Genomic DNA, 57,671 nt, shown 5'->3' on the forward strand with positions numbered 1-57,671 from the left:
GAAAATACAAGCAGGTTACAGAGAAATCTTCCTTTATTTCTTTACTAATTTTCTCCAATTTATCGGAAGACCGAGCTAATAAAATTGGGGTTGCTCCCTTTTCAGCGACCTTTCTAGCAACCTTTTCTCCAATTCCTGAAGATGCCCCTGTAATCACAATCGTTTTATTCTTTAGTTTTTTCATACAACACCTCAATACATTTAAAACCACTTATTATGATATCAAACCATTTGATATTTGATAAAATGATACAAAAAAAATTAGCCTTTATCTTTTTAAAGAGAAAGACCGAATATTCCTACTTGATTAATGGCAGATTCCTAGATTAAAAGCAGCAATTTTAAGTTGCGAAAAAATAGTAAATCCCCAGATAAAAATTCCTACACCATGAATGATGTACCATTTGTATATTTTTTTAAATTTAAGTATTGCGATTGCTATAGCTGAAATAAATGTGAAAATAGTCGTCAAACCTAACATTGCTGTAAAAGTGGAAGTCCAGTAAAAGTTATGGAAAGCTGGAATAACTGTAATGGGAGTATAAAATGTAACGAAGTAATATATTCCTATCCCCCAAGAAATAATCATAAAACCGAACAGCAGGTATATCGAGTATTTTTTCATAGCTCCCCCTTATCAATACCAAGTAATTCAATAAGTTTATTTATGAATATTTTATTCATATAAAGAATAATTGTCAACCTTTCTTTCGTTATATATTGTATGTTCTTTAAACAAAAGAAACGTTTTATAGTTTTTTAGAGCAAAAAAAATGAATTTAGGTAACTATACCTAAATTCATTTAAGTTCTTCTTATTAATTTAAGTTTATAATTTAAAATAACTCTATTCATCGAAGAAGTATCAGTGAAACTAACTTTCCTCAAAGAAGTATTCTGGTTCTCCTTTTCCTAATTGTACTTTCATATTATATTCATCCAGGAACCAAGCATCTTTTTCATTAAAGTAAAATGTAATTCCTTGAACTTCTTGTTGAATAGCAATTTTTCCGTTCTCTCCATAGGAAATTCCTAAGAAATAATTTGGGTGGACAGTTGGTATACCACCATATATTTTTAAGAAAAACTGAACCATGTCACCTTTTTCCAGGCCCATTTCTTCAATGAACCATTTTGCTGCTTCCTCATTTACTTGTAATTTCATGTTCACACCTCGACTGTTCAATTGTTAAGTAAACTATTATATATCCTCTTCTTATTCTAACCTTTTAAACATCATGATACTAGAAATTCAGTTTTGTTTCCTTCATTTCTTTTACCCGTTTTGAACAAGTTCGTAAATATATAGGTATGAAAACAGACAACAATGCATAATACAACTGGTTCTAAAATAATAAAAAAGAAATGTAATGTAAAGCAGAGTATTTGATGAAATTTCTAAAGATCAAAAATTGATAAATCATCAAAATAGCAAGTTCCGGAAAAGAGTTTAAAATAAGTTTCTATTATCAATGACAATGGTTCGATTACACATTAACTTTCCTAATTAAGGATTAGTTCATGTTCTCAAATTCCTGTACCATTTTGTCATAATTCATTGCACCAATTGCTTTATGCTGTATTCTTCCTTCTGAATCAATCAAGTACGATGTAGGGTATGCATTAACCTCAAACATACTTGCCACTTCATTTTCTACATCCATTGGAATGGGAAAACTTAATCCGTACTCTTTCACGAAATCAATAACAACCTCATCATTTTTTTCTGTTGATCTTAAATTAACTGCTAAAATGACTACATCTTCCTTTTCATATAGTTTCTGCATATCTGGCATTTCTGCACGACAAGGTGGGCACCAAGTAGCCCAGAAATTAATCATAACCCGTTTTCCGCGATAATCAGATAAACGAACGTTTTCTCCATCTAATGTAGTTAGTTCAAAGTCTGGGGCAATATCTCCTTCTGTATTTCCTACTTCTCCTGATCCCAGTCCATTTTCTTTAGAAAGCACAAAATCATAAATTGCCCATCCAAGCATAGCTGCAATAATTAATATAAGAACGGTCTTTTTCATATCTATTCCTCCAATTCTGTCCCAACTAGCTAATCATTTTTTTAAGTGAATTCAAGTAAAATGGTCTACACTAGCTATAACCCATTACTTAACATTCCTCTTCCTATAATTGTTTAAAATGATGATACATAACGAAATAGTATAAGGGATGATAAACCAAAGCTCCATCCTATAACCAAAAACCGTCACATATGGTTGAATAAATGATAGGATAATTAACCCTAGTGACCAGCAGATTAATTGAAATAAGATGAGGTACTTAAAGGAAGCCCAACCCTGAATAAGAAATAATACAATTAATAAAAAGCCAGAAACAACCATATATCCCAGGCCATATTCCTTATTGTTCCATAGTAACTGAAAGAATTCATAGATAAACGAAGCAATTAAAAATAGTTGAATAAAGGAATGCAAAAATACGGTTATATCGATTTCCTTTCTCTATTCTTATAATAAAGTAGAATGGTAAAAAGTACTATAGCAATATAAAAGGCATCTTTACTACTGGGATATGCCAATACTGCTACGGGATCATTGACGAACGTGAATAAATTTAGCAATATTTTTCCAATCCAAATAAAGATAACGATATCAATCAGTTGCGATACTATTTCTTTTATATGGATCCACTTCTCATCCTTAGTTAGGCTACTCATCATATAAAATACAATTATACCTATAAGAAAAGAGCTAACAAGAACAAGAATAGATAATAGATTACTGGCTACTGCCATGAACGAGTTCCTCCATTAAATATTTCCTCTATATTAACATACATGTCAATCGCTAAAATTTCATGAAAGTTGCTTAAAAAATAAGAAGTAAGCTCTAAGTTATGACAAATATATGACAAAAAAGGCAATAAGTAATATACAAAAAAAGACATAATACAATATTTTGTATCATGTCTTTCAAAATTGCCTAGCAACGTCCTACTCTCGCAGGGGTTAACCCCAACTACCATCGGCGCTGGAGAGCTTAACTACTGTGTTCGGCATGGGAACAGGTGTGGCCTCTCCGCCATTATCACTAGACCTATGTATTTAATTTAAGGTTTGCACCTTGAAAACCAAATAAGAGCTAATCTCTGACATCCTTTAAGAAGTTAGTTAAGTCCTCGATCGATTAGTATTCGTCAGCTTCACGTGTCACCACGCTTCCACCTCGAACCTATCTACCTCATAGTCCCTGAGGGATCTTACTCACTTAGAAGTGATGGGAAGTCTCATCTTGAGGGGGGCTTCATGCTTAGATGCTTTCAGCACTTATCCTTACCATACGTAGCTACCCAGCTATGCTCCTGGCGGAACAACTGGTACACCAGCGGTATGTCCATCCCGGTCCTCTCGTACTAAGGACAGCTCCTCTCAAACTTCCGGCGCCCACGACGGATAGGGACCGAACTGTCTCACGACGTTCTGAACCCAGCTCGCGTACCGCTTTAATGGGCGAACAGCCCAACCCTTGGGACCGACTACAGCCCCAGGATGCGATGAGCCGACATCGAGGTGCCAAACCTCCCCGTCGATGTGAACTCTTGGGGGAGATAAGCCTGTTATCCCCGGGGTAGCTTTTATCCGTTGAGCGATGGCCCTTCCATGCGGAACCACCGGATCACTAAGCCCGACTTTCGTCCCTGCTCGACTTGTAGGTCTCGCAGTCAAGCTCCCTTCTGCCTTTACACTCTGCGAATGATTTCCAACCATTCTGAGGGAACCTTTGGGCGCCTCCGTTACCTTTTGGGAGGCGACCGCCCCAGTCAAACTGCCCGCCTGACACTGTCTCCGAACCGGATCACGGTCCTGGGTTAGAAGGTCCATACAGCCAGGGTGGTATCCCACGGATGCCTCCACGTAAGCTGGCGCTCACGCTTCTGAGGCTCCCACCTATCCTGTACAAGCTGCACAGACATTCAATATCAGGCTACAGTAAAGCTCCACGGGGTCTTTCCGTCCTGTCGCGGGTAATGCGCATCTTCACGCATAGTATAATTTCACCGGGTCTCTCGTTGAGACAGTGCCCAAGTCGTTGCACCTTTCGTGCGGGTCGGAACTTACCCGACAAGGAATTTCGCTACCTTAGGACCGTTATAGTTACGGCCGCCGTTTACTGGGGCTTCGGTTCTAAGCTTCGGACCAAAGGTCCTAACTCTTCCCCTTAACCTTCCAGCACCGGGCAGGTGTCAGCCCCTATACTTCGCCTTTCGGCTTCGCAGAGACCTGTGTTTTTGCTAAACAGTCGCTTGGGCCTATTCACTGCGGCTCTATCTCTATAGAGCACCCCTTCTCCCTAAGTTACGGGGTCATTTTGCCGAGTTCCTTAACGAGAGTTCTCCCGCTCACCTTAGGATTCTCTCCTCGCCTACCTGTGTCGGTTTGCGGTACGGGCACCTGTGATCTGGCTAGAGGCTTTTCTCGGCAGTGTGAAATCCGGAACTTCGGCTATAGTTGCCTCCCCATCACAGCTTGAAATGGCCAGACGGATTTGCCTATCTGACTTTCTCACTGCTTGGGCGCACACGTCCATCGGTGCGCATTCCTTATCCTACTGCGTCCCCCCATCACTCATAACGATCACGAGGTGGTACAGGAATATCTGCCTGTTGTCCATCGCCTACGCCTTTCGGCCTCGGCTTAGGTCCCGACTAACCCTGAGAGGACGAGCCTTCCTCAGGAAACCTTAGGCATTCGGTGAAAGAGATTCTCACTCTTTTTTCGCTACTCATACCGGCATTCTCACTTCTAAGCGCTCCACCAGTCCTCACGGTCTGACTTCACAGCACTTAGAACGCTCTCCTACCATTGTCTAAAAGACAATCCACAGCTTCGGTGATACGTTTAGCCCCGGTACATTTTCGGCGCAGAGTCACTCGACCAGTGAGCTATTACGCACTCTTTAAATGATGGCTGCTTCTAAGCCAACATCCTGGTTGTCTAAGCAACTCCACATCCTTTTCCACTTAACGTATACTTTGGGACCTTAGCTGGTGGTCTGGGCTGTTTCCCTTTCGACTATGAACCTTATCACCCATAGTCTGACTCCCAAGTCTAAGTAGCTGGCATTCGGAGTTTGACTGAATTCGGTAACCCGATGAGGGCCCCTAGTCCAATCAGTGCTCTACCTCCAGTACTCTTTCCTTGAGGCTAGCCCTAAAGCTATTTCGGAGAGAACCAGCTATCTCCGTGTTCGATTGGCATTTCACCCCTACCCACACCTCATCCCCGCATTTTTCAACATACGTGGGTTCGGGCCTCCTGTCAGTGTTACCTGACCTTCACCCTGGACATGGGTAGATCACACGGTTTCGGGTCTACGACCGCATACTCATTCGCCCTGTTTAGACTCGCTTTCGCTGCGGCTTCGTGTCTTCCACTTAACCTTGCATACGATCGTAACTCGCCGGTCCATTCTACAAAAGGTACGCCGTCACGCGTAAATGCGCTTCGACTACTTGTAGGCACACGGTTTCAGGTACTCTTTCACTCCCCTTCCGGGGTACTTTTCACCTTTCCCTCACGGTACTGGTTCACTATCGGTCACTAGGGAGTATTTAGCCTTGGGAGATGGTCCTCCCGGATTCCGACGGAATTCCACGTGTTCCGCCGTACTCAGGATACACTCCGGAGAGAATTCTCTTTTGACTACAGGGCTGTTACCCTCTTTGGCTCATCTTTCCAGATGGATTCGTCTAAAGAATTCCTTTGTAACTCCATGTGGAGTGTCCTACAACCCCAGAGAGCAAGCTCTCTGGTTTGGGCTGTTTCCGTTTCGCTCGCCGCTACTTGGGAAATCGCATTTGCTTTCTCTTCCTCTGGGTACTGAGATGTTTCAGTTCCCCAGGTATGCCTCTTGTGCCCTATGTATTCAGACACAAGTCCTGTTCCATTACGAACAGTGGGTTTCCCCATTCGGAAATCTCCGGATCAAAGCTTACTTACAGCTCCCCGAAGCATATCGGTGTTAGTCCCGTCCTTCATCAGCTCCTAGTGCCAAGGCATCCACCGTGCGCCCTTATTCACTTAACTAANTCCCCACCTTCCTCCGGTTTGTCACCGGCAGTCACCTTAGAGTGCCCAACTGAATGCTGGCAACTAAGATCAAGGGTTGCGCTCGTTGCGGGACTTAACCCAACATCTCACGACACGAGCTGACGACAACCATGCACCACCTGTCACTCTGTCCCCGAAGGGAAAATCCTATCTCTAGGAGTGTCAGAGGATGTCAAGACCTGGTAAGGTTCTTCGCGTTGCTTCGAATTAAACCACATGCTCCACCGCTTGTGCGGGTCCCCGTCAATTCTTTTGAGTTTCAGCCTTGCGGCCGTACTCCCCAGGCGGAGTGCTTAATGCGTTAACTTCAGCACTAAAGGGCGGAAACCCTCTAACACCTAGCACTCATCGTTTACGGCGTGGACTACCAGGGTATCTAATCCTGTTCGCTACCCACGCTTTCGCTCCTCAGCGTCAGTTACAGACCAGAGAGTCGCCTTCGCCACTGGTGTTCCTCCACATCTCTACGCATTTCACCGCTACACGTGGAATTCCACTCTCCTCTTCTGTACTCAAGTCCTCCAGTTTCCAATGACCGCTCACGGTTAAGCCGCAAGATTTCACATCAGACTTAAAAGACCGCCTGCGAGCGCTTTACGCCCAATAAATCCGGACAACGCTTGCCACCTACGTATTACCGCGGCTGCTGGCACGTAGTTAGCCGTGGCTTTCTGGTTAGGTACCGTCAAGGTATGATCAGTTACTATCATACTTGTTCTTCCCTAACAACAGAGTTTTACGATCCGAAAACCTTCTTCACTCACGCGGCGTTGCTCCGTCAGACTTTCGTCCATTGCGGAAGATTCCCTACTGCTGCCTCCCGTAGGAGTCTGGGCCGTGTCTCAGTCCCAGTGTGGCCGATCACCCTCTCAGGTCGGCTACGCATCGTCGCCTTGGTGAGCCTTTACCTCACCAACTAACTAATGCGCCGCGGGCCCATCTGTAAGTGACAGCCGGAGCCGTCTTTCAAACTCTCCATCATGCGATGAAAAGTATTATCCGGTATTAGCTCACGTTTCCGCAAGTTATCCCAATCTTACAGGCAGGTTGCCCACGTGTTACTCACCCGTCCGCCGCTCGTTCCACTAACATCACCCCCGAAGGGGATCCGTTAGCTTCCCGCGCTCGACTTGCATGTATTAGGCACGCCGCCAGCGTTCGTCCTGAGCCAAGATCAAACTCTCCAAAAAAGTTTGAGTCATGATTGACACCAATCAATCATGAATACATTCTTAGCTTCAAAAATTGATTCAGGGATTCAATCATCATTGACCAAAATGCCGGCCTCCGATTAATCTCTGACATATGTTTTGTTTCATACTGGTTGTTTTGTTCAGTTTTCAAAGAGCAAATATTGTTTCGCTTTTTTCAAGCGACTTAATTAATATAACATTCGTCAGGGTTGTTGTCAAGACTTTTTTATTTTCGAATAAAATAAATAGAGAAAACATTTTATTGCAACTTCTACTCCAATAAAGATCAACATCTTTTTGCTAAACGTTTAAAATAAATTCCTTAACCGTTCCAATCGGAGCAACGAGATTAATATTACTATCATTTACAGTGAAAGTCAATACTTTTTATTTTTATTATGTACTATCTCTCCAGTTATATTACTATAAATTATAATACTCTTTATCATTAGAAGATAACGCATTAGACATATAAGCTTTCATTTCATATAATAAAAGTAATTAAAATACGGAAGGGTGAACAATAAGATCATGAAAAACTAATCCTATTTTCAGAATACATTCGGTATAGTGGCACTCACATAGCAGATATTTTCTCCCTATTTTGCATGCCCTCATACTGAATCATTTCAGAATAGGATTGGTATTTATTTCACCTATAGGAAAATTGGTGTTCGTTTTAGCCTTTAATGCCTTATTACACTAGTGTAAATAGGAAACATTCTTCTATTTGTAATAGTGGCTTTCTCCCTACTTAACACTGCCTCCTATTCTGAAAAAATAGGAGGCTTTTTTCGTCTCCTTCACTATGAAGAAATGGGGAGGATATAATAAATGCTTTTAGAAATAAAGAACGTAAAGTACGAGATCAAGAATAGGATACTAATTGATGCAGAACACCTGCGAATTCAGCGAAATGATCGGATTGGCTTAATCGGACGGAATGGAAGTGGGAAAACAGCCCTATTAGAAATACTTGCTGGAGTAAGAGAACCTACTAATGGAACAATAATTTCCAGGTCCACAATCGAACTGCTGCCACAGCTCAAAAAGTTTAGTACTAATAAAAGTGGTGGAGAAATTACACAGGAATATATTAATCAATCACTTGCAAAAAATACTGAAGTCCTTTTAGCCGACGAACCTACAACCAACCTGGATACAGATCATATTGAAAAACTCAAATCTCAGCTGACAAAATGGAATGGAGCAATTATCCTTGTATCCCATGACCGAGGTTTTTTAGATGCAATCTGTAATCAAATTTGGGAAATCAATGATTCTAATATAACTGTATATAAAGGAAATTACTCTGATTTCATGGAACAAAAACAGTTGAAAATTAAAAAACAGGAAAATGCTTATCAACAATATTTAAAAAAGAAAAGACAACTAGAGAATGCATTAGAAATAAGAGAACAAAAAGCACAGCGTGCCACGAAAGTGCCAAAAAAGACCAGTTCTTCAGAAGCTAAAATTACCGGGGCCAAACCCTACTTTGCTAAGAAACAAAAGAAACTACAACAATCTAAAAAGTCAATTGAGACGCGGTTGGAAAAACTCAGTAAGGTGGAGAAAGTGAAAGAGTTACCGCCCATCAAAATGAATCTGCCGCATGAAGAAACATTTAAAGACAGGATTGTTATTAGAATTGAGGATGTGGAAGGTATGGTTGGTGATCGTCTATTGTGGAATCGCGCTACCTTTCATATTAAAGGTGGAGGAAAAATAGCGATTATTGGCAAAAATGGAGTACTGAGTAAGCTCAGCTTAGAACCATCTGATGAATTAGAACAAGAATTTCAAAAACTGATCTCACAAAAGCGCAAAGTCCAAAATAACAGAGACTAAACTATTATAACACCCTGCTCCCGTTTCATTTGTGCATAATTCTAGCAACCAAATAGAAAATAACAGATAATGAACACTGTAAATAAAATACATTAAGGAGGGAATGTCCATGACAACAACCTATGATTCAATTATCCAATTAAAAAATGTAACTTTCTCTGACCGTGGAGAGCCTATAATTAAAAATATAACTGGCTCATTCCTAGAAGGAAAAATCACAACCCTTGTCGGTCCTTCAGGTGCTGGTAAGACGACCCTCTTTCGGTTATGTAATGGACTTATCTCTCCTGATTCTGGAGAAATCATCATTAAAGAAAAGCCAATTGACCAATATGAACCAACGGAATTGCGGCGAAAAGTTGGACTTGCCCTGCAAAGTGCGACAATGATCAATGGAACAGTATTTGAGAATTTGTCATTACCACTGACATTAAAGGGAGAAGCATTATCTAAAGAATACGCAAACGAATTATTAGAAGATGTAGCTTTAGGTAAAGAATACTTAAACCGTAATGTAAAGGATTTATCCGGTGGGCAAAAGCAGAAAGTATCCATTGCTCGGACGTTAGTTAACCATCCTAAGATTCTATTACTTGATGAGATTACTTCATCCTTAGACCGAATATCTCAACAGGATATTGAAGAGCTAATCCAAAAGGTAAATGAAAAATACGGTACCACCATCATTTGGATTACCCATAACCTAGAACAAGCTCTAACCATCGGCGACTATACATGGGTCATGATGGCTGGGCAGCTAATCGAATCCGGTGAGAGTAGTATTTTGAATCACCCAAAAGATGAGAGAGTAAAACGTTTTGTGAAGGGGGATATGGAATGAGCTATCTAACATTAACATTATCCCTTGTATTCGTACTTATCCCAATTATCCTATCAAAAACATTAAATTTAGGGTTAGAAAAAGATACCATTATTGCTACGACTCGTTCTATTATTCAATTACTAGCGGTGGGATATGTACTGCAGTTTGTTTTTGACGCTGAGAACATGATTTACATCCTTTTAATGATCATTTTAATGATTTTTGCAGCCGTTCAGAACGCACGAAAAAAAGGGGCTTCCATCAAGGGCATCACTTGGAAATTAGTTGCAACCTATGTGATAGTGGAAATACTAACTCAGGGTATATTACTTGGATTCGATATTACTCCTGCAACCGCCCAATACATTATCCCTATTAGTGGTATGATGATTGGAAATTCGATGGTACTCTCCATTCTCTTTCTTAACCGTTTCACTGCAGAGGTCGAATCACGTGAAGATGAAACAGAGCTCATCCTTTCATTAGGGGGCACACCCAAACAAGCTATTCACAAACAACTGATTACTTCTATACAAGCTAGTACGATACCAACCATTGAAAGTCAAAAAACTATTGGGCTTGTTCAGCTTCCCGGAATGATGAGCGGACAAATTATTGCAGGTGCCGATCCCGTTCAGGCTGTTCAGTTCCAATTACTTGTTTTATTCTTACTTCTAACAGCAGCCGTTGTCACTAGTGTGATTCTTGGATTTTTATCCTATCCAAGCTTGTTTAACAACAAGATGCAAATGGTCAAAATAGAAGAAAATAAGAAATGAGTTGATAGGGTTCCCTATAGAAATAAGGAGGCTGGGATAAAAGTATTTTCCAACGCAAAACCCGAACATGATTGGTGCGAAAAGCCCTCTCCGGGAAATATTTGCTATTTAGTGTATTGTTCGTCTTTTGAATTACACTTAATTATGTCCAAGCCTCTTCCCCCTTTCTTACTACCTTAACACTCCGTCCATTGACATTCCCATTTTTATTTTGTATATTATATTTAATTAATAATATCGTAATTCATAATATGTGATTGTTAATCAAGGAGGTTAAAGAAATGAGCGAAAACCTAGCTTTAAAAGCATTCGTTGTATTGCTAAAGGCTAATAAAACGTTAGAAGAAGTTACTAAAAAAGATATAAGCGATCATGGTATGCGTACTTCAGATTTCACTATTATGGAGGCTCTTTATCATAAAGGACAACAAACGATTAAACAAATCTCAGAAGCAGTATTAATTAATACAGGCTCTATCACCTATGTTATTGATAAGCTGGAGAAAAAGGGCTTATTAGAAAGAAGCCCTTGTAAAGAGGACCGTCGAGTCGTTTATATCCAACTAACTAAAAAAGGGAAAGATTTAATGGCAGAGATTTTCCCACTGCATCAGAAAGTGATTGAGGAAGTATTTGAAGATATATCGGATGAGGAAAAAAGGGTCATCATTGATGTATTAAAAAGGGTTGGCAAGAAAGGTGAGCAAATGAAATGAAAAAGACAGCCGGAATTCACCATATAAGCGCAATTGTTGGTCATCCACAGGAAAATGTTGATTTTTATGCAAGTGTATTAGGTTTACGGTTAATCAAAAAAACGATAAACTTCGATGACCCAGAAACTTATCACTTATATTTTGGAGATGATATGGGAAATCCAGGTACAATTATTACATTTTTCCCGTGGGCTGGTGGCCAAAAAGGCAGAATTGGGGATGGGCAGGTAGGGGTTACTTCCTATGCCGTTCCAAAAGGATCATTAGGATTCTGGGAAAACCGATTAAAAAAATATGAGATTGTCTACACAAAAGAATCACGATTCGGTGAAACCTACTTACAGTTTGACGATGCTCATGGATTACATCTTGAACTTGTGGAACGAGAAGAAGGTAAGCAAAACCCATGGACATTTAGTGATATAACACCGGAATTAGCGATAAAGGGGTTTGCCGGTGCTGTTCTTTACTCCTCTAAACCGGAAGAAACCACTCAATTACTAGAGGAAAAAATGGGCCTTGAAAAAGTGGCTACAGAAGGAGACTTCACTCGTTTCCGGTCTTATGGAGAGATTGGAAATATCATCGACGTAAAAATCACACCAGGTATTCGTGGTTTAATGGGGGTTGGCACAGTCCATCATATTGCGTGGCGAGCGAAGGATGATGCCGATCAGCTTGAATGGCAAAGTTATTTAAGAGAAAATAATTACGGCGTCACTCCTGTTAAGGACAGAAATTATTTTAATGCTATATACTTTAGAGAACACGGTGAGATTTTGTTTGAAATTGCTACAGATCCTCCAGGTTTTTCCATCGATGAGCCCTATGAAAAATTAGGACAGGAACTAAAGCTACCAAAACAATATGAGAAATTCCGAACATACCTTGAAAACTCACTATTTCCAATTGAAATAAAACCAAATGTCTGATCACTCAAATAATAGAGAGGAGAATTTAGAATGAAGCATATTTTTCAGGAAGGTAAGGATACAAGCAAAACATTATTACTTCTTCATGGAACGGGTGGAACCGAGCAAGACCTTCTTCCACTAGCAGAGATTATTGACCCTAATGCGAATGTCTTAAGTGTTCGTGGAAATGTTTTGGAAAATGGTATGCCTCGCTTCTTCAAACGCTTAGCTGAAGGGGTATTTGATGAAGAGGATTTAATTTTCCGTACGAAGGAGTTAAATGAGTTTTTAGATGAAGCTTCTAATAAGTATGGATTCGACAGAAATAACATGACTGCTATCGGCTATTCGAATGGAGCTAACATCGCAGCAAGTTTGATGTTCCATTATGAAGATGCGTTAAATGCTGCTATTTTGCACCACCCAATGGTACCAAGAAGGGGTATTAATTTGCCTGACCTTACAGGCAAGAAGGTGTTTATTGCAGCTGGGACGAATGACCCTATCTGCCCAGCTACCGAATCGGAGGAACTGAAAACCCTCTTAAAAAATGCTGGTTCCGAAGTAGAACTACATTGGGAAAATAGAGGACATCAATTAACTATGGATGAAGTAAAAGCAGCAAAAGAGTGGTATTCAAATTAAAACCGAGGCTGGGACATAACTAATGTGTCTAACTCAAAAAGCGAACAATGCACTAATTAGCGGAGAAAATATACGTAGACTCCTCGAAAATAAAGTGCAATTTTCTTCGTGCGATGCTTTGCTGCCGTAGCGTTCCTTGTCCTACGGGATGAGAGGCCTAGGTGAGACACCATAGTGCGTTAGCACGAAGGTGGCTCATCAGCCGCCCTAAGGTGCGCGAAGTATATTTCCGGAGCGGCTTTTCGCACCAACCGTTCGGGTTTTGTGTTTAAAAATTACTTTTGTCTCAGCCTCATTTTATTGCTTGATTGGAGTTGAGGGTAGCTAGACTACTGAGGATGGCAAGGACTGATAAGGTATTTACTGAAACGGACTGCCGTTATGAAATCAACACACACCAATTTAATGCATACTTTCTTTCAACTGAAAAAAGCTTACAAACATTCCTACTAATTTCTCAATATAATATAAGTTAAGTAGCCCACATATAGCATGGCTAAAATAAAACCTTCCCTTTTTCCGATTCTAAAATTTGTTCTAGAAAAAACAAAAAGCACAATTGTTAAGATTATCATGATATAAACATCAATAAAAACCTTCGCATTTACTGCTAATGGACTGATAACCGAAGAAGCGCCAAGTACAAATAAAATATTAAAAATATTACTTCCAACTATATTACCTAGTGCGATTTCACTTTCCTTTTTCAATGCTGCAGCTACAGAAGTTACTAATTCAGGCAATGAGGTTCCAATAGCAATAATGGTTAATCCTACTAACGTTTCACTCATCCCCCATCGATAAGCAATTTCTGTACCATTGGAAACAACCATTTCGCCACCAATAATAATTCCAGCTAATCCTAATATCGTAATTAGAATATTCTTTCCCCATGTTACATCATTAGGAACCGTTTCACTTGACATATTGTTTCGACTCTTGAGTGCTACCTCAATGACATAGTACATAAAAATGGATAGAAATAAGAGAAAGATAAGTCCATCACTACGGGTAATAAAATTATCACTTAATCCTTCTAGCGTGATATCGCTCATTACAATCAATAAGGCTGTACTAGCTAATAAAGTAAAAGGTATTTCTTTTCGAATCGTTTCCGTTTCAACTTTTAACGGAAATATAAATGCCGCAATCCCAATGACGAAGGTTAAATTAAATATATTACTCCCAATGACATTACCAAGGGAAACATCTGCACTTCCTTCCATAGCCGCAATAATACTAACTGTTGCTTCTGGTGAGCTAGTTCCAAAGGCTACAATCGTCAACCCAATTAGAATAGTAGGAACGCGAAGTAGTCGAGCAATACTGGAGGCACTGTCCACAAAAAAGTCGGCACCTTTAATGAGGAAAACAAACCCAATAAATAACCAGACATATGCTAACATTTTCATTCCAACCTTTTATTATTTTCGTTTACAATTCCCATTTTACTCTATTTCTATTGTATACATTCTATTTTAATCTTAAGATATTGTTAAAAAAAGGCTGTCCACAGACAACCTTCTATACCTCCAATAATGATTTACTTGTTTCGCGACGGATGACCGGAGCAACCTCTTTTGCAAGTAGTTCAATGGACCGTTCAACTTTATCAAAAGGAACACCACCTACATCCATTTGCAGCATAAAACGCCTATGACCAAATATCTTATATTGATATAGTATCTTTTCAATAATCTCTTCTGGACTTCCAATGAACATCACACTTTGTGGTTCTGTCATTTTCTCAAAGGCTTTCCGAGTTATATTCGTTTCTATTCCTTTTTGTTTATTCATATACTCTGTATAGCCTGCATAATGTGGATAAAAATCATCTATGGCACTTTCTTTCGTATGAGCAATGTAACCATGTCCGGTTATTCCAATTGGCAATTCGGCTTTACTAAATCCTGCTGATTGCCCCTTATTTTGATAAGCTTCGACCAATGGTGCATATCTAGAGTGAGTTCCACCTATCATGGCAATTGTTAGGCCAAGACCATATTTCCCTGCCCTTTCAGCACTTACAGGGCTCCCTCCTACTCCAATCGAAATAGGAAGTTTCTTTTGATATGGACGTGGTGCAATTTCAGAATCATTTAATGGTGAACGAAATTTGCCATTCCAGGTGACTCGTTCATTTTCGTTTAATTCCATTAAAAGTTTTAAATGTTCTTCAAAAATTTCATCATAATCATCTAATCGGTACCCAAACAATGGAAAGGATTCCGTAAAGGCACCCCTTCCTGCTATAATCTCGGCACGCCCATTCGATATTAAATCTAAAGTGGAAAAGTCTTCGAATAACCTTACAGGATCAACCGTGTTTAGTACTGTTGTTGTACTGGTTATCTTAATATTCTTCGTAGCTTGTGCAATGGCAGACAATACCATTTGCGGATTAGAAACTGCATAATCAAGCCGATGATGTTCCCCAACTCCAAAAATATCTAATCCTAATTCATCGGCAAGTTTTGCAGCTTCTATAATTTCATATATCCGTTGTTTAGCACTGATTACCTCGCCAGTATAAGGGTTCGCTACCATATCTCCCAAGGTATAAATACCAATTTCAAATGAAGTTTCATGATGTGTAACCATTATCTTTTCTTCCCTTCAATTAAATGGGGTGGCTTTATTTACCATACCCTCTGTACCTTTATTTTAGCCTATCCTTAGCTGTATTACATTTCCTGAAGGATCCTCTGTAATAAAGCAACCTTGCCCTTCTCTAACAGAGGCACCTACTTGTTCTAAATTTTTAATTACTTTTTTCCTTTTTTCTTCGTCAGGGAATATTAAAGTAAACCAATTCATTCCAACGCTATTTTTGGCTGGTGCTTTAGCTCCCACACCATTCCATACATTTAAACCAATATGGTGATGATAGTTATTAGTAGAAGTGAAAAGTGCTCCTGGATACCTTGTTACAATATTAAACCCTAATCCATTCATATAAAACTTTTCCGTCTGCTCTAAATCAGCTACATGTAAATGGATATGACCCATTACTGTATCCTCCGGCATCCCCTGCCAATCTTTATTTGATTCTGCTAATAGACTGTCTCCATCTAATGGAACGGTTGCCATTTCCACTTGGTTATCAATCCAATTCCATTCGGAAGCTGGTCTATCTCGATACACTTCAATCCCATTTCCGTCCGGATCATCAAAATATAATGCTTCACTCACATAATGATCAGAAGCCCCTAGACGAATTTGACGTCCTTTTGTTTGAATCAAGTGTTTTAAAAATGAAGAAAGATCCGCACGAGATGGCAGAAGAATAGCAAAATGATACAAACCAGTCGTTCTTCCCTCTTTCGGATAAACACCTTCTGGTTGTTCCAACGTTATAATTGGTGTTTTCCCATCCGCTGTTAATACCGCCTTCTGATTCGTTTGCTCCAATACTTTAAATCCCATAAAATTGTGATAAAAATCGAGTGATTTCTCCAAATTGGTTACATTTATATTAACTTGCCCGACGTAAATCGACGGCTTTTGAAAGAATTTCTTTTCCATTCTTATTACCCCTTTTCTTATTAGCATCTTATTTCTTTATATTTTTTATCCATTCCATTATATAATAAGTTATAATTATTTACCTGATTACTTTTAGTAAGTATAATTTATAACCATCATCATTGTCAATATCTAAAGGTCGTTTAGTTGATTATTCATGCAAAAAAGTGGGAAAATATAACTAACGGAAATCTAAAGTAAACATTATCGCATATACTTTATTAAGGGGGGATCTCATGATTGTAAGGGAAGAGAAAGATCATTTTGTCATGATTGAGCAAGACAATCATGCTATTCTATCTAGTGAAATCATGGCAAATTGGAAAGAGGATTTATTCCTAGGAAAAAAGAAAAAGGATTCTGTTCTATTTGCAATCAAGTACCATGACTATGGCTGGAAATACTTTGATAAACAACCATTTTGGAATGATCGGATTAAAGCACCTTACACCTTTTCCGACTTTCCTTTATCACCAAAAACAATTGTATATACACATGGTATTAATGAAGTTCAAAAACATGACCGTTATGCGGCTTTATTATGTAGTGAACACTATGCCCAATTTTTAGAAGACGAGCGTGCTGTAGATGCAAGGAGGTTTGTCCAACAAGAAAAAGAACGACAAAAGCAGATATTATTGGAGCTTGGAGAAATAAATGAGAGCTTGTTTCAGTTCCATTATGGCTTATTAAAGTTCGGAGACGGCTTATCTCTATATCTTTGTATAAATGAGCCAGCAGTATCTCAAGAAAATGTTCATTCCTTTTTTCAGAAAGGCATAGAATTACCTACTCATTTACCAAGTTTGGATGAGACAAGGCTTTCCTTAGATTGGTATGACAAACAAACTGTTTTTCTGGATCCTTTTCCATTTAAAACTTCTATAACAATCCGTATTCCACAAAAACGTATATTAAAGAAAGACATTCATGAGAAGGGACTTGTATCTAGCTATGAACAAGCTCCATATGAAGAAGTAGAGATTTATTTGAAGTCTAAAGCAATATAAGAAAAAAGAAGCTTGAAGAAGCTTCTTTTATGACTGCTGTCTTATAGGAGTTTGATTATCACTCAAGTCATCCGACTCCACATATAATTTTCTAGCAGGACGAGCAAATTCTGCTCCCTCTTCGTTCACAATATCTAAAATCTTGAAATTTATTTCTTCTTTGACGTCTAGGTATTCACCCCAAACAGTCGTTTTCGTAAAGAAGTATAGAAGGATATCTAGACTGCTGTCATTGTAATTATCGAATGAAACGAAGATGGTCTCCTGATGAATCTCTTCATGTGTTTTTAATACGTTTTCGATTCTTTGAACAATGGATTGTATTTTTTCTTTCGGCGTTTCATAGGTTAAAGCTAAATTAAAAGTAATTCGGCGTTTTCCCATTTTACTCCAGTTGGTAATCGGTTCATTCGCCAATTGCGCATTCGGCATAGACACCACTGCATCTGCAAAAGTTCGAATCTTTGTACTTCGAAATGTAATATCTTCTACTGTCCCTTCCACACTTGGTGTCAAAATCCAATCACCTATGGTAAACGGCTTTTCGGAAATAATGACAATTCCACCGAGGAAATTGGCTAGTGCATCCTTTGCGGCTAAAGAAATAGCCAGTCCACCTAACCCCAAACCAGCAATAAACCCTTCAATATTATAATCAAATTCCTGAAGAATAACCGTTAATGCAATGGCAACAATAATAAATTGGAGGGTCCTGGATAGCAGTGGAATAAGAATTTCATCAATTTTTATATCCGTTTTATCATTTATTTTTCTGAATAACGTTGATGATTTGGATGATAATCTCACTAATCCCCATGCGATGAGAAAAATATACGAAGCACTCATGAAGCTTTCAAAACCTTCATTCGCATGGTTTAGATATGGATAATACCTAACTGCAATGTATAAACCGATAAGCGTAAACATCCATTGAACCGGCTTTTCAAATGCCAGCAATAGATTAGATAGAAAATCAATTTTAGTCTTTCTCGCTAATCGGAGTATAATCGCAAATACGTACTTTGCAAACAATTTACGAAATAGAATAAACAACAGAAATATTCCAATTGCTATCCCTAGTTGTATTAAATGTTCATATGATATAAATAACTCCCACGTCATAAATTTCAAAACCTCCTACGAATTTCAGATAATATCATACCATAGATTACTTTTTTAAGTCATAATGAATCGTGCTTTTTTACCGCAGGACAGTAGTACCCCCACCTTGAAAATAGAGGAAAAACCTAGTTAATACCACACAACAAATACCCCTACCGATTAAGGTAGAGGTCATTACAAAAGGATTTTACCGGCTAATTCTAGCTTCTCTCTTTTGGAAATCTACATCCTTGTAGTATGCATTTTTCACTAAAATATTCGGACCAAGGCAATGTACTGCTGGGCAATGGCAGTTTAAACTTTTTGCCATTTTCGTTTCCATCCAACGATCATACGCTTCCGTTAATTTTGTATCTTGTATATTTCCTAATGAAGGCTCCTCGTCCCCAAAATCGGTTACAATGACATCGCCTGTAAAAATATTAACATTCAATCTAGAACGTCCATCCGGATCATTACGAAGAGATACATTCCTTTCAGTGTATAAACGTTTCAATAAATCTAAATCTTCTTGCTTACTATTACATGCGTAGAATGGGAGCGTACCAAATAACATCCACATGTCCTGGTTACGATGCTCTAGTAATCGATAAATGGCTGAGCGCATTTCATCTAGACTTAAGATTTCTAAATTACTTGCAAAATCGACAGGGTACATGGGGTGAATTTCGTGTCGGGCACACCCCATTTCGTTTACATGATCATGAATTTGCTCTAAATAAGGATACGTACGTTTATTCAGCATCGTTTCAGCAGAGACCATTACCCCTTTACTAGAAAGTAGCTGCGAATTTTCAACCATTCTCTCAAAATATTTTTTTCTACTTTCCAATGAAGGTTTCCGTTCCATTAATGCAAATCCGGTCTCCGCATATTCCTCCGGCGTACCCCAATTGTGGGATATATGCAACACATCGGTATACGGAATAATTTGCTCATACCGATCATAAGGTAAGGTTAAATTTGAGTTAATTTGAGTTTTTACTCCTCTTTCATGAGCGTATTGTAATAATGGGAGAACATATTCTCGGACTGATTTCTTATTCATCATCGGTTCCCCACCAGTAATACTCAATGTACGAAGATTGGGTATTTCATCTAATCGTTTAACTAAGAGATCCAATGGTAACCCCTGTGGGTCAACCGGCTGTAAAGTGTAACCAACTGCACAATGCGCACAACGCATATTACACATGACCGTTGTCGTAAATTCAATATTAGATAACGTCATTTCCCCAAACTCCTCGACATCCCTATATGCCTCCCACGGATCACTTGCAGGATTCATCACTTGGTTGTTAGTCGATGTTTTCATAAAGTTATAATTCTCCTCTCTTTCAAAGACACTTCCCTTATTTTACCATTTTATTTCTATATACTTAAGATTATATCTATAACATTAATTAATCCCTCTCAACTGATTATTTTCGATAGTATTCGGTAACCCTAAATAATGTTTATTCGTCTTAAAATTTTAGAAAAGAGGAGATATACCATGGCAAAAGAACCATCCAATAACAATGAAACAAATATCGAAAATGATGACACATTAACGACACGACAAGGTCACCCTGTAACTAATAACCAAAACATACGAACGGTGGGAAATAGAGGTCCAGCTACACTGGAAAATTACGACTTCATTGAGAAAATCAGTCATTTTGATCGTGAGAAAGTTCCAGAACGGATTGTTCATGCTCGCGGAGCTGGGGCCCATGGATATTTTGAAGCTTATGGAACTGCTGGTAATGAACCAATATCAAAATACACACGTGCAAAGCTATTTCAGGAAAAAGGAAAACAAACACCAGTATTTGTTCGCTTTTCAACCGTTGTAAACGGTAAAGACTCACCTGAAACCGTCCGTGACCCTCGTGGTTTCGCGGTTAAATTCTACACAGAGGATGGAAACTGGGATTTAGTTGGCAACAATATCAAAATATTTTTCATCCGAGATGCGATGAAATTCCCAGATATGATTCATGCTTTTCGTCCTGATCCGGTAACCAACCTTCAAGATCCAGAACGTTTCTTTGACTTTTGCGCAAATTCACCAGAAAGCTTTCATATGGTAACATTTATATACTCACCTTGGGGAATTCCAGCAAACTATCGGATGATGCAAGGCTCCGGGGTTAATACCTACAAATGGGTTAACAAGGAAGGTAAGGCAGTTCTAGTGAAATATCATTGGGAACCAAAGCAGGGAATTAAGAATTTAACGGTTGAAGAAGCAGCAGAAATTCAAGCCAAAAACTTTAGTCACGCTACACAGGATTTATATGAAGCCATTGAACGTGGTGAATATCCAGAATGGGAATTATTTGTCCAAATCATGGAAGATGGACCACACCCTGAACTAGATTTTGACCCATTAGATGACACGAAGTTATGGCCAGATGACCAATTTCCATGGTTGCCAGTGGGTAAATTGATCTTAAATAAGAATCCGGAAGACTTCCATACCGAAGTAGAACAATCAGCCTTTGGTACTGGGGTTCTTGTAGATGGTCTAGATTTCTCAGATGATAAAATGCTACAAGGAAGAACATTCTCTTATTCTGACACACAACGATACCGAGTTGGCGCAAACTATCTTCAAGTACCAATAAATGCGGCGAAAAAACGCGTAGCAACCAACCAGGAAGGCGGACAGCTACGTTATCAAACCGATAAAGCACCTGGCCAAAATCCTCATGTGAACTATGAACCATCTATTTTAGGTGGTTTGAAGGAAGCAGAGCAAACGGGGAAAGAATACACACCGAAAGTGGAAGGAAATCTTGTTCGTGAATCCATTGACCGTAATGATAATACCAAACAAGCTGGTGAAACGTATCGTCGCTTTGAACAATGGGAAAAAGATGAATTAATTAAAAACCTCGTTAATGATTTATCCATTTGTGATAAACGCATCCAAGATAAAATGATGGCACTAGCAGAAGAGGCTGATGAAGAATATGGTCGTAGATTAAGAGAAGGATTAGCAGATAAGAGTAAAACGAACAGTGACATGAAGATGGAAGCAGGTGAAGAATTCCGTCCTCTTGGACAAAAGGATGCTCACCAAGCTGTTCAAGATGCTGTTGATAAAGGACATGATGCAGAACCATACTAATATTAAAGACCTCGGTGTATTCTCCAGTACCAACACCGAGGTTTTTCTTATTTTTCCTTTACATTTTGGTGGATAAGCTTTAATACGCTTTTTAACTCCTCGACACCTACTTGTCCTGGTGCAGAAGCTTTCTTGGCTGCACCAAATGTAATCGCAGAACCAAATATTTCTCCCGCTAGACGACTGATTACGCCTTTTCCGGCCATAGCCATCGTGATAATTGGCTGTTTAGCATACTGATTTTTCATCTCATTCGTTGCTTCTAACAAGGTAAGAACATCCTTTTCATTCCTAGGCATGACAGCAATTTTAGGAATATCCGCACCCAAATCCTGAGCCTTCCTTAAACGAGATACAATCTCTTCCTTTGGAGGTGTCTTTTCAAAATCATGATTGGAAATAATAACCTTAACTTGATTATGTTGTGCCACTTTAATTAAATTTCTCATAACCTTCTCATCTATGAATAATTCAACATCTATCATGTCCATACATTTAGTTTCTATCATTGCTTTATTCAGGGTTGCATAGTAATCTAATCCAACTTCCTTTTCTCCGCCCTCTTTTGCACTGCGGAAGGTAAAGAGAAGCGGAATTCCTCCCAATATTTCTCTAATTTGAACGGATGCATCTCTCACTGCTTCAACATTCTCTACATCTTGATAGAAATCTACTCGCCATTCAACTAAATCAATATCCATTTTAGAAAGATACTCAGCTTCTTCCCTTAATTCTTCATTTGTTTTGCCAACCATAGGTACACAGATTTTAGGCATTCCTTCCCCAATGGTGATATTTCTAACTGTCAATGAATGCAAAAAAGCCAACTCCTTTTATACGATGCAACTTATATTTCCTTCAATGCTAGTAAGACATCGCTTTTTAAATCATCTATATGCTCTAAACCTACTGAGAAGCGGACAAAATTTGATGGGATTCCAGCTGTTTTCATTTGTTCTTCACTCAATGCACCTTCCCACATTGCTGCTGTATGTACAACTAATGAATCAACACCACCTAAACTTACTGCATTTGTCGTCAAGTTTAGCTTCGATACAAATTTCTGTGTATCCACATAATCGCCTTTAACGGAAAAAGCAATAACAGCACCGAACCCCTTCATTTGTTGCTTTGCCAAATCATGCTGTGGATGACTTTCTAAACCAGGATAATACACTTTTTCAACCTGAGGCTGTTCTTCTAGATATTTCGCAAGTGCAAGTGCATTTGCATTAATCCGTTCCATTCTTAATGGAAGTGTCCTCAACCCGCGTAACAATAACCATGCATCCATTGGAGATAAAACAGAACCAATGGAAAGATGTGTATCCCAAATTCTCTCAGCCAATTCATGATTCGTACAAACTACACCTGCAGTGAGGTCATGGTGTCCACCTAAATACTTCGTAGCACTATGAATAACGACATCCACCCCGAAATCATGGGGACGTTGATTAACAGGAGAAGCAAATGTATTATCTGCCACAACCAGAATTCCTCTTGATTTTGCTAAATTTACTACTGCTTCCAGATCTGTTACAACCAATGTTGGATTTGCCGGTGTTTCTACCATAATTATTTTTGTATTCGGCTGAATAGCCTTTTCAAAGGCAGAAATATCTGCTTGTTCTACAACGGTTGTCTCTACCCCAAACCTTGGAAGCATTTCATCCATAATTTTTGTTGTACTCATGTAATGTCTTGTTTGAGCAATAACATGGTCCCCTGCAGAAAGAAGAGATAAAAGCGTCGTTGATATCGCCCCCATACCTGAACCTGTTACAAGAGCTGTTTCTGTCCCTTCTAATTCTGCCAAAATTGCATTTACGCGGTCATGTCCAGGATTCCCGTAGCGAGTATAATATCTTGAAGGGCGAGGTTTACTAGCATTCTCCGCAAATTCAGCAGAGTCTTTTGCCATAAATGCCGAAGAATAATAGATTGCTGGAGATACTGCACCTTCCTTTTCCGCCCATTCCTTATCTCCATGTAATACAAGTGTATCGTCTTTATAGCTGTCTTGGTTTCTATGATTATCCATTGAAATTTCCAATCTCCTTTATCCATTGTCTACATTATTATTTCGTGAAATAGGTGTGTAAATCCTGCTAATTCATCCAATTATTCGACATTTTTTTCGTTCATCTTTATTTCATGCTACAGATTCTAAAGGTAATTTAATAATTGAATAGATTTATACTTTGCTTTCATCCCTTCTCGGATTTGACGTAGAATAAAACCATTCGCACTATCATTTTTTGCAAGAGCATCTTGTGCTTGTTTTTGATATTTATTGGTTGGATTAATAGGGTATTCCCCACAAATATCCACTCCGTTTATTTCCTTCCACTTAAATAATGCCCTCACCATTCTCATCATTTGTTTTAATTTCAATGTTCCATGGTCCCAGCCTGTTACTGCTTCCTTTTTATCTAAAACATCTTTATCTATGCTAATATATACGGAATCTGTCGGTATATTTTTTAAAATAGATTTTGTGATAGATAAATAATCAGTATGAAGTGAGTTTTCAGTATATGTTACTACTTTTCTATAAAAAGAGTCGGGGATATGATGTTTTGCTTCTTCGCTCACACCAATAATAAATACTTTCTTTAGCAGAGGAAATTGTTTGAGGGATTCTAATACCCAAGATCCACATGAGATTAATGTATCACTAGGGCTTGGCAGTGTGTCCGTATGATGGTCAAATAAAACTAATGTATATGGCTTTTCAATTCTAGACTGAAGCAAATAAGAAATATAATGGTAATTCCCACTACCTAAAAAAGTGATACTACTTCGCCATCGTTCATGTAATTTTTCATAGATAGACCTAAGTGTACTTTTCTCACAGAACAAACTAGTACTAGGAATGGATTCAAGATCAATCCACTCATAAGGTTTACCCTGATAAAAAGATTGATGATTATAAGAACCGTCTAAGTTTAATAATGCTATATTACCTTGCACTTGGTATGCCCTCCTATAATGCTTTGTTCAAAAATTCACATATAGTTGTTATAAATAACTAATTCTATTATACCAATCTTTTCATATTATTTATATTTTAAGGAACTTGAGATAATTGGTATTGATATGGATAACATTATATAATTACAATAGATGAACCGTTGGTGATAATTATCCAAACCCTTCATGTTCTGAAAGAGGGAGTGAATATTTGTGAAAAGGATTAAAAATAAATTAAACAATGCATTAAACTTTGTGAATAAAGGCCATTTGAAGCAGGCTGAAATTCTATATTTAGAATGCTTGGACAAAATTGAAGATAAACAGTCTAGTATATATAAACAAGCAATGCATGGGCTTGGCTTTATAAAGAGTGAATTAGGCCAATTTAAAGAGGCTAGTAAGCTGTACATCGCTCTTTTATACATAGCTAGGGATAAGGGGGATAAAGAGGATGAGGCACTTGCTTATCATCAACTTGGTATGGTTGAGCGATTAAGTGGAAATATCGAGAAAGCACTTCACTATTTTGCAAAGGAATATGAAATCTACCATGATACTTTTCCAGAATTTCATCTAGGATTTGCCGTTAATTTATATGAGAGAGGAAAAACCTGCCTATTACAAAATGAGCTCACAGAGGCCCAGTATTTCATAGAGGATTCCTTAAACCATGGGGAAAAAACAGGAGAGCCTATCGTTGTTGGATGCACCCACCGAGATCTAGGGCATATTTTTCAACTGAATGGTGAGAAGAAAAAGGCAATGATTCATTATAAGTATGCACTGGATGCGTTTCAAAGAGCGGAGGACAGTCAAGCCATAAAGGATATAGAAAGAAAAATGGCAAACCTATAATTGAATTATGGTTTGCCATTTTTATATTGAGTGAAAAATTACAGAGAAGGTGATTTCTCCATTAATAATGAGAAACCAATTATGCTAACGAACCGAATATTTTTTCCTTCAATAACTGCCCTGTTGGTGTAGCAGCTAATCCACCTTCACCCGTCTCTCTCAAGGTGGATGGCATCGTTTGACCAATACGATACATCGCACCGATTACTTCATCACATGGAATCCGGCTTGTAACTCCCGCTAACGCCATGTCTGCTGACACAATAGCAAGGGATGCTCCTCCAGCATTACGTTTGACGCACGGAACTTCAACAAGTCCCGCTACTGGATCACAAACAAGCCCAAGCATATTTTTTAACGTCATAGCAAAAGCCTCCGCTGAAGCTTGAGGTGTACCTCCAGCCATTTCTACAATTGCAGCAGATGCCATGGCACCCGCTGAACCTACTTCTGCCTGACAACCTCCGGCAGCACCCGATATGAATGCGTTATTGGCGACCACAAACCCAAAGGCACCAGCTGTAAACAGATAACGTACCATCTGTTCACGTGTGGGATTAAGTTGATTTTTCACTGCAAATAATGTTCCCGGAACAACACCCGCACTACCTGCAGTTGGAGTTGCACAAATGGTACCCATAGCTGCATTCACTTCATTTGTTCCCATGGCTTTACTTACAGCATCTAACAATAAGTTACCAGATAAGGGTGTGTTTTTATTCATATATTCTTGAATTTTAACAGCGTCTCCGCCAGTCAAACCAGTTACAGACTTAACCCCTTTTAGACTATCTTCAATAGCCTTTTCCATCACTCCTAAATTTTTTTCCATCTCAGAGAATACTTCTTCCCTTGTTTTCTCTTTAACATCCATTTCTTGACGAATCATGACCTCTGAGATCATTATATTTTCTTTTTCTGCAATCTCCACTAATTCCGCTGCTGTTCGAAACATATGATACCTCCTCTTTAACTAACAATTGTTGACACGTGAATAATGTTTTGAGCTTTTGTTAGTTCGTGTAACACAGCTTCTTCAACATTTTGGTCGGTTTCAATAACCATTAATGCCTCCTTACCAAGGTCTTTCCGGTTCACTTCCATGTGTCCGATATTTATTTTGTACTTGGCTAAAATAGTTGTAATGGAGGCAATAGCACCAAACCGATCATTATGTGTAACAAGAATGGCTGGGTGATTTCCCGACAAACGGAGTTCAAAGCCATTTAACTCGGTGATTTCTACTTTTCCACCACCAATTGATACTCCCACTAATTCTACCTGTTCTTCTTGGTTACCAATAATTAAACGAGCTGTGTTTGGGTGGCTTACTGCACTTGTATCTTCAATAAATTCGATGTTTAATCCACGTTCTTTAGCTATATCAAGTGCCTTACTCATTCTGGGATCATCTGTTTCAAAGCCGAGCAATCCTCCGGCAAGGGCAAAGTCTGTTCCATGTCCTCTATATGTTTTAGCAAAAGACTCATATAAATGAATTTTTGCCCAACTCGGCTCACTACCTAATAGATTTCGCGCAGCTTTACCAATTTTTGCTGCCCCTGCTGTATGAGAGCTTGATGGCCCAATCATTACTGGACCGATAATGTCGAATACCGAATTATATTTCATATATGTCACCGCCTTGTGGTAAATTTGCGATACAAACTAATGAGCAATAGTTAAGTTACTATTACTTCACGCAAATACAATTGTTTTATTACCATGAACAAGTACCTTGTCTTCCACATGCCATGAAACGGCTTGGGCCAGAACCCTTCTCTCCACATGACGTCCAGCAACCTTTAAATCCTCTGCTGTATATTGATGATTGATTCGCTGAACATCTTGTTCAATAATTGGTCCTTCATCGAGATCATTGGTTACATAATGTGCCGTTGCACCGATTAATTTTACTCCTCGATTAAACGCTCTTACATATGGATTGGCACCAACAAAGGCTGGTAAGAATGAGTGATGAATATTTATGATTTTATTTGGGTACTTAGAAATAAAGTTTGGGGAAAGAATTTGCATGTATCGAGCCAGAACAATAAAGTCTACCTTCCCTTTTAATAATTCCAATGCTTTCTGTTCGGCTTCTTCTTTTGTATCCTTCGTTAATGGTATATGATAAAAAGGAATTCCATAACTCTCTACTACTTCTTTTAAATTTGCATGATTACTGATAACTAATGGTATTTCAACTGGGATTTCATTTGTTTTCCATCTCCATATAAGCTCCATAAGACAGTGATCCGCTTTTGAAACGAAGATGGCCATTCTCTTCCTCTTTTTGTTACTGCTTAACCACCAGTCCATTGCATAATCCTTTGCCAGCACGTCTAGATCTTCCTCTAGTTTTTCAAGCGATTGGCTTTCCACATTAAACTCAATCCTCATGAAAAATATTCCCGCTTGTGGATCTGTTGTGTGTTGATCAAAGTCGATAATATTAGCATTATGTTCCGACAAAAAGTTAGTTACAGTCGAAATGATTCCTGGCTTTTCTGGACAAGAAATTAATAATTTTGCACGGTTCACATTTTTCTTTTGATCCAATGCTTTCCCTCCTTATATTAGGTTTTACTTATAATATTTGCTTCAACCATTGTAGCCCTTTTCATTCTCCTATCTCCGGAAAAAATGGTCACCTGGTAAGCGCGTGATTACAGCTCCAAAGATTGCGACCACCTCAGAGCGATAATCACGCATAAATATCAGGTTAATAACATTTTAAATAACAACAATCCTTTAGAAAACAGCCAATTTAAATAAACCAATATAACACTAAATTCTACGCATGAATCGCCAACCCATCTACTGCTAAAGCAGCTTCACCAATTGCTTCGGTTAATGTTGGATGAGGGTGAATAGTATTAGCAATATCCATAGCAGTTGCATTTAATACTTGAGCTAGGCCTGCCTCTGTAATCATGTCAGTGACATGAGGCCCTACCATATGCGCCCCTAACAACTTATTTGACTCTTCTTCAACAACTAGTTTTACAAAACCATCCGATTCACCAAAAACAAGTGACTTTCCTATTGCACGAAATGGGAATTTACCTGTTTTTACTTGATAACCTTTATCCTTTGCCTCATCCTCTGTTAGTCCAACACTTGCTGCTTCGGGATTACTATATATACATCTTGAAACAAGTGAATAATCAAGAGATGCTGGAGAATTACCTGCTATATGTTCAACAGCGATTAGACCTTCATGTGAGGCAACATGAGCAAGTTGTAATCCCCCTATTACATCACCAATGGCGTAAATGTTTTGTTCATTTGTTTGATAGTAATGATTTGTTTGAATAAAACCACGGTCTATTTCAACTTCCGTATTTTCGAGGTCAAGGCCTTCTGTATTTGGTAAACGACCAACGGATACAAATAATTTATCAGCGGAAAATAGTGTTTCTTTACCTTTATGTTCTGCCTTTATGGAAACACCTTCACCCTTCTCTAATGTTTCAGGTAACACCTTCGCTCCCGTAACAACTTTAATACCCTTTTTCTTCATTAACCTCTGTACTTCCTTAGAAACATCTTTATCTTCAGTCGGTAAAATCCGATCAGCATATTCGACTACCGTTACTTTTAAACCAAAATCTGCAAGCATCGATGCCCATTCAATTCCGATGACACCGCCACCGACAATAATAATTGAATTTGGTAACTCTTCTAAACTCAACGCTTCATCTGATGTCATCACATATTGTCCATCTATCTCTAGTCCAGGAAGTGTTCTTGGACGGGAGCCTGTAGCAATTATAATATTTTTTGTATTTAGTACATGCTGTTCTTCATCATTACCTTTTACAGCTACACCTTTTGAGTCTAAAATACTTCCTGTTCCCTCATACACATCAATTTTCCCTTTTTTCATTAAATGTTGAATCCCTTTTAATAGTCGGGTCACAATTTCTTCTTTCCGAGATTGTACCTTCGAAAAATCTAGCCCAACTTCAGGGGCAATAACACCATATTTTTCTCCATTTTTCGAGTTAGAATATACTTCTGCACTTCTTAATAAAGCTTTACTTGGTATACAACCAGCATGGAGACATGTTCCACCCAATTTTCCTTTTTCCACTATTGCTGTTTTTAGGCCTAATTGAGTTGCACGAATTCCTGTAACATAACCCCCTGGCCCGCCACCAATAATAATAACATCATATTCTTCTGCCATTGGAATACCTCTCCTTTTTTGCCATTACTTCCATTCCCCGCGTAACTCCCTTTGTACAATTACAATCTCTATCATCCTATGAATCTAATTCAATAGCACATGCACTTGAAGCAAAACTCTCTCCAACAAGAAAGCCCTGTTCAACGTTATAATCAATTTGCGTCTCTTCATCCAGATAACGCTTCGTAAACCGATCTATACGTATTTGAATTCCATCATATTCAATAATTGAATCATTTCGGCGCAGTTCATCGAAAATGAGCTTAAATTTCACAGACACCCCACAGCCTCCAGCGATATCAGCATCAATCCGTGGATAATGGTCTTCCTTTATATCTGCTGCTTTCAGCTTATCTAACGCTGCTTCTGTTAATGTAATAACCATCTAACGCACTCCTTTTGAACTCCGGAATTCATCTATTACTTCAATCAACTAAGTGAATGCAAGCCATTGGTGGCTTTTTTCCCACCAATGGCTATTTCCTGTTATGGGATTGGCATTTATGCTTTAACAGTTTCCTTTTCTTGCACCTTTGTATACCGTACGACTGGTTTTCTTGCTGCTTGAACCTCATCCAATCTTCCAACGATAGTTGTATGTGGAGCATCTAAAACAATTCCTGGATTTTCTTCTACTTCTTTAGCAATTTGTATCATAGCATCTGCAAATGCGTCCATTGTTTCTTTTGATTCCGTTTCGGTTGGCTCAATCATTAAACCTTCCTCGACATTTAGAGGGAAGTAGATTGTTGGTGGATGGTAACCAAAATCAAGCAGACGCTTTGCCATATCAAGTGTACGTACTCCAAGTTTTTTCTGTCTTGATCCAGATAGCACAAATTCATGCTTACAAAGTTGTTTATATGGCGAATCAAAATGTTCCTCTAGTTTTTTACGAAGATAGTTTGCATGAAGTACTGCCCCTTCAGATACTTGACGCAACCCTTCAGGTCCCATTGTACGAATATAAGTGTACGCACGAACCAGAATACCAAAGTTTCCATGATATCCTTTTACACGGCCAATAGATAATGGATAATCAGAATTCAATACATAATTCTCGCCATCTTTTTCGATACGCGGTACCGGTAAATAAGGAATAAGTTCCTTTTTAACTCCCACTGGACCAGCCCCAGGTCCTCCACCACCATGAGGTGTAGTAAATGTCTTATGGAGATTTAAATGTACAATGTCAAATCCCATCGCCCCTGGTGTCGTTTTTCCTAAAATTGCGTTCGCGTTCGCACCATCATAATATAGTAGTCCACCAGCTTCATGAACAACTTTTGCAATATCTTCAATTTCTGTTTCAAATAGGCCAAGTGTATTTGGGTTAGTTAACATTAATGCAGCTGTATCACTATCTACTAGTTTCTTTAATTCCTCTAAATCAACTAGCCCATCCTCATTAGATGGAATTGTAGCTGTTTCAAACCCAGCAACGGAGGCACTGGCAGGGTTTGTTCCGTGTGCTGAATCCGGAACAAGTACCTTTTTCCTACTTTCTCCGTTTTTCTCATGATAGGCTTTTACCATCATTAAACCGGTAAATTCACCTTGTGCCCCTGCAGAAGGTTGTAGCGATATCGCGTCCATACCCGTAATTACAGCTAACTCTTCCTGTAAATGATATAAAAGCTCTAGTGCGCCTTGTGTCGTTTCAGTTGATTGATAAGGATGAATGCGACTAAATCCTGTAAGACGTGCGATATCCTCATTTATTTTCGGATTATATTTCATCGTACAAGACCCTAATGGATAAAACCCATTGTCGATTCCATGGTTTTTATTTGATAGAGCTGTATAATGGCGAACAACTTGAAGTTCAGAAACCTCAGGAAGATCTGCTGCTTCATCTTCGTCGCGGATCAAATGCTTTGGTAATTTCTTCTCTAAATCAACACTTTCTACATCATTCTTTGGAAGGCTGTATCCCACACGTCCTGGACGACTGACTTCAAAGATAAGATCATTATATTCAACCATTTACAACCGCCTCCAATAATTCTACAAATTGATCAATCTCTTCTTTCGATCTTTGCTCCGTAACAGCGATAAGCATTTGTTTATTATCGCCATACTCTTCCCCTAAGTCATAGCCACCGATATAACCTAATTCGAGAAGTCTTTCATTAACTTCTTTAACCGTACGTGGAAGTTCAACAACAAATTCATTAAAGAATGCCGATTTATTCATTACAGTAAAACCATTACTTTGAAGAAGATTTGCCATATAATCTGCTTTCTCAAAATTTTGCTGTGCCATTTCACGGATCCCGCGCTTACCAAGTGCTGACATACAGATTGAAGAAGCTATAGCGTTAAGTGCCTGGTTAGAACAGATATTTGATGTCGCTTTATCACGACGAATATGCTGTTCCCGTGCTTGTAATGTTAATACAAATCCACGATTTCCTTCATCATCATTTGTTTGGCCAACAATTCGCCCCGGAATCTTGCGCATAAACTTTTTATTTACTGCAAAATATCCACAGTGTGGACCACCAAAAGCCATTGGTACTCCAAGTGGTTGCATATCACCGACAACCATATCAGCACCAAGCTTTCCAGGTGATTGTAGTAGGGCTAATGCCAACGGGTTGGCACTTACAATCAATAACGCACCTTGTTCCTTAGCATATTTCTTAATTTCAACCAAATCTTCAATCGAGCCAAAGAAGTTTGGATATTGCACAATAACAGCTGCAGTATCTTTATCAATCTGTGTTTCTAATTGCTGTAAATCTGTGATATCCGTATCAAGACCTACCTCTTCTACTTTATAGTCTTGACCTTTTGCAACCGTATCTAAGACTTCACGAGATTCAGGATGTACACCTCTTGATATAAGGACTTTTGGCCTTCTTTTGGATGCAACAGCAAGGGAAGCTGCTTCCGCTAAGGATGTAAAGCCATCATACATGGAAGAGTTGGCTACATCCATACCTGTTAGTTCACAAACCATCGTTTGGAATTCGAACATGCCTTGTAGTTCCCCTTGACTAATTTCTGGTTGATACGGTGTATATGCTGTATAAAATTCAGAGCGAGAAATCATATGATCAACAACACTTGGAATATAATGGTCATACGTACCAGCACCAAGGAAGCTTGGATATTGGTCCACATTTATATTTTTTGAAGCTAGTTTATTCATTTTTTTCACAAGTACAGGTTCCGGATCTGCCTCTGGAATATCTAGCTCCCCATCTAATCGAAGACTAGTCGGAATATCTTCAAACAACTCATCAACAGAAGAAACATTTAAAAACTCCAACATTTCTTTCTGATCTTGCTTCGTATCTGGAAGATATCTATACGTATTGGTCATGTTATTCCTCTCCTTCGTTAAGAAATGCTTGGTATTCTTCCTCATTTAACAGTGATTCTAATTCCTCTGGGTTAGATAACTCTACTTCTACTAACCAACCTGCATCATATGGTTGTTCATTTATCATCTCAGGAGCATCTTCCAACTCCTCATTCACTCGAACAATTACACCTGACACAGGAGAATATAGTTCAGAAACTGCTTTAACCGATTCAATCGATCCCATTGAGTCATTCACAGCTACTTCATCATCTTCCTCTGGATTTTCAACAAAGACGATATCCCCTAATTCATCTTGTGCATAATCGGAAATTCCAATACGAACACGATTCCCGTCTAATGGTAATACCCACTCATGTTCCTTGCTATATAGTAAATTTGTAGTTGCATTTGTCATTGTCTGTTACTTCCCTTCCCACATGTTATTATTTTTGTCGATATACTACCCTTTTTTATAAAAAGGTGTTTTGACAACAACGGCATCAATCATTTTTTTGCGGATTTGAACTTTTAATGGCGTCTCCACTTTACTATGCTCCGTTGATATAAGAGCAAGACCTAAGCTTTTCTTTAAGGACGGAGAACGAGTTCCAGATGTAACGAATCCAATTTCTTCTCCATCCTCTGAAGACACCTTGTAACCATGACGCGGAATACCTCTTCCCGTTATTTCTATTCCTACTAATTTCCGCTTTAGTCCTTCTTCTCTTTGTTTAGTAAGGACAGACTTTCCGATAAAATCACTTTCTTTTTTCGTTTTAACCGCAAAACCAATTCCAGCTTCAAGCGGGCTAATCTCTTTAGTAAGCTCTTGACCATAAAGTGCAAGACGCGCTTCGAAGCGAAGCGTATCACGTGCACCAAGTCCACATGGTTTTAATCCATCTTCTTCTCCTACTTGCAAAAGCTTCTCCCAAAGTGCTTCTGTTTGGTCAGCAGCTAGGTAAAGTTCAAAGCCATCTTCCCCCGTGTAACCTGTACGGGATACAAGAACATCGTTAATTCCATCTAACTTGACATGCTCTTCGAAGCGGAAAGGAGCGATTTCGCTTAAATCTTTATCCGTTAATTTTTGTAAAATATTTGCAGCCTTTGGTCCTTGGATAGCAAGCAACCCAACATCATCTGAAATATTCTTTAGGGTTACTTCACCTTTTACATGCTGCTTCATCCATTCATAATCTTTTTCAACATTTGCGGCGTTGACCACTAGAAGGTACTTTTCATCAGCTAACTTATAAATAAGGAAATCATCAATTGTACCACCATCTGGGTAACACATTGCTGTATATTGGGTTTGATTCCTATCAATTTTGGTTACATCATTTGTAACAAGATAATTGATAAAGCTTTCCGCATCCTTACCTTCAACAAGCACCTCTCCCATATGGGAAACGTCAAATAAACCTGCCTCATTACGTACTGCCTCATGCTCCTCTGTTATGCCTGAAAACTGTACCGGAAGTTCCCAACCTCCAAAATCGATGACCTTTGCACCATAATTTTTATATACTTCAAAAAGTGGTGTTCGCTTCAACACTGTTTCTGCACTCATTATTACACCCCTACTTTCGATTTTTTCCAACTTGAATTTCCTACAATATATCGCTATTAATACTGTTAAATTCTAGGAAGTTATCACATTCCTATACATTAACTATTTGTTGAAATATCGGATAGTTACCGCAAATTTCTTTTGTTGTTTCTTTTGCTCGTTTGAGGACATCCTTATCCCCTTTACTCTTCAGAACAGAAGCTATTACTTTTCCGATTCTAACCATTTCATCTTGTTTCATGCCTCTAGTTGTTAAAGCAGCTGTTCCCATACGGACACCACTTGTAACAAATGGCTTTTCGGGATCGAATGGAACAGTATTCTTATTTACGGTAATTCCCGCTTCCTCTAATAGCTTCTCAGCTTCTTTCCCTGTTAAGTTCCATGGACGTACATCTAAAAGAATAAGATGATTATCGGTTCCCCCGGAGACAAGTGATGCCCCCTCTTCCTTTAATGTTTCACCAAGGACTTTAGCATTTGTAATGACTTGCTCTGTATACTCCTTAAAGCTCGGCTGCAACGCTTCATTAAATGCAACTGCTTTAGCTGCAATAATATGCATCAATGGTCCACCCTGAATCCCTGGAAAAATAGCTTTATTCACAGCTTTAGCTATTTCTTCATCATTTGTTAGAATGATACCACCACGTGGGCCTCTCAATGTTTTGTGAGTTGTACTTGTTACTACATCTGCATAAGGAAGTGGAGATGGATGTAAACCTGCTGCAACGAGGCCTGCAATATGAGCCATATCCACCATTAATTTCGCACCAACTTGATCTGCAATCTTTCTAAACCGTTCGAAATCTATTTTTCTTGGATATGCACTTGCTCCCGCAATAATCATTTTTGGCTTCTCTTTTTTTGCAATAGCTTCTACTTCATCGTAGTCGATTGTTTGTGTATCTTCTCTTACCCCATAGGAAACGATGTCAAACCATTTACCTGAAATATTAACAGGGCTACCATGTGTTAAGTGGCCACCATGAGAAAGGTTCATTCCCATCACCTTATCACCAGGTTGAAGTAGTGCGTAATAAACCGCTAAGTTTGCTTGCGCACCAGAGTGTGGTTGTACGTTAGCGTATTTAGCCCCAAATAGCTCGGTTAGTCGATTAATGGCTGTATTTTCTGCTACATCAACAAACTCGCATCCGCCGTAATAGCGTTTTCCTGCATAACCTTCTGCATATTTATTTGTCATTACGCTTCCCATTGCTTCTAATACATCTTCACTAACAAAGTTTTCTGATGCAATTAACTCAAGTGTTTGATGTTGACGTTGTTTCTCATCCTCAATAGCTTTAAAAATAGTCGAATCATTTTGTTGTAATCCCATTTTTTCTCCTCCTTAGCATTACGTATAAGTCTTTCAACTCAAAGATTGAAAATACAGCACAGTGAGTGAGACACATATACCTCTTTTCTAAACTACAACTACTAAATCAATGAAAAGAGCTAGATAAACAATTTTTCTCTGCTATATTTTCGCATTAAAAAAGACAGAAAAGGGTAGTGTTCTATAACCCTTCTCTGTCCTTTTACCTGAGAGTTTAACTCTTAATATATGAGTCTTCCCCTTTGGTGGCGTATCACTATAAATACGCACTCTCCAGAGTTGCGTCCCGTTGTGGTACCATCTACCTGAGAGATTTATTCCAAGGGTGTTTTTGGAACTTGCTCCTTCGGTGGCTTTTTATGCACTCTCCCACAACAATCATCCGCTAATATTTAATTTTTAACAATTTTCAGAATCAGATGGCGAAAACTATTCATAGAGCGAATTTAATGTCACCACAATTCGTTCTCACTTATAATTCCTTCATTACCACAACTTCTTCTAACTACATGCTTTCAGCCAGTTCACCACACTTTAAAAAGCGCTTACAATTTTAAAAATAAAGTAAAATTTTGCGCAAAAAAGGACAGGGAGAATAGGCATTCCTAATTCCCTCTGTCCTTTTACCTGAGAGTTTAACTCCTTTGGTGGCCCGTGGCTCTCTCCAGAGACGCGTCTTATTGTGGTCCTTTAACCTGAGAGTTTGACACCCTTTTTGGGTAATTGCTCCTTCGGTGCTAAGTAAATCTTAGTCTCTCCCACAATATTCAACCGCAACTATTTTGATTTGATTTTATAATAATACATAATCAGAATTTTGTCAACCAGATAAATGAAAAAGTTCTTTAAAAATATCTTTACCAAATCTATATTTTCAAAAGTTACTAAAACACTTTATCAAGACCAATGAAATACTATTTACTAAGTAAAAAGGGAAAAAAGTTGCTGAATGGAAAAGTACTGTTTGTAGCTTGAATCAATTAAAAGAGAATAAGGGAGATAAGGAGACTGGAGATGGTTATTCAGTATATTTATGCAGTTATCCAAAAGCTACCACAAGCTCGAGCGATAGGAAATTAGTGATGAGTTACGTGGGTTAACTAAAGATATACTGGAAGATCCAAGTCGAAACGGGGGTTATAATAGAAGCCATCTGATTTACCGCCAATTCCAGATGAAAAGAAACAAATCAAACGCAGCGAATCCATAATGGGAATTGTTTTTCACGCTATTATAATCATATTTCTTACCTTTCGAGTGACTATTCTGAAGTCTGGGTATTCGGAGTCGACCTTTCATAGTATTATTCCATTTTTAAATGAGCAAACCTATGGGTGTATTTGCTGATTATTATTCTCATTTTTAGGATTTGTATCATAAAAGAGTGCTTAAAGCTCGTAAATTGGAAAATGGACGTATAAGTTAGCAATTTATAAAATCATCGTGAATATGTTCTATTGCGTCCATATTATTTATGATCGGCGGTCCAGATTTTTGGGATCCTACATTTAGGAGCGAATTAGTAAAAGCTGGTGTGGTCACAGTTTGTTCTATAGTGTTTGAAATCATAATTATCTTGTGAAACCAGCTATCATTTGGGATTCATTATACTCATTTTGGTTTCGTTTGGGATGCTGTATATGCATTTATTAGAGCCCTCAAAAAATAATTACTTTCAAATGACACATGTTTGCGTATAAACAAAAGGATAGAGTGTTTAACTCAAAAGAAGAACAATGTATTTACGTACACTTCTTTGATATGGTACACGAAATATACGTGGTGGTTATGCTCCATTCATGTTCAGGTTTTACTTTTAGAAATTTGGTAAGAACAATTATTTTTCTGCTACTTTTGCCATTCCTTTGATCAATTTTGTAAGCCAGAGTGAAACGAAAGCAATCGCTATATCGATAAGAAAAATGTAGATTTGATTCATACCTTTATTGATTTCCACGATTCCCAGATTATCCTCTATCGTAACAAGACCAAAGGCAAATACGGCACTTAATAATACAGTATATAAGAAGAAGTTCTTTTTATTGTTGGAACAATATTGATACATAAGCAAAAAGCCCACTGGTAAAGCTGAAGCAGTTACATTTACAGCCATCGGTAATACAGGTAATAGAAAATAAGTGTGGACGAAATAACCGTACTTTTCTAGAACAATGGCGGTATAATTCCATAGAATATGAACAGTATACCCAAAAAACAACCACTCAAAAATCCTTTTTCTATCTACTTTAAAATAAAGAATGATTAGCGGAAATATCAATAAAAAGGCAACAACCCAAAATTGCCACGTACCTAAGTTAGAGTATTTATCCCAATAAGATAATACTAATGAATTTAACTCATCACTTTTTTCATATATTTGGTCCCAATACTCTCTGTATCCCATTAAATACCTCCTTGACTTAAAAATTTCTACGTCAAACGATGTATTATTAATGTTTTCTAAAATGAGGCATTTATACAGAGCAAATTTTTCTCTGTTAAAGGTCCTACCTACTTTTATAACAATAAAAAAGCCTAAATCTCTAATAGATTTAAGCTACAGTGCCCAACTCTCATGTCACAGCATTACTTAATGCTTAAAAAACACCTTCCTGATTTTATCAATCGCCCAATCAAGTTCTTTTTCTTTTATTACTAATGGGGGTGCAAAACGAATTACATTTTCATGTGTTTCTTTACATAACAGTCCTTCTTCTTTTAATTTTTCGCAATAAGCTCTAGCTGGTCCGTGGAGTTCAACTCCTACAAATAATCCCTTTCCACGCACTTCCTTAATTGCTGGATTAGTGATTCCCTTTAACTTATCCCGGAAGTATTTCCCCAGTCTATTAGAGCGATCTGCTAATTTTTCTTCTTCAATAACTTCTAATGCTGCCATGGAGACGGCACATGCTAATGGGTTACCACCAAAGGTTGACCCGTGTGAACCTGGATTAAAAACTCCTAATATATCCTTGTTTGCAACCACACATGAAATCGGGAAAACTCCGCCTCCCAGAGCCTTTCCTAAAATATACATATCAGGTTCTACATTTTCCCAATCACAAGCAAAAAGTTTTCCGGAACGCGCAAGACCCGCTTGAATCTCATCGGCAATATAAAGTACATTATTCTTTTTACAAACGGTATATGCGTCTTTTAAAAAACCATTGGGAGGAATTACAATACCTGCTTCTCCTTGAATTGGTTCGAATAGGAATCCTGCAGTATTTTTTGTAATGGCTGCTTTTAAAGCTTCAATATCTCCATATGGAATAACCTTTATACCGGGAAGCATTGGACCAAACCCTCGTTTATATTCCGCTTCAGAAGATAAAGAAACAGCTGTCATAGTACGTCCATGGAAATTCCCTTCACATGCTATAATTTCCGCCTTCCCATATTCTACACCCTTTACATCATATGCCCAACGACGAGCAGCTTTTATCGCTGTTTCCACTGCTTCTGCACCCGTATTCATCGGTAGTGCCATATTCTTATTCGTTAGCTTACATATCTTTTCATACCATGGTCCTAATTGATCATTATGAAAGGCTCGTGATGTCAGTGTAACCATATCTGCTTGTTTTTTTAATGCATGAATAATCTTTGGATGACGATGCCCTTGATTTACAGCAGAATATGCGCTAAGCATATCCATATATCTATTCCCTTCAGGATCCTTCACCCATACCCCTTCAGCATCCGAAACAACAATTGGAAGCGGATGATAATTATTCGCCCCATACTTTAAGGTTAGATTCATGATATCGCTTGAATTTATATCCTCCATCATTTCTCCCCCTTTTGGTGCTTCTTTACACCTGATCAATCATTCTGCTTTTTACTTTCCTTAAATTACCTATTTAACCTATAATTCAGATTGTTATGGTTTACTTTTATTTTCAAGACCTAGCTTATATTTTATTTCTTGCATAGTTGAAGTATAATGTAACGTAATGAAGCGGATGATTGTAAGTACTTCTTGTTATGAGTATTTCTGTTCTAAAATTCTCATCCGATATACATTTATCGCGGTCTCCGCAAGCTCATCGATTAAATTATAGTTTGCATACGCTCCAACTATCGCACCAAATCCAGGGATGAGCTGCAGCATTTTGACCAAATCAATATAATCTCGATATTCTTGCTGGAAGGAACGCCAATCCATGTCAATCAACTTTTCTTTTTGTTCCTCCCAATTTTCAATAATGAATAAGGTCTCCCTTCTTTTTTCATCATTGGAAAATGCAAGCTGAAAAATATGAAGGATAAATAATCTTTCTTCATATTTACCTGTATCAAATCCATATATTGACGCTACTTCAAATAAGAATTTTAATTTAATGGATAAAAGTAGTGGAAAATCAGCAAGACCTAGAAAAATCCCTCCTGCTCCTGTACCAGCACCTTCAACAGTTGCAGTGCGACGGTAGACTATCTGTTTTGCTTTTACTTGCTCATCCATTTCATATAATGGCCTGTTGGTATTCATTCGTCTTTTTGTAGTCAAATCTGAACCAAATAACGTGGCTTTCACCATATTCTTTATACTTTCTGTAATAATCCGATGAGCCTTTTCAGGAATCCAGGAATTAATTTTATTTTGAGCCCTTTTGGAAATCCGATTAATCATCCTTCCTGGTCTCATTATTTTCAGCCGCCACGCTTGCACTTCATCATATGCTTTTACTTCGTAGTTATTCATCTTTATTCATCCTTTGTTCGTTACTGTTATGTTGTACGTATGAACGGAAGAAAAAGTTCTATTTCCACCTAAAAATATGGTTAGCCCATACTAAATGATATACAACTGTATAATTATAGATGATTACATATGCTCCCGAGAAAATAAAATTGATGAACATTGCTTTTTTATCTATACTAAGAAAAAGTAGTAATGGAAGAGAGGTTTAATTAATGGAACAAATGAAACTTGGTTCAAAAGTTTTTTCTATATTAAAAGATAAAATACAATTAATTCAAACAGAAGAAGACCGGGGTATTTATCTAGTAGGACCTATCCGCCTTCCTGTTAACCTTGATGGTGAAACCGTAGAATTCAAATGGTATTGCTGGCTAAATTATGATGTAGTAACAGAGGATTATGAACGAATTATTGAAAGATTATCATCATCGAACCTTGCTGAGTATCAACAATCCAGTGTTCTTGTATATGGAGATTTTAAAAATGCGGATGATGCCTTAATTCGCATGCATTCCATTTGCCATACTGGGGATATTTTTGGAAGCAAACGTTGTGACTGCGGATATCAGTTAAAACAATCAATGAAAAAAATTACGGAACATGGTGTAGGTGCACTATTTTACCTTGCTAATCACGAAGGTCGAGGTATTGGATTATTTTCTAAAGCAATGGCTTATGTACTGCAGGAAAATGGCTATGATACAGTGGAAGCTAACGAAAGCTTAGGCTTTGTAAATGATTCTAGAAACTACGATGATGCCATTCAGGTTCTAAAAACCCTACGCATCAAACCAGTAACACTCATAACCAATAACCCTAAAAAACTGGAGGCATTAGAGAATGCTGGTTTATTACTATCCGGAAGAGTTCCACTATGGGGAGATGTTTCCGAGTATAATAAAAAATATTTGGAAACAAAAGTCGTGAAGTCTGGGCATATAAAAGAAGACAATGAGGGGACTTGTTGTAATGATTAATGATCAATTTTACATGGATTTAGCCTTATCCAATGCCAAAGCAATGAAAGGACAAACCGATCCTAACCCACTTGTTGGTTCGGTAATCGTCAATGATAACCGAATTGTCGGTGTGGGGACCCATCTTAAGGCAGGAGAACCCCATGCTGAAATTCATGCTCTTCAAATGGCCGGAGACAAAGCAAAAGGTGGTACAATCTATGTAACCTTAGAACCATGTTCACATCATGGTAAAACTGGCCCCTGTGCCGTTGCTATAGTTGAAGCAGGAATCAAGAAGGTTGTCATTGCTACATTAGATCCAAATCCAGTTGTAGCAGGCAGTGGAGTGAAGATATTAGAAGATGCAGGCATTGAAGTTGTAACAGGGATACGAGAGCAAGAATCCATACAAATGAATGAGGTATTTAATAAATTTATTACGAAGCAAAAGCCATTTATCACATTAAAAGCAGGTATTTCACTGGATGGAAAAGTGGCTACTCACACGTTTAGCAGTAAATGGATTACATCGGAGGATGCTAGACGAGACGTCCATCAGCTTCGAAGCGAAAATATGGCCATTCTTGTTGGTATTAATACAGCCTTAAAGGACAACTCTAAATTAACATCGAGAATCCCAAATGGAAGAAATCCTATTCGCATTTTGATGGATTCAAGTTTAAGAATACCATTAGACTATCAACTTATTACAGATAAAAAGGCTGAGACTTGGATATTTACAAGTAAAAATCATGATAAAGCTAAAAGGGAAAGACTTGAAGAATTAGGAATCAGGATTTTTATAACGGAATCAGAATCAACAGTTAACCCAGTTGAAGTAGTAGATCTGCTAGGGAAAAACGGAGTATCTTCGCTTATAATTGAAGGCGGTGGGAATATAAATGCTTCCTTTTTACAACATAATCTTGTTGACAAGGTTATTCTTTATATTGCTCCGAAACTTGTTGGTGGTAAGGATGCCCCTACATTTTTAGAAGGAACTGGCATTGAACAAATGAAAGACGCTGTCGAACTTAAAAATACAGATATAATTCGAATTGGCAACGACTTTAAATTTATCGGATATCCAAAGGTTAATTACTAAGATTATGGGGGATGTTCATGAAAATAGGCTTTGATATTGATGATACACTCATAAATTTAAGGGAGCATGCTTTTCACATCTATAATAAAAAATTAAACAAAAATCTTGATTTATCTATATTCCGAAACATAAAACGAGTGGAGATACACGAGCCATTTGGTTTAAATGATGAGGAGGGGAACAAGATGTGGAAAAGTTCTTTAGAGGAAATTTATTATAGTGACTGTCCTCCTTTTAATGGTGCGGTAGAAACACTGAACAAGCTAGATAAGGAAGGACATGAGATATTTTATATTACTGCAAGACCGAAAGAACATGGAAAGAGATCCATGGATTGGCTAAAAAAACAAGGCTTTCCTGTTCAAGAAGAACGGTTTTATTATGGAATGCAGGATGATGAGAAGGTCCATATCATCCAAGACCTTGACCTAGATTATTATATAGATGATAAACCAGCTATTCTGGAAACACTTAAGAATGGACGTACTACTTTACTTATTAAGGATCAACCCTACAATAAAGACAAATGTGATATTACACGGATTATGGATTGGAATGACTTTTATCAATTGATTCAGTTATAGTAATTTTTGAAGCTTTGCTAGATAAACTAGTGAAGCTTTTTATTTTTAGCGTTTCACAAATAGATTGCTATGTATGCATTTAATAGATAGGTTGTTCACGATATTTATTCGATAATAGGTGTAAGAAAACCACTACGGAAATATTAACCTTTTTTGTAACAGAAATATATTGCATATTACATTTCCCTTACACTTGTAGTATAATAGAATATATATATTTACTGGGAGGGGGAAAAAAAGTGCCTATACCGACAAATCATGAAAAACCAACTAGACAATCTGCAAAAGAAACTGCATTTAATCAACTTCAACAATGGATCATAGACGGGACATTACTCCCAGGTGAAAAGATTAATGATTCCGAAATAGCCAAAGCCTTAGGAGTCAGTAGAACTCCTGTCCGCGAGTCTTTACAGCTTCTTGAAGCACAGGGATTCGTTAAAATGTTTCCTGGGAAAGCAACTCAAGTAACAGAAGTAGAAAGAAGCTCAATTAAAGAACTTTTACCACCACTAGCTGCCTTACAAGCATTAGCTGGTGAATTGGCTACGCAACGATTAACTGAGGAAACGGTTACATTACTGGAGAATACAAATCAACGTTTTGCAGAAGCCATACATTCTGAAAACTACTATTCCGCCTTAAAGATTGATGAGACTTTCCATGATATAATTGTGGATACTGCACAAAACAAATATATCAAAAATATCATCGAGCAGCTACAAGCACATGTAAGAAGATTATTCTTCCACAATTCTATTATTCTAACAGAGCATTCCATTGAGGATCACGCAAAAATCATTCAATTAATGAGAGAACGTGATATAGACAGTCTTAATTTAATTTTGAAAGATAATTGGCTTCGTACTATTGACTTGTTTCCTGATGTAAGATGAAAAAACACCGGCTTTCTTTTCGTAAGCCGGTGTTTTTTCATTTATTTTATGCTTCTTGTGCTTGAGATGCTTTCTGTAAGTGAGCAATAACTCCTGTTATAGCAATTACAATTAGTGCTGGAATCAGCCATCCTAACCCTTGTCCATAAAGCGGCAGAACATTTTCATAGAAGTTTACTACTGGAACCATCCAACTAAAATAATCGATTCCTAGCGATTCACATAGTGATTTAAGCCCATCCATTATACTAATTAAGAAGGTAACCGCTATTGTTGTTACATAAACAATACGAGCATGATTAAATAATGGTGATAAGAAAGTCAATAGCATTAATACGATTGCCAATGGATAAAGGAACATTAATACTGGAATAGAGAATGAAATAATGTTCGCTAAACCGAAGTTAGCAATTACAAATGATAAGGTTGTAAAGAAAACAACCAATGTTTTATAACTAAATCTAGGAAGCAGCTTATGAAAGTACTCCGCATTTGCTGTGATTAAACCAATCCCTGTTGTTAAACATGCTAGAATAATGGCAACTGCTAATAATACTGATCCTAACATCCCAAAGTAATACGATGCAGTCCCACTTAATACCGGACCACCAGTTTCAAATAAACCCAATGTACCAACGCTTGTAGCCCCTAGATAAGCAATTCCTACATACATTATTGCAAGTAATATGGTAGCAATAAGTCCTGATTTTGCTGTAGCGGTTAATATTTCCCTTTTAGATGTAATACCAAATGATTTTACTGTACTAATAACGATTATTCCGAAAACTAATGCTGCAAGTGCATCCATTGTATTATAACCTTCTAGAAACCCTGTCATAAATGCGCCACTTGCATAAGCTTCCTGTGGTGTTTCAATCGTGCCCATTGGACTTACAATAGCCGTAATAAGAAGAACGGAAAGTAGAACAACTAATACCGGTGCTAGAATTTTCCCAATATTATTGACAAGTTTTGCCGGATTAAGTGAAAAGAATAAAACACCTACAAAAAAGACCAATGTGAAAATAAATAGTATTAATTGTTGTGACTCTTCAGTTACAAATGGAGCAATCCCTACTTCGAATGCCACCGTACCGGTACGTGGAATAGCAAAGAACGGTCCAATTGTTAAATAAAGTAAAGAAGTAAAAAAGATACCGTATGCCGGGCTAACCCTACTTGATAATTCTTGCAAATCTTTCGATCCTGAGAATCCCATTGCTAGAATTCCTAAAAGAGGTAAACCGACACCAGTTAGTAGAAAGCCAATTGCCGCAGGTACCAAATTTGTTCCTGAATATTGACCTAGCTGTGCTGGGAATATTAAATTCCCCGCTCCAAAGAATAGTGCGAATAACATAAATCCAATCGCTGCATATGATGAAAACGGAAGTTTCTCCTTCATAATTGTTCCCCCTAGATTGTATTAAATATGCAATATATTAGTTGAAATCTATAATACTACCTATTTCAGTAAAATGCAATATATTACGGCAATTTTTTAGCAATTTTCGGATAAACGAATAAATTTGACAATTTAATCTAAAAGCCGACTGATACCATCATACATATAATAGCTTACTATAAAAGAACTTTATTATTATACAACAAAAACTAGACATATAGGGAAAAAAATTATACCATTTATTTTACAATTAAAAAGATATAAAATCTTCAACTAGAATATTCTTAATTATAGGGAGGGAGAATAATGGAATTTTCAAATCGTCTAAAAGACCTACCAACGCAATTTTTTGCAAGCTTGGTTCAAAAAGTAGCTAAAGCAATAAAAGAAGGGCGAGATGTCATTAACCTCGGACAAGGGAACCCAGATCAACCAACACCAGATCATATTATAAAAGCATTACAACAAGCTGCTGAGAATCCTAAAAACCATAAATACTCACCATTTAACGGTACGCATAAATTTAAAAAGGCTACTGCTGACTTCTATAAGCGCGAATATAATGTAGAAATAGACCCAGACACAGAGGTTGCTGTACTATTTGGTGCCAAAATTGGACTAGTTGAACTTCCTCTCACGTTAATGAATGAGGGAGATCTGATGTTGCTACCAGACCCGGGATATCCAGATTATTTATCCGGTGTTAGTCTTGCCAACGTAGAATATGACACCATGCCTTTACTAAAAGAAAATCAGTTCTTACCAGATTATCAATCATTAACAGAGGACCAAAAGAAAAAAGCTAAGTTACTTTACTTAAATTATCCTAATAATCCAACAGGGGCAACTGCAACGAAAGAGTTTTTTCAAGAAACTGTAGAACTTGCGGGACGATATGATATTGGAATTGTTCATGACTTCGCGTATGGTGCAATTGGTTTTAATGGACAAAAGCCACCAAGTTTCCTTCAGGTAGATGGAGCCAAAGAGGTTGGAATCGAGCTCTATACCATGTCTAAAACCTATAATATGGCCGGCTGGCGTGTAGGATTCGCAGTTGGAAATTCTAAAATAGTTGAAGCAATCAATTTATTGCAGGATCACTTGTTTGTAAGCTTATTCCCAGCGGTTCAAGAAGCCTCTGCCATCGCCTTACTTGATGATCAGACCTGTGTAACAGAACTTGTAGAGCTTTATGAAGGCAGAAGAGACACTCTTATTAAAGAGTGCCATCGTATTGGTTGGGATGTTGAGGCTCCAAGAGGTTCATTCTTCGCTTGGCTTCCAGTTCCTGAGGGTTATAGCAGTAAGGAATTTTCCGACCTTTTACTAGATAAAGCAGATGTAGCTGTTGCACCCGGTAATGGATTTGGGGAATACGGAGAGGGCTATATACGAGTAGGTTTATTAGTAGACGAAGAGCGACTACGAGAAGCTGTACAGAGAATAGAAAAGCTTGGTATCTTTTAACGGATCTTAACATTAAAATGGCAGGCAATTTTAATTAATCACCTGCCATTTTCTTTATTCATTAAGGGAGAATCAATGGTAAAAAGAATTATAAATGAAACGAGCACATTATTCATACGTTTTGTAGGTTATCCTAGTTAAACGGGTGAATGAAAAAACTACATTACCATAAGAACTAGTTTTATAAAGGATTCCCTTAAGTATAAGTGTTTAAACACTCTCTATTAGGAAATATTTATGATTCATCATACCTTTCATTTACATATTCTAATTCATCGGCTTTATCTTCCAAATATCTGAAGCATACTCCCTTATGGTCTGATCACTTGAAAACTTACCTGAATAAGCTATATTTGTCACACTCATATCTAACCAAGTATGACGATCTCGATATGCACGTTCTACAAGCTGATGTGTTTCTATATACGGCTCAAAATCCTTTAGAACAAAATATGGGTCATTATGATATAAAATGTTATAAAAAATATCTTTAAATTCTATATCGTGAACCCCGAATGCCCCTTGATTTAATTGATCTAGAATACTTCTAATCCGATCATCTGTGTTATAAATATCCCTTGCACTATACCCACCATGCTGATAATAATGCCATACTTCATCTGCTGTTAATCCGAAAATAAAGATGTTTTGATCCCCAACCAGGTCACGGATTTCTATATTTGCACCATCCATCGTACCTAATGTAAGGGCCCCATTCATCATCATTTTCATATTTCCTGTACCCGATGCTTCCTTACTTGCTGTAGATATTTGCTCACTAATATCTGCAGCAGGTATAATTTTTTCAGCTAGGCTCACATTATAATTTTCAAGAAAAATAACCTTTAACTTATCCTGAATATCTTTATCATAATTCACAATAGAAGCAACGGTATTAATCAATTTGATTACTTCTTTAGCTAAATGATAACTTGGAGCTGCCTTAGCACCAAAAATAAAGGTGCGTGGGGTCATGTCCTGGTTGGGATTTTCTTTTAATTCATTGTATAGGTAGATAACGTGAAATATATTAAGCAATTGTCGCTTATATTCATGAAGTCGTTTGATTTGTACGTCAAAAATTGACTTGTCATCTACTAGTATTCCAGTATGTTGATAAATATAGTTTGCTAAGTTCTTCTTATTATCATGTTTAACCTGATCAAACTTCTCCAGTAGTGACCTATCATTCGTGTACTTAAGCAAGTTAATCAATTGCTTCGGACGTTTAATCCACTGTGGCCCAATAACATCTGTAATGACGTCTGACAATTTCGGATTCACCTTTAGTAACCAACGTCTGTGTGTGATACCATTCGTTTTATTATTAAACTTTTCAGGAAACAGTGAATAGAAATCCTTCATTTCTTTTGTCTTTAATATTTCCGTATGGATTCGAGCTACACCGTTTACACTAAAACTTCCAACAATTGCAAGTTTTGCCATGTGAATTTGTCCATAAGCAATAATCGCTAGATCAGGTATGTTGTCCCTTAATTCCTCATGATTAAACCAGATAGATTGACAGAATTGCTCATTAATCTCATCAATAATCATGTATACACGTGGCAATAGGGATTTAATCATTTCTTGTGGCCATGTCTCTAATGCTTCACTTAATGTCGTGTGGTTGGTATAGGCAATTACTTTCGTTGTAATCTGCCAAGCCGCATCCCAGCTTAATCTTTCCTCATCCATTAAAATCCGCATCAACTCTGGTATTGCAAGACTTGGGTGGGTATCATTAATTTGAATTACAACTTTCTCAGGTAAACGACTAATTGGTAGTCGGTAATTCTTTTTAAAGTTATTGATAATCGTTTGAATGCTCGAAGAAACTAGAAAGTATTGTTGTTTTAAACGCAATTCCTTACCTTCATAACTTGAATCATCTGGATACAGAAAACCAGATATTTGTTCTATCGAGTGCTGATGGTCTAAATCATGATAGAACTCACTATTTTCCTCCATTACTTCCCTATCCTGCTTATGAAAGGGCTCTGCACTCCATAACCGTAATGTATTTACTATTTCATTTTGATAGCCTAGAACAGGAATATCGTAAGGAACAGCTAAAACCTTATCCGTCTCCTCATATTTAAATTCCAAAGAACCATCTATTCTTTTGAACATATGTACCTTTCCATGGAATTGAATACAAACGGCTTCCTCCTCTTTCCTCGTTTCCCAAGGATAAGGTTCCTTTAACCAATAATCTGGAAGTTCTACTTGGTTTCCGTGAATAATCCGCTGTTCAAATAAACCATATCGGTACCTAATTCCATAACCATGACCGGGATAACTTAAGGAAGCAAGGGAATCTAGAAAACAAGCTGCAAGTCTTCCTAATCCCCCATTACCTAATCCGGCATCACGTTCCTCTGAAAAAACATAGTCCGGGTTAAATCCCAGGTCCACGATAGCTGCCCTTGCTTCGTCAAGCAGACCACAGTTTAGCAGATTATTTTCCAATAATCTCCCAATCAAAAATTCCATAGACAAGTAATATACTTGTTTTGTCTGTTTGGTTTCATACATATCCTTCGTTCGATACCAATTTGGTATAATTTCATCATTTACAATGGATGCAAGTGCATAATAAATGTCCTTATTTGTTACGTGATTAACATCTTTTCCTTCATCCAGTAACCTTTTTATCATTTCTTCCTTTAAATGATTAGCTGTTAACGGTGGCAAGGAACCATCTCTCCTTATCCATGAATTAGTGTTGGTACTAACTGTTCATATAATTGACCATACAATTTAGCTGAATCCTTCCAGCTAAATCGATTACCATTAAAATTGCTACAAAGCTGTTGCCAGTGATCAGGGTCATGATAAATATCTAATGCATAGCGCATGGCATGTAACAAATCATGGGCATTATAATTCGTGAAACTAAAACCGTTTCCCTCCCCTGTTATTTCATTATAGGACTGTACCGTATCTTTTAATCCACCCGTTTCTCGAACAATTGGTGCCGTTCTGTATTGAAGTGCAATTAATTGAGCTAGTCCACATGGCTCAAACTTAGAAGGCATGAGGAAAAAATCTGCACTCGCATATAATTTCCTTGCTAGGCCTTCATTAAACGTTAACAACGCTCTTGCTTTTTCAGGATATCGATATGCTAAGCTAGCAAAATAATCCTCAAACTCTTTTTCACCAGTACCCAAAATGATGAACTGTACCTCTTCTTGTAAAAACTCTTCTAAAATATGCTCTACTAAATGAAGTCCCTTTTGTTCCGTTAATCTAGTAACCATGACATATAGAGGTTTATCTAAGTCCATGGGGAAATTTAACTCTTCTCCAAGATCTAATCTATTTATAATCTTTTTGGAACGTGCAGAGCGATAATTCACGGATAGATACGGATCGGATAATGGATTATATTCCTTCGTATCAATCCCGTTTAAAATACCTATTACGTCCTGTTCTCTTTGCCACAAGACAGGATGGAGTCCTTCACTATAGTAAGGGTATTTTATTTCTTCGGCATAAGTCGGACTTACCGTCGTGATTTTATCTGCATGGAACAGTGCACCCTTCAGACAATTCAACATACCGTTCCATTCCAAACCACCAATGTGCTCTCTATCTAAATTGAAAAAGTCCTCAAAAATATCGATAGGCATCATTCCTTGGTATTTAATATTATGAATCGTAAATACTGTTCGCATATCTGATAATGGTTTTTGAATATTAGCGAGTACAACTGCTATTGCTGCTTGCCAATCATGGGCATGTAGAATGTCTGGCTTAAAGTATCCATTTGCTAAAAATTGAATAACCGCATGGGCGAAAAATACAAATCGCTCTCCATCGTCGTAATAACCATATACACCCTTTCTAGTAAAATAGTAATCATTTTCTACAAAGTAATATTCGATTTGATGATACCTTAGCGTATAGATCGTTGCCTCCTGATTTCTCCATCCAAACGGAACATCGATAGAAGTAAGATATTCCATTTGTTCCTTCCATTCTTCTGGTATCTCGTCATACAATGGCAGGATGACACGTACCTCTAATTGTTCATGCTCCTTTAAAGCCTGTGGAAGGGAGCCTATTACATCCGCAAGACCGCCTGTCTTTATAAAAGGTGTAGATTCCGATGCAACAAATAATATATTTTCCACCTTTCCATCTCCCCCTAACTTACTATCTTAAGGAGGTAGCTCAATTGTACCTCCCCTTATTTGCTTTCTATCACCTGTCTTTTTGCTACCACATATGGTTTATCCTTTGAGCCAATAATTCTTTGTCCTTTCGTTACATGAACATCTTTATCCAGAATGACGTTTTCTAAATGGACATCCTCATCTATCGTACAACGCTGCATTATAATGGAATTCCTTATATTTGCACCTTTATTTACCTTCACACCCCGAAATAGTACACTGCCCTCAACGACACCTTCAACAGAGCAACCATTTGCTAAGATTGATTTTTTTACCTTAGACTGACCAAGGTATTTCACTGGTGGGTAATTAGATATTTTCGTTCTTACAAAATGTGGCTTATAAAATAAATCCTGATAATTGTCCTCGTTTAATAGTTCCATATTGTGTCGGTAATAACTTTCAATCGAATTAATAAATACTCCGTACCCTTTATGACGATATGTCTGTACTTTCAACTGAGAAAGTCTTTCTTGAATACCATGAACAAAAAAGTTATCTTGATGATATGCAATACATTCATCGACTAATTTCATTAATAAGGATTTATTAATAATATACGTACCTGTAAAAAGCAGTGGATTATGTCGTTCGTTTGTAATATTTTGCACCCAACCTAAATCATCTGCTTGGATACGGAAATACGGTGTATGCTCTTCTTGTAAATCCTCCATCATTGTTGATACTAAAGTAACATCCGCTCCTCGATTAATATGCAATTGAAAAGCATCCTTATAATCCGTATTAGCTATAAATTGACTGCCACTCACTAATACATAGTCTGATTTACCTCGATTAAAGTAATCCCGATTATTATGAAAGAAGCGCAAATCCCCTCTCGAAACATCCGTAGGGTCATTCCAATCAGGAGGTAGAATATACAGACCACCATTTCTACGATCTAAATCCCAATTTTCTCCTGTTCCAAGATGGTCTAATAAGGAGCGGTATTTAGATTTTGCAAAGATTGCTACTTCTTGAATATCTGAATTCACCATATTGGATAAAGCAAAATCAATTAATCGATAACGTCCTGCAATTGGAATAGATGCATGGTTACGAAAGTATGTTAGTTCGTTGAAAACAAAATTCTCATGCTCCAAATTGATTAATCCCATCATGGACTTCATTATTTTTCGCCTCCAGTCATTGCCTTCATTCCTTCTAATATTTCCTGATTGAGTACAATAGGTTCTTCATTATCTTTAGCATGTATATTTGTTCCTTCAGGTACAGTAGTATTTTCCATTACAATGACCCGTTCAAGGTTTGAATTCCGTCCGATTGTTACATTTGGATGAATTATAGACTCATTAATGGAACAGCCACTTTCCACTTTGACGCCTTTAAAAAGAATAGAGTTTTGGACTTCCCCATAAATAAAGCAACCAGAATTGGTTAACGATCGCTGGATTGATGCATTTTCCCCAATAAACTCTGGCGGGAAATTAGAGTCATTGGTATAAACCATCCAATTTTTATCCATTAACGTACGTCCCCATTCATTATCATCAAGCAAGTCCATATTTGCTTCCCAATAGCTTTTTACTGTTCCTACATCCTTCCAGTAACCGTCAAAACGATAAGCATAAAGTCTCCGTTCATCTCGAAGCATTGCTGGAATAATATCTTTACCAAAATCGTGACTTGACGTTTGTTGACTCGCATCTTTTAATAAATAGGCTTTCAACGTTTCCCATGTGAAAATATAGATTCCCATCGATGCAAGATTATTTTGTGGTTGTTCTGGTTTCTCTTCAAATTCATAAATCCTTAAATTATCTGTTGTGTTCAGTATGCCAAATCGGGATGCTTCCTCCCATGGCACTTCAATAACAGATATTGTTGCATCCGCATTGGATTGTTTATGCTGATTAAGTAATTTACGATAGTCCATTTGATAAATGTGATCCCCTGAAATGACAAGCACATATTTTGGATTATATTGATTAATAAAATGGATATTTTGATAAATGGCATCTGCCGTTCCAGTGAACCAATCTCCACCTGTTTTAGCCGTATATGGAGAAAGAATGGTTACTCCCCCATCTCTTCTATCCATATCCCAAGGCTTTCCATTTCCAATATGTTTATTGAGCTCAAGTGGAGAATATTGTGTTAGAACACCTAATGTCTGAATATTAGAATTGGTGCAATTACTTAGCGTGTAATCAATAATGCGATATTTCCCCCCAAATGGTACCGCTGGTTTCGCAATATCATGTGTTAATGCACCTAAACGTTTTCCTTCTCCCCCTGCTAAAAGCATACCTACACACTCTTTCAAACTATCTCTCCTCCTCTATATTTCTCTTAAATAGTGTGATTGCTAATGGTGGTATTTTTATTTTTATATGTTGTGGCAAACCATGCCACTTTTCTGGAAAACTAAAATGTTCCTTCTCGTTTCGTTGTCCTGTTCCTCCAAACTCCTCAGAGTCCGAATTAAAAATCTCTTTGTACTCTCCGGGAACAGGAACTCCAATTTTATAATCGTAATAAACATTTGGAGTAAAATTGCAAACTATAATGAGCTCATCCTTATGAAGTTTACTTTTTCTTCTAAAGGCAATGATGCTTTGATCAACATTATGCGGATCAATCCATTCAAAACCTTCTGAATCATGATCAAGTTCGTATAATTGTGGGTGTTCTAGATAGAAATGATTTAATGTTTTTACATAATTGAAGATTCCATGGTGTAGTGGGTATTTTAATAGATGCCAATCCAGTTGTTCCTTGTCTTTCCATTCTGCATATTGTGCTAGCTCGCCTCCCATAAATAATAGGTTTTTTCCTGGGTGGCAGAGCATGTAGCCGTATAGCAATCTTAAATTAGCAAACTGCTGCCATTGATCCCCAGGCATTTTATCCAGTAATGACTTTTTGCCATGAACAACCTCATCATGTGAAAGTGGTAAAAGAAAATTCTCGGAGTATGTATACATAAAAGAAAACGTTAGTAAATTATGATGCCATTTCCGATGAATAGGGTCTTTTTTCATGTATTTCAGCGTGTCATTCATCCAACCCATGTTCCATTTGTAATTAAATCCGAGCCCGCCAGAATAGGTTGGTGCGGTGACTAATGGAAGATCAGAGCTATCTTCAGCCATCATTAGCGTATTGGGATAATAGGAAAAAATAACTTCATTCAATTTCCGTATGAATGCATAGGCCTCTAAATTTTCCTCCCCACCATAGGAATTATAAATCTTCTCTTCCCAATCTGGACGGTCGAAATTAAGATAAAGCATACTTGCTACTGCATCCACACGAATTCCATCAATATGGTACTCCTCTAGCCAAAACAAGGCATTAGAGATTAAAAAGCTTTGTACCTCAGGCCTTCCAAAATCAAATGTCAGTGTTCCCCATGACTGTTTTTCTGCTTTTCTAGGGTCTGCATATTCATACAAGGCCTTCCCATCAAATTCCCTTAACGCAAAATCATCCTTACAAAAATGACCCGGAACCCAATCCATGATTACCCCGATATTATTTCTATGGCATTCATCGACGAAGTATTTAAATTCATCCCTATCTCCATATCTAGTAGTAACGGAAAAATAACCTGAAATTTGATATCCCCAAGACAAATCAAATGGATGCTCTGCTAATGGTAATAACTCAATATGGGTAAAACCTAGAGATTTAACATACGGGATTAGTTCCTTCGCTAATTCCTTATATGTATAAAACTCACCAGATTCCTTTTTCCTCCAAGATCCTAAATGAACCTCATAAATATTTACGGGGGAAGCATAGGAGTGATACTGCTTCTTCCTTTCCTGCCAATCGGTATCTTTCCATTTATATGTGGATACGGTTGGGATTAAGGAGGCTGTCTTAGGCCTAAGTTCAGACTGGAGTGCATATGGATCTGCCTTCAATCTGAGCTCCCCAGTTACGGAAATGATTTCATACTTATACGCTTGCCCTGGCAAGACATCGGTGAAAAACCCTACCCAAAGTCCTTCATTCGTAATCCGCTCTAAAGCATGTGATTCACTACTCCAGTTATTAAATTCACCCACTACAGAAATTTGCTCTGCATGTGGTGCCCATACGGCAAAACGATAGCCCTTTATGCCTTTTAAGTGGATATAATGACAACCTAAAAGTTGTTGGCTGCGATAATTAGTTCCTTGATGAAATAAATAAATATCCTGTTCAGATATATGATAGTCCACTTCAGATATATGATAGTTCACGAATCAAAATAACCTCCTTTTCCCGATAGGCAAGGACTAAGACATAAATCAAATAATCAGATAATATGGCTAATCCCTATTTATACAAGTGTAATTATAAGCTGAATAACTATTCACTTCAACGAGGATTCAGAAAATTCGTTCGACAAAAACTGTAACTATTTAGAAAGTATATCAACTTCTGTCGAATATAATTAAAACCATGTAAAATTCGTTTAAAACATGAAATAATAGGTTATTATCTTTTTATGGAAGTTCTTATATTCATAACTTTGGGTAAAACATATACTATAAGTAAGTATGACAGTAGTTAATCACTGGTTGCAGGGGGAGTACATTTTTTCCCTTAATAATATAAAGACGATTTGGACGTTGAGGAGTCCATTCATTCCTTAACTTCTAAAAAAGGAGTAGATTCCTGTGAAAAATGGGGTTGCGTGGATTGATGATATAAATGAAATGACAGTAAATGGGGATTTAGAAAATCTACCTGAGAAGCATCCATATCCCTTTATAGTTTGGGAGAAAAAACAAACCAACTTCCAAGCTAGTGTGAAAGAAGTAATAAATAAAACCACAGCTAGAATCCACTTCCATGAAGAACTCCCATTTGGAGAAACACTTTATCTCCTTTGGGGAGAAAAGAAATTTCCAATTTACCCTGGAGCTATTGTACGGACAAAGTGGTTTGATGAGAAATACGCTGACCTTGACGCTACACTAGGCGCTGTATGCAGTAAGACCTCCACCACTTTTTCCTTGTGGGCACCTACAGCAACAGAAGTTAGATTGGCCCTTTCCGAAAGTTATTATCACCTGAATAGAGAGGAAAAAGGGATTTGGAAATTAACGATTGAAGGGGATTGGCATGGTTTTCCGTATCAATATGAAATCACAGTAAACGGAAAGAAAACGCTTGTGAATGATCCATATGCCAAAGCAATGATGCCAAATAGTGAAAAAGCTGTTATTATCGATTTTTCAAGGACGAAACAAATAGATGAAATCAGTACACCAAGACCTCAAATAAATCATTTACAAGACTCGATTATTTATGAACTACATGTAAGAGATGCAACCATACACAAGAATAGCGGTGTGAAAAATAAAGGTAAATTTGTGGGGTTAACAGAGAAGTCGACATCTACTACTCATAACTCCTCTACAGCACTATCCTATTTGAAAGAACTTGGGATAACCCATGTACAATTACTGCCTATTAATGATTTTGCTCGTGTAGACGAAATCAATCCAGATACAACATATAATTGGGGATATGATCCTTTATACTTTCAGGTTCCTGAAGGGAGCTATGCCCTTTTACCAGGGGAACCAGTCTCACGAATTAACGAATGTAAAACAATGATTGAATCTTTCCATCAAGAAGAATTATCCGTTATTTTGGACGTTGTTTATAATCATGTATTTATTATGGAAGAATCTCCTTTTGAAAAAATCGTACCTGGCTACTATTTCCGTTACCATAAAGATGGAACGCTTTCTAACGGTACTGGAGTTGGAAATGATGTAGCCTCTGAACGTCAGATGGTTCGAAAGTTCATACTGGATACCGTCGATCTATGGCTATCTGAATATAAAGTAGACGGATTCCGATTTGACTTGATGGGTTGTCTAGACATAGAGACAATAAATCTTATACAAAAAAGATGCCTTAAAGAGTCCCAGCCCATTATGCTCTTAGGTGAAGGATGGGAATTACCAACGGCCCTTCCATCCCATAAGAAGGCAACAAGCATAAATTCAAATTCATTAAAAGGAATACGTTTTTTTAACGATTTTTTCCGAGATACATTAAAAGGAAATTTATTTGATTCCAGTGATACTGGATTTGTTAATGGAAATGGACATTTTATCGAACGTCTTCCACATTTATTATCTGGTTCTGTGTTAGAGGATTATGGGGATCCCTTTGTTTCCGATGTAACCCAATCTGTTAACTATGTAGAATGTCATGATAATCACACATTATGGGATCGACTTCAATTAACAAATCCTTTCTCTAGTGATAAGGATCGCAAAAGGATGCATCAGCTTGCAACAGCTCTCACTCTTCTAAGCCAGGGTGTTCCTTTTATCCATGCTGGGCAAGAA

At 37.7% G+C, this 57,671-nt stretch carries 48 protein-coding genes, 1 rRNA gene, 1 pseudogene, 2 riboswitches and 1 other annotated feature (1 of these 53 only partly in view); of the genes and pseudogenes, 15 read left to right on the forward strand and 35 right to left on the reverse strand.

Annotated elements, in window-relative coordinates:
- The 8 genes from CAO17_RS15645 to CAO17_RS21455 all read right to left on the reverse strand — a co-directional run.
- Positions 1–184 (reverse strand): SDR family NAD(P)-dependent oxidoreductase (locus CAO17_RS15645; RefSeq protein WP_143833831.1); only part of this gene is annotated, 184 nt, incomplete at its 3' end.
- A gap of 123 nt (positions 185–307) precedes the next feature.
- A complete protein-coding gene (locus CAO17_RS15650; protein ID WP_085992650.1) occupies positions 308–625 on the reverse strand; it encodes a hypothetical protein in 318 nt (105 codons plus the stop codon).
- A gap of 248 nt (positions 626–873) precedes the next feature.
- Positions 874–1,164 carry a HesB/YadR/YfhF family protein gene (locus CAO17_RS15655; protein ID WP_085992651.1) on the reverse strand — a complete coding sequence of 97 codons (291 nt, stop codon included), beginning with the start codon at positions 1,162–1,164 and terminating at the stop codon, positions 874–876.
- A 349-nt stretch (positions 1,165–1,513) separates the two neighbouring features.
- Positions 1,514–2,035, reverse strand: coding sequence for a peroxiredoxin family protein (locus CAO17_RS15660; RefSeq protein ID WP_085992652.1), 522 nt, complete (start codon positions 2,033–2,035; stop codon positions 1,514–1,516).
- An 84-nt stretch (positions 2,036–2,119) separates the two neighbouring features.
- Entirely contained in the window at positions 2,120–2,449 is a 330-nt protein-coding gene (locus CAO17_RS21450; protein WP_218775554.1) for a hypothetical protein, read from the reverse strand.
- Between the two features lie 8 nt (positions 2,450–2,457).
- On the reverse strand, positions 2,458–2,769 hold the full coding sequence (locus CAO17_RS15665; protein ID WP_085992653.1) for a hypothetical protein: 312 nt from the start codon (positions 2,767–2,769) through the stop codon (positions 2,458–2,460).
- Positions 2,770–2,954: 185 nt separating this feature from the next.
- A 5S ribosomal RNA gene (rrf, locus tag CAO17_RS15670) occupies positions 2,955–3,069 on the reverse strand.
- 71 nt (positions 3,070–3,140) lie between these two features.
- Positions 3,141–7,274 (reverse strand) — a sequence feature (most likely nonfunctional fraction of RNA operon).
- The gene (locus tag CAO17_RS21455; protein WP_218775516.1) at positions 5,677–5,943 is read right to left on the reverse strand and encodes a hypothetical protein; all 267 of its coding nucleotides are present in this window, start codon (positions 5,941–5,943) and stop codon (positions 5,677–5,679) included. Its footprint overlaps the feature before it by 267 nt.
- Before the next feature lie 837 nt (positions 7,275–8,111).
- Between CAO17_RS21455 and CAO17_RS15685 the strand changes: the two are divergent.
- The 6 genes and pseudogenes from CAO17_RS15685 to CAO17_RS15710 all read left to right on the forward strand — a co-directional run.
- Positions 8,112–9,029: pseudogene (locus tag CAO17_RS15685) on the forward strand (ATP-binding cassette domain-containing protein); the annotation flags it as partial.
- Positions 9,030–9,237: 208 nt separating this feature from the next.
- Positions 9,238–9,969 carry an ABC transporter ATP-binding protein gene (locus CAO17_RS15690; RefSeq protein WP_085993560.1) on the forward strand — a complete coding sequence of 244 codons (732 nt, stop codon included), beginning with the start codon at positions 9,238–9,240 and terminating at the stop codon, positions 9,967–9,969.
- Entirely contained in the window at positions 9,966–10,730 is a 765-nt protein-coding gene (locus tag CAO17_RS15695; RefSeq protein WP_085993561.1) for an ABC transporter permease, read from the forward strand. Before CAO17_RS15690 ends, CAO17_RS15695 begins: the two co-directional genes overlap by 4 nt.
- A 281-nt stretch (positions 10,731–11,011) precedes the next feature.
- Positions 11,012–11,446, forward strand: coding sequence for a MarR family winged helix-turn-helix transcriptional regulator (locus tag CAO17_RS15700; protein ID WP_085993562.1), 435 nt, complete (start codon positions 11,012–11,014; stop codon positions 11,444–11,446).
- A complete protein-coding gene (locus CAO17_RS15705; RefSeq protein WP_085993563.1) occupies positions 11,443–12,378 on the forward strand; it encodes a ring-cleaving dioxygenase in 936 nt (311 codons plus the stop codon). Before CAO17_RS15700 ends, CAO17_RS15705 begins: the two co-directional genes overlap by 4 nt.
- 30 nt (positions 12,379–12,408) lie before the next feature.
- The gene (locus CAO17_RS15710) at positions 12,409–13,005 is read left to right on the forward strand and encodes an alpha/beta hydrolase (RefSeq protein WP_085993564.1); all 597 of its coding nucleotides are present in this window, start codon (positions 12,409–12,411) and stop codon (positions 13,003–13,005) included.
- Positions 13,006–13,454: 449 nt separating this feature from the next.
- Here CAO17_RS15710 and CAO17_RS15715 read toward each other — a convergent pair whose 3' ends face one another.
- The 3 genes from CAO17_RS15715 to CAO17_RS15725 form a co-directional block, all read right to left on the reverse strand.
- Complete coding sequence (locus CAO17_RS15715) at positions 13,455–14,411, reverse strand: calcium/sodium antiporter (RefSeq protein WP_085993565.1); 957 nt, start codon at positions 14,409–14,411, stop codon at positions 13,455–13,457.
- 118 nt (positions 14,412–14,529) lie between these two features.
- Positions 14,530–15,606: an LLM class flavin-dependent oxidoreductase gene (locus tag CAO17_RS15720; protein ID WP_085993566.1), complete on the reverse strand. Its 1,077-nt coding sequence runs from the start codon at positions 15,604–15,606 to the stop codon at positions 14,530–14,532.
- 63 nt (positions 15,607–15,669) lie between these two features.
- A complete protein-coding gene (locus CAO17_RS15725; RefSeq protein WP_085993567.1) occupies positions 15,670–16,530 on the reverse strand; it encodes a VOC family protein in 861 nt (286 codons plus the stop codon).
- A 236-nt stretch (positions 16,531–16,766) separates the two neighbouring features.
- Between CAO17_RS15725 and CAO17_RS15730 the strand changes: the two genes are divergently transcribed.
- Positions 16,767–17,540, forward strand: coding sequence for a DUF3891 family protein (locus tag CAO17_RS15730; protein ID WP_085993568.1), 774 nt, complete (start codon positions 16,767–16,769; stop codon positions 17,538–17,540).
- Positions 17,541–17,567: 27 nt separating this feature from the next.
- Here CAO17_RS15730 and CAO17_RS15735 read toward each other — a convergent pair whose 3' ends face one another.
- Both CAO17_RS15735 and yfkAB read right to left on the reverse strand, forming a co-directional pair.
- Positions 17,568–18,662, reverse strand: coding sequence for a mechanosensitive ion channel family protein (locus CAO17_RS15735; RefSeq protein WP_085993569.1), 1,095 nt, complete (start codon positions 18,660–18,662; stop codon positions 17,568–17,570).
- A gap of 187 nt (positions 18,663–18,849) precedes the next feature.
- Positions 18,850–19,977: a radical SAM/CxCxxxxC motif protein YfkAB gene (gene yfkAB, locus CAO17_RS15740; protein ID WP_085993570.1), complete on the reverse strand. Its 1,128-nt coding sequence runs from the start codon at positions 19,975–19,977 to the stop codon at positions 18,850–18,852.
- Between the two features lie 180 nt (positions 19,978–20,157).
- On the opposite strand from yfkAB, the gene CAO17_RS15745 reads away from it, so the two are divergent.
- Entirely contained in the window at positions 20,158–21,780 is a 1,623-nt protein-coding gene (locus tag CAO17_RS15745) for a catalase (protein WP_085993571.1), read from the forward strand.
- Positions 21,781–21,827: 47 nt separating this feature from the next.
- Here the strand turns inward: CAO17_RS15745 and aroD are convergent, their stop codons facing one another.
- The 3 genes from aroD to CAO17_RS15760 form a co-directional block, all read right to left on the reverse strand.
- Positions 21,828–22,556, reverse strand: a complete 729-nt coding sequence (gene aroD, locus CAO17_RS15750; protein WP_085994523.1) for a type I 3-dehydroquinate dehydratase — start codon at positions 22,554–22,556, stop codon at positions 21,828–21,830.
- A gap of 71 nt (positions 22,557–22,627) precedes the next feature.
- On the reverse strand, positions 22,628–23,821 hold the full coding sequence (locus tag CAO17_RS15755; protein ID WP_085993572.1) for a trans-sulfuration enzyme family protein: 1,194 nt from the start codon (positions 23,819–23,821) through the stop codon (positions 22,628–22,630).
- 125 nt (positions 23,822–23,946) lie between these two features.
- Positions 23,947–24,753 carry an arginase family protein gene (locus CAO17_RS15760; RefSeq protein WP_085993573.1) on the reverse strand — a complete coding sequence of 269 codons (807 nt, stop codon included), beginning with the start codon at positions 24,751–24,753 and terminating at the stop codon, positions 23,947–23,949.
- Positions 24,754–24,966: 213 nt separating this feature from the next.
- On the opposite strand from CAO17_RS15760, the gene CAO17_RS15765 reads away from it, so the two are divergent.
- Positions 24,967–25,611, forward strand: a complete 645-nt coding sequence (locus CAO17_RS15765) for a tetratricopeptide repeat protein (protein ID WP_085993574.1) — start codon at positions 24,967–24,969, stop codon at positions 25,609–25,611.
- A gap of 79 nt (positions 25,612–25,690) precedes the next feature.
- Here CAO17_RS15765 and sdaAA read toward each other — a convergent pair whose 3' ends face one another.
- From sdaAA to CAO17_RS15830, 13 genes are all read right to left on the reverse strand, one after another.
- The gene (gene sdaAA / locus CAO17_RS15770; RefSeq protein WP_085993575.1) at positions 25,691–26,566 is read right to left on the reverse strand and encodes an L-serine ammonia-lyase, iron-sulfur-dependent, subunit alpha; all 876 of its coding nucleotides are present in this window, start codon (positions 26,564–26,566) and stop codon (positions 25,691–25,693) included.
- A gap of 14 nt (positions 26,567–26,580) precedes the next feature.
- Positions 26,581–27,243 (reverse strand): L-serine ammonia-lyase, iron-sulfur-dependent subunit beta, encoded by a 663-nt coding sequence (gene sdaAB, locus CAO17_RS15775; protein WP_085993576.1) that lies wholly within the window; start codon positions 27,241–27,243, stop codon positions 26,581–26,583.
- Between the two features lie 66 nt (positions 27,244–27,309).
- A complete protein-coding gene (purU, locus tag CAO17_RS15780; protein ID WP_085993577.1) occupies positions 27,310–28,173 on the reverse strand; it encodes a formyltetrahydrofolate deformylase in 864 nt (287 codons plus the stop codon).
- Between the two features lie 235 nt (positions 28,174–28,408).
- A complete protein-coding gene (lpdA, locus tag CAO17_RS15785) occupies positions 28,409–29,806 on the reverse strand; it encodes a dihydrolipoyl dehydrogenase (protein WP_085993578.1) in 1,398 nt (465 codons plus the stop codon).
- 76 nt (positions 29,807–29,882) lie between these two features.
- On the reverse strand, positions 29,883–30,191 hold the full coding sequence (locus CAO17_RS15790; RefSeq protein ID WP_085993579.1) for an iron-sulfur cluster biosynthesis family protein: 309 nt from the start codon (positions 30,189–30,191) through the stop codon (positions 29,883–29,885).
- Between the two features lie 116 nt (positions 30,192–30,307).
- Complete coding sequence (gene gcvPB, locus CAO17_RS15795) at positions 30,308–31,792, reverse strand: aminomethyl-transferring glycine dehydrogenase subunit GcvPB (protein ID WP_085993580.1); 1,485 nt, start codon at positions 31,790–31,792, stop codon at positions 30,308–30,310.
- A complete protein-coding gene (gene gcvPA, locus CAO17_RS15800) occupies positions 31,785–33,137 on the reverse strand; it encodes an aminomethyl-transferring glycine dehydrogenase subunit GcvPA (RefSeq protein WP_085993581.1) in 1,353 nt (450 codons plus the stop codon). The genes gcvPB and gcvPA overlap by 8 nt, the downstream gene beginning before the upstream one ends.
- Before the next feature lies 1 nt (position 33,138).
- Positions 33,139–33,534 carry a glycine cleavage system protein GcvH gene (gene gcvH / locus CAO17_RS15805; RefSeq protein WP_085993582.1) on the reverse strand — a complete coding sequence of 132 codons (396 nt, stop codon included), beginning with the start codon at positions 33,532–33,534 and terminating at the stop codon, positions 33,139–33,141.
- A gap of 45 nt (positions 33,535–33,579) precedes the next feature.
- Positions 33,580–34,692: a glycine cleavage system aminomethyltransferase GcvT gene (gene gcvT, locus CAO17_RS15810; protein ID WP_179151973.1), complete on the reverse strand. Its 1,113-nt coding sequence runs from the start codon at positions 34,690–34,692 to the stop codon at positions 33,580–33,582.
- A gap of 91 nt (positions 34,693–34,783) precedes the next feature.
- Positions 34,784–36,034 carry a serine hydroxymethyltransferase gene (glyA, locus tag CAO17_RS15815; RefSeq protein ID WP_085993583.1) on the reverse strand — a complete coding sequence of 417 codons (1,251 nt, stop codon included), beginning with the start codon at positions 36,032–36,034 and terminating at the stop codon, positions 34,784–34,786.
- A 282-nt stretch (positions 36,035–36,316) separates the two neighbouring features.
- Positions 36,317–36,416: riboswitch (glycine riboswitch) on the reverse strand.
- A 291-nt stretch (positions 36,417–36,707) separates the two neighbouring features.
- A riboswitch (glycine riboswitch) is annotated at positions 36,708–36,805 on the reverse strand.
- A gap of 1,066 nt (positions 36,806–37,871) precedes the next feature.
- Positions 37,872–38,438, reverse strand: coding sequence for a hypothetical protein (locus CAO17_RS15820; RefSeq protein WP_085993584.1), 567 nt, complete (start codon positions 38,436–38,438; stop codon positions 37,872–37,874).
- A gap of 186 nt (positions 38,439–38,624) precedes the next feature.
- Positions 38,625–39,827 (reverse strand): ornithine--oxo-acid transaminase, encoded by a 1,203-nt coding sequence (locus tag CAO17_RS15825; RefSeq protein WP_425435883.1) that lies wholly within the window; start codon positions 39,825–39,827, stop codon positions 38,625–38,627.
- Positions 39,828–40,022: 195 nt separating this feature from the next.
- The gene (locus CAO17_RS15830; protein WP_085993586.1) at positions 40,023–40,742 is read right to left on the reverse strand and encodes an EcsC family protein; all 720 of its coding nucleotides are present in this window, start codon (positions 40,740–40,742) and stop codon (positions 40,023–40,025) included.
- Between the two features lie 212 nt (positions 40,743–40,954).
- Here CAO17_RS15830 and CAO17_RS15835 point away from each other — a divergent pair, with 212 nt between their 5' ends.
- From CAO17_RS15835 to CAO17_RS15850, 4 genes are all read left to right on the forward strand, one after another.
- Positions 40,955–41,719: a GTP cyclohydrolase II gene (locus CAO17_RS15835; protein ID WP_085993587.1), complete on the forward strand. Its 765-nt coding sequence runs from the start codon at positions 40,955–40,957 to the stop codon at positions 41,717–41,719.
- Positions 41,712–42,806 (forward strand): bifunctional diaminohydroxyphosphoribosylaminopyrimidine deaminase/5-amino-6-(5-phosphoribosylamino)uracil reductase RibD, encoded by a 1,095-nt coding sequence (gene ribD / locus CAO17_RS15840; protein ID WP_085993588.1) that lies wholly within the window; start codon positions 41,712–41,714, stop codon positions 42,804–42,806. Before CAO17_RS15835 ends, ribD begins: the two co-directional genes overlap by 8 nt.
- Positions 42,807–42,823: 17 nt before the next feature.
- Complete coding sequence (locus CAO17_RS15845) at positions 42,824–43,390, forward strand: 5' nucleotidase, NT5C type (protein ID WP_085993589.1); 567 nt, start codon at positions 42,824–42,826, stop codon at positions 43,388–43,390.
- 239 nt (positions 43,391–43,629) lie between these two features.
- The gene (locus CAO17_RS15850) at positions 43,630–44,286 is read left to right on the forward strand and encodes a GntR family transcriptional regulator (RefSeq protein ID WP_085993590.1); all 657 of its coding nucleotides are present in this window, start codon (positions 43,630–43,632) and stop codon (positions 44,284–44,286) included.
- 46 nt (positions 44,287–44,332) lie between these two features.
- Here CAO17_RS15850 and brnQ read toward each other — a convergent pair whose 3' ends face one another.
- Positions 44,333–45,691: a branched-chain amino acid transport system II carrier protein gene (gene brnQ, locus CAO17_RS15855; RefSeq protein ID WP_085993591.1), complete on the reverse strand. Its 1,359-nt coding sequence runs from the start codon at positions 45,689–45,691 to the stop codon at positions 44,333–44,335.
- Between the two features lie 306 nt (positions 45,692–45,997).
- Here brnQ and CAO17_RS15860 point away from each other — a divergent pair, with 306 nt between their 5' ends.
- Positions 45,998–47,161 carry a pyridoxal phosphate-dependent aminotransferase gene (locus tag CAO17_RS15860; protein ID WP_085993592.1) on the forward strand — a complete coding sequence of 388 codons (1,164 nt, stop codon included), beginning with the start codon at positions 45,998–46,000 and terminating at the stop codon, positions 47,159–47,161.
- Between the two features lie 267 nt (positions 47,162–47,428).
- Here the strand turns inward: CAO17_RS15860 and CAO17_RS15865 are convergent, their stop codons facing one another.
- Genes CAO17_RS15865 through glgB form a run of 5 tightly spaced genes read right to left on the reverse strand, consistent with a single transcriptional unit; the run spans position 47,429 to position 55,559 of the window.
- Complete coding sequence (locus tag CAO17_RS15865) at positions 47,429–49,822, reverse strand: glycogen/starch/alpha-glucan phosphorylase (RefSeq protein WP_085994526.1); 2,394 nt, start codon at positions 49,820–49,822, stop codon at positions 47,429–47,431.
- Between the two features lie 50 nt (positions 49,823–49,872).
- Positions 49,873–51,303 carry a glycogen synthase gene (locus CAO17_RS15870; RefSeq protein WP_085993593.1) on the reverse strand — a complete coding sequence of 477 codons (1,431 nt, stop codon included), beginning with the start codon at positions 51,301–51,303 and terminating at the stop codon, positions 49,873–49,875.
- 56 nt (positions 51,304–51,359) lie between these two features.
- Entirely contained in the window at positions 51,360–52,475 is a 1,116-nt protein-coding gene (glgD, locus tag CAO17_RS15875; protein WP_085993594.1) for a glucose-1-phosphate adenylyltransferase subunit GlgD, read from the reverse strand.
- Complete coding sequence (locus CAO17_RS15880; RefSeq protein ID WP_281252941.1) at positions 52,475–53,632, reverse strand: glucose-1-phosphate adenylyltransferase; 1,158 nt, start codon at positions 53,630–53,632, stop codon at positions 52,475–52,477. The genes glgD and CAO17_RS15880 overlap by 1 nt, the downstream gene beginning before the upstream one ends.
- Position 53,633: 1 nt before the next feature.
- Positions 53,634–55,559 carry a 1,4-alpha-glucan branching protein GlgB gene (gene glgB / locus CAO17_RS15885; protein WP_245831859.1) on the reverse strand — a complete coding sequence of 642 codons (1,926 nt, stop codon included), beginning with the start codon at positions 55,557–55,559 and terminating at the stop codon, positions 53,634–53,636.
- Positions 55,560–55,979: 420 nt separating this feature from the next.
- Here glgB and pulA point away from each other — a divergent pair, with 420 nt between their 5' ends.
- A protein-coding gene (gene pulA / locus CAO17_RS15890) for a type I pullulanase (RefSeq protein ID WP_085993595.1) crosses the window boundary here: on the forward strand, positions 55,980–57,671 show its 5' portion. Its footprint extends 471 nt past the window's final position; the window shows 1,692 of its 2,163 coding nt (coding positions 1–1,692); its start codon is at positions 55,980–55,982; its stop codon lies off the right edge, out of view.

Source organism: Oceanobacillus senegalensis, from assembly GCF_900176885.1.
Lineage (GTDB): Bacteria > Bacillota > Bacilli > Bacillales > Amphibacillaceae > Oceanobacillus > Oceanobacillus senegalensis.

What these genes read in the sequence shown, in the direction of transcription:
- CAO17_RS15690 (WP_085993560.1), top strand. Translation starts at nt 9,238, where the DNA reads ATGACAACAACCTATGATTCAATTATCCAATTAAAAAATGTAACTTTC.
- glgD (WP_085993594.1), bottom strand. Translation starts at nt 52,475, where the DNA reads ATGAAGTCCATGATGGGATTAATCAATTTGGAGCATGAGAATTTTGTT.
- CAO17_RS15650 (WP_085992650.1), bottom strand. Translation starts at nt 625, where the DNA reads ATGAAAAAATACTCGATATACCTGCTGTTCGGTTTTATGATTATTTCT.
- ribD (WP_085993588.1), top strand. Translation starts at nt 41,712, where the DNA reads ATGATTAATGATCAATTTTACATGGATTTAGCCTTATCCAATGCCAAA.
- CAO17_RS15725 (WP_085993567.1), bottom strand. Translation starts at nt 16,530, where the DNA reads ATGGAAAAGAAATTCTTTCAAAAGCCGTCGATTTACGTCGGGCAAGTT.
- CAO17_RS15710 (WP_085993564.1), top strand. Translation starts at nt 12,409, where the DNA reads ATGAAGCATATTTTTCAGGAAGGTAAGGATACAAGCAAAACATTATTA.
- gcvPB (WP_085993580.1), bottom strand. Translation starts at nt 31,792, where the DNA reads ATGGTTGAATATAATGATCTTATCTTTGAAGTCAGTCGTCCAGGACGT.
- CAO17_RS15665 (WP_085992653.1), bottom strand. Translation starts at nt 2,769, where the DNA reads ATGGCAGTAGCCAGTAATCTATTATCTATTCTTGTTCTTGTTAGCTCT.
- CAO17_RS15705 (WP_085993563.1), top strand. Translation starts at nt 11,443, where the DNA reads ATGAAAAAGACAGCCGGAATTCACCATATAAGCGCAATTGTTGGTCAT.
- CAO17_RS15825 (WP_425435883.1), bottom strand. Translation starts at nt 39,827, where the DNA reads ATGGAGGATATAAATTCAAGCGATATCATGAATCTAACCTTAAAGTAT.
- CAO17_RS15860 (WP_085993592.1), top strand. Translation starts at nt 45,998, where the DNA reads ATGGAATTTTCAAATCGTCTAAAAGACCTACCAACGCAATTTTTTGCA.
- glyA (WP_085993583.1), bottom strand. Translation starts at nt 36,034, where the DNA reads ATGGGATTACAACAAAATGATTCGACTATTTTTAAAGCTATTGAGGAT.
- brnQ (WP_085993591.1), bottom strand. Translation starts at nt 45,691, where the DNA reads ATGAAGGAGAAACTTCCGTTTTCATCATATGCAGCGATTGGATTTATG.
- CAO17_RS15865 (WP_085994526.1), bottom strand. Translation starts at nt 49,822, where the DNA reads ATGATAAAAAGGTTACTGGATGAAGGAAAAGATGTTAATCACGTAACA.
- CAO17_RS15735 (WP_085993569.1), bottom strand. Translation starts at nt 18,662, where the DNA reads ATGACGTGGGAGTTATTTATATCATATGAACATTTAATACAACTAGGG.
- CAO17_RS15745 (WP_085993571.1), top strand. Translation starts at nt 20,158, where the DNA reads ATGGCAAAAGAACCATCCAATAACAATGAAACAAATATCGAAAATGAT.
- CAO17_RS15730 (WP_085993568.1), top strand. Translation starts at nt 16,767, where the DNA reads ATGATTGTAAGGGAAGAGAAAGATCATTTTGTCATGATTGAGCAAGAC.
- aroD (WP_085994523.1), bottom strand. Translation starts at nt 22,556, where the DNA reads ATGCCTAAAATCTGTGTACCTATGGTTGGCAAAACAAATGAAGAATTA.
- gcvT (WP_179151973.1), bottom strand. Translation starts at nt 34,692, where the DNA reads ATGAGTGCAGAAACAGTGTTGAAGCGAACACCACTTTTTGAAGTATAT.
- sdaAA (WP_085993575.1), bottom strand. Translation starts at nt 26,566, where the DNA reads ATGTTTCGAACAGCAGCGGAATTAGTGGAGATTGCAGAAAAAGAAAAT.
- CAO17_RS15655 (WP_085992651.1), bottom strand. Translation starts at nt 1,164, where the DNA reads ATGAAATTACAAGTAAATGAGGAAGCAGCAAAATGGTTCATTGAAGAA.
- gcvPA (WP_085993581.1), bottom strand. Translation starts at nt 33,137, where the DNA reads ATGACCAATACGTATAGATATCTTCCAGATACGAAGCAAGATCAGAAA.
- CAO17_RS15845 (WP_085993589.1), top strand. Translation starts at nt 42,824, where the DNA reads ATGAAAATAGGCTTTGATATTGATGATACACTCATAAATTTAAGGGAG.
- gcvH (WP_085993582.1), bottom strand. Translation starts at nt 33,534, where the DNA reads ATGACAAATGCAACTACAAATTTACTATATAGCAAGGAACATGAGTGG.
- CAO17_RS15660 (WP_085992652.1), bottom strand. Translation starts at nt 2,035, where the DNA reads ATGAAAAAGACCGTTCTTATATTAATTATTGCAGCTATGCTTGGATGG.
- CAO17_RS15755 (WP_085993572.1), bottom strand. Translation starts at nt 23,821, where the DNA reads ATGGATAATCATAGAAACCAAGACAGCTATAAAGACGATACACTTGTA.
- CAO17_RS21455 (WP_218775516.1), bottom strand. Translation starts at nt 5,943, where the DNA reads ATGGGGAAACCCACTGTTCGTAATGGAACAGGACTTGTGTCTGAATAC.
- CAO17_RS15820 (WP_085993584.1), bottom strand. Translation starts at nt 38,438, where the DNA reads ATGGGATACAGAGAGTATTGGGACCAAATATATGAAAAAAGTGATGAG.
- yfkAB (WP_085993570.1), bottom strand. Translation starts at nt 19,977, where the DNA reads ATGAAAACATCGACTAACAACCAAGTGATGAATCCTGCAAGTGATCCG.
- CAO17_RS15790 (WP_085993579.1), bottom strand. Translation starts at nt 30,191, where the DNA reads ATGGTTATTACATTAACAGAAGCAGCGTTAGATAAGCTGAAAGCAGCA.
- CAO17_RS15700 (WP_085993562.1), top strand. Translation starts at nt 11,012, where the DNA reads ATGAGCGAAAACCTAGCTTTAAAAGCATTCGTTGTATTGCTAAAGGCT.
- lpdA (WP_085993578.1), bottom strand. Translation starts at nt 29,806, where the DNA reads ATGGCAGAAGAATATGATGTTATTATTATTGGTGGCGGGCCAGGGGGT.
- sdaAB (WP_085993576.1), bottom strand. Translation starts at nt 27,243, where the DNA reads ATGAAATATAATTCGGTATTCGACATTATCGGTCCAGTAATGATTGGG.
- CAO17_RS15830 (WP_085993586.1), bottom strand. Translation starts at nt 40,742, where the DNA reads ATGAATAACTACGAAGTAAAAGCATATGATGAAGTGCAAGCGTGGCGG.
- CAO17_RS15720 (WP_085993566.1), bottom strand. Translation starts at nt 15,606, where the DNA reads ATGGTTACACATCATGAAACTTCATTTGAAATTGGTATTTATACCTTG.
- CAO17_RS15715 (WP_085993565.1), bottom strand. Translation starts at nt 14,411, where the DNA reads ATGTTAGCATATGTCTGGTTATTTATTGGGTTTGTTTTCCTCATTAAA.
- CAO17_RS15695 (WP_085993561.1), top strand. Translation starts at nt 9,966, where the DNA reads ATGAGCTATCTAACATTAACATTATCCCTTGTATTCGTACTTATCCCA.
- CAO17_RS15835 (WP_085993587.1), top strand. Translation starts at nt 40,955, where the DNA reads ATGGAACAAATGAAACTTGGTTCAAAAGTTTTTTCTATATTAAAAGAT.